The sequence below is a fragment of the Bartonella sp. WD12.1 genome (assembly GCF_002022415.1).
In the GTDB taxonomy this organism is placed as follows: domain Bacteria; phylum Pseudomonadota; class Alphaproteobacteria; order Rhizobiales; family Rhizobiaceae; genus Bartonella.
On sequence record NZ_MUBG01000001.1, the window covers coordinates 1,038,085 to 1,095,755 of the forward strand.

The 57,671-nt window shown below is 36.4% G+C and carries 44 protein-coding genes and 1 pseudogene (2 of these 45 only partly in view); 29 read left to right on the forward strand and 16 right to left on the reverse strand.

What is annotated here, in order from left to right:
• Window positions 1-687, forward strand: partial view of an SIMPL domain-containing protein gene (locus tag BWD121_RS04625; protein WP_078664072.1) — the 3' portion only. It extends 54 nt beyond the left edge of the window; the window shows 687 of its 741 coding nt (coding positions 55-741); its start codon lies off the left edge, out of view; its stop codon occupies window positions 685-687.
• A gap of 50 nt (window positions 688-737) precedes the next feature.
• Here the strand turns inward: BWD121_RS04625 and BWD121_RS04630 are convergent, their stop codons facing one another.
• The 3 genes from BWD121_RS04630 to dnaG form a co-directional block, all read right to left on the reverse strand.
• Complete coding sequence (locus BWD121_RS04630) at window positions 738-1,199, reverse strand: YcgN family cysteine cluster protein (protein WP_078663571.1); 462 nt, start codon at window positions 1,197-1,199, stop codon at window positions 738-740.
• A gap of 681 nt (window positions 1,200-1,880) precedes the next feature.
• On the reverse strand, window positions 1,881-3,884 hold the full coding sequence (gene rpoD / locus BWD121_RS04635) for an RNA polymerase sigma factor RpoD (protein ID WP_078663572.1): 2,004 nt from the start codon (window positions 3,882-3,884) through the stop codon (window positions 1,881-1,883).
• Window positions 3,885-4,223: 339 nt separating this feature from the next.
• Window positions 4,224-6,161 (reverse strand): DNA primase, encoded by a 1,938-nt coding sequence (dnaG, locus tag BWD121_RS04640; RefSeq protein ID WP_197684864.1) that lies wholly within the window; start codon window positions 6,159-6,161, stop codon window positions 4,224-4,226.
• A 133-nt stretch (window positions 6,162-6,294) separates the two neighbouring features.
• Here dnaG and BWD121_RS04645 point away from each other — a divergent pair, with 133 nt between their 5' ends.
• The 5 genes and pseudogenes from BWD121_RS04645 to carA all read left to right on the forward strand — a co-directional run bounded on the left by BWD121_RS04645 (window position 6,295) and on the right by carA (window position 12,088).
• On the forward strand, window positions 6,295-7,521 hold the full coding sequence (locus tag BWD121_RS04645) for a mechanosensitive ion channel family protein (protein WP_078663574.1): 1,227 nt from the start codon (window positions 6,295-6,297) through the stop codon (window positions 7,519-7,521).
• Between the two features lie 149 nt (window positions 7,522-7,670).
• A pseudogene (locus BWD121_RS08475) lies at window positions 7,671-7,893 on the forward strand (Na/Pi cotransporter family protein); the annotation flags it as partial.
• Between the two features lie 747 nt (window positions 7,894-8,640).
• Window positions 8,641-8,892, forward strand: a complete 252-nt coding sequence (locus tag BWD121_RS04650) for a GlsB/YeaQ/YmgE family stress response membrane protein (protein WP_010704039.1) — start codon at window positions 8,641-8,643, stop codon at window positions 8,890-8,892.
• Between the two features lie 577 nt (window positions 8,893-9,469).
• Complete coding sequence (gene ubiC, locus BWD121_RS04655; protein ID WP_078663575.1) at window positions 9,470-9,988, forward strand: chorismate lyase; 519 nt, start codon at window positions 9,470-9,472, stop codon at window positions 9,986-9,988.
• A gap of 900 nt (window positions 9,989-10,888) precedes the next feature.
• The gene (gene carA, locus BWD121_RS04660) at window positions 10,889-12,088 is read left to right on the forward strand and encodes a glutamine-hydrolyzing carbamoyl-phosphate synthase small subunit (RefSeq protein WP_078663576.1); all 1,200 of its coding nucleotides are present in this window, start codon (window positions 10,889-10,891) and stop codon (window positions 12,086-12,088) included.
• Window positions 12,089-12,202: 114 nt separating this feature from the next.
• Here the strand turns inward: carA and BWD121_RS04665 are convergent, their stop codons facing one another.
• Window positions 12,203-13,471 carry a TCR/Tet family MFS transporter gene (locus BWD121_RS04665; protein ID WP_197684865.1) on the reverse strand — a complete coding sequence of 423 codons (1,269 nt, stop codon included), beginning with the start codon at window positions 13,469-13,471 and terminating at the stop codon, window positions 12,203-12,205.
• A gap of 1,126 nt (window positions 13,472-14,597) precedes the next feature.
• Between BWD121_RS04665 and carB the strand changes: the two genes are divergently transcribed.
• The 3 genes from carB to BWD121_RS04685 all read left to right on the forward strand — a co-directional run bounded on the left by carB (window position 14,598) and on the right by BWD121_RS04685 (window position 20,231).
• Window positions 14,598-18,083, forward strand: coding sequence for a carbamoyl-phosphate synthase large subunit (gene carB / locus BWD121_RS04675; protein ID WP_078663578.1), 3,486 nt, complete (start codon window positions 14,598-14,600; stop codon window positions 18,081-18,083).
• A 254-nt stretch (window positions 18,084-18,337) separates the two neighbouring features.
• Window positions 18,338-18,550 (forward strand): cold-shock protein, encoded by a 213-nt coding sequence (locus BWD121_RS04680; protein ID WP_078663579.1) that lies wholly within the window; start codon window positions 18,338-18,340, stop codon window positions 18,548-18,550.
• A 478-nt stretch (window positions 18,551-19,028) separates the two neighbouring features.
• Window positions 19,029-20,231, forward strand: a complete 1,203-nt coding sequence (locus BWD121_RS04685) for a pyridoxal phosphate-dependent aminotransferase (RefSeq protein WP_078663580.1) — start codon at window positions 19,029-19,031, stop codon at window positions 20,229-20,231.
• Window positions 20,232-20,504: 273 nt separating this feature from the next.
• Here BWD121_RS04685 and BWD121_RS04690 read toward each other — a convergent pair whose 3' ends face one another.
• Together BWD121_RS04690 and trxB are read right to left on the reverse strand one after the other, a co-directional pair.
• Window positions 20,505-21,410 carry a LysR family transcriptional regulator gene (locus tag BWD121_RS04690; protein WP_078663581.1) on the reverse strand — a complete coding sequence of 302 codons (906 nt, stop codon included), beginning with the start codon at window positions 21,408-21,410 and terminating at the stop codon, window positions 20,505-20,507.
• 50 nt (window positions 21,411-21,460) lie between these two features.
• Window positions 21,461-22,414 carry a thioredoxin-disulfide reductase gene (trxB, locus tag BWD121_RS04695; protein WP_078663582.1) on the reverse strand — a complete coding sequence of 318 codons (954 nt, stop codon included), beginning with the start codon at window positions 22,412-22,414 and terminating at the stop codon, window positions 21,461-21,463.
• Window positions 22,415-22,715: 301 nt separating this feature from the next.
• Between trxB and BWD121_RS04700 the strand changes: the two genes are divergently transcribed.
• Window positions 22,716-24,104, forward strand: coding sequence for a TrkH family potassium uptake protein (locus tag BWD121_RS04700; RefSeq protein ID WP_078663583.1), 1,389 nt, complete (start codon window positions 22,716-22,718; stop codon window positions 24,102-24,104).
• 796 nt (window positions 24,105-24,900) lie between these two features.
• On the opposite strand, the gene BWD121_RS04705 is transcribed toward BWD121_RS04700, so the two are convergent.
• Entirely contained in the window at window positions 24,901-25,959 is a 1,059-nt protein-coding gene (locus BWD121_RS04705) for a glycosyltransferase family 4 protein (protein ID WP_078663584.1), read from the reverse strand.
• Between the two features lie 6 nt (window positions 25,960-25,965).
• Window positions 25,966-26,439 carry a transcription elongation factor GreA gene (gene greA, locus BWD121_RS04710; RefSeq protein ID WP_078663585.1) on the reverse strand — a complete coding sequence of 158 codons (474 nt, stop codon included), beginning with the start codon at window positions 26,437-26,439 and terminating at the stop codon, window positions 25,966-25,968.
• Window positions 26,440-26,768: 329 nt separating this feature from the next.
• Between greA and BWD121_RS04720 the strand changes: the two genes are divergently transcribed.
• The 3 genes from BWD121_RS04720 (at window position 26,769) to BWD121_RS04730 (ending at window position 31,238) form a co-directional block, all read left to right on the forward strand.
• On the forward strand, window positions 26,769-27,080 hold the full coding sequence (locus BWD121_RS04720; protein ID WP_078663587.1) for an SH3 domain-containing protein: 312 nt from the start codon (window positions 26,769-26,771) through the stop codon (window positions 27,078-27,080).
• Between the two features lie 382 nt (window positions 27,081-27,462).
• Entirely contained in the window at window positions 27,463-29,880 is a 2,418-nt protein-coding gene (gene uvrB, locus BWD121_RS04725) for an excinuclease ABC subunit UvrB (RefSeq protein WP_346418162.1), read from the forward strand.
• A 785-nt stretch (window positions 29,881-30,665) separates the two neighbouring features.
• Entirely contained in the window at window positions 30,666-31,238 is a 573-nt protein-coding gene (locus BWD121_RS04730) for a BA14K family protein (protein WP_078663589.1), read from the forward strand.
• Window positions 31,239-31,295: 57 nt separating this feature from the next.
• On the opposite strand, the gene BWD121_RS04735 is transcribed toward BWD121_RS04730, so the two are convergent.
• Entirely contained in the window at window positions 31,296-31,940 is a 645-nt protein-coding gene (locus tag BWD121_RS04735; protein WP_078663590.1) for an MBL fold metallo-hydrolase, read from the reverse strand.
• Window positions 31,941-32,082: 142 nt separating this feature from the next.
• Here BWD121_RS04735 and BWD121_RS04740 point away from each other — a divergent pair, with 142 nt between their 5' ends.
• Both BWD121_RS04740 and BWD121_RS04745 read left to right on the forward strand, forming a co-directional pair.
• Entirely contained in the window at window positions 32,083-32,787 is a 705-nt protein-coding gene (locus BWD121_RS04740; protein ID WP_078663591.1) for a response regulator, read from the forward strand.
• A 9-nt stretch (window positions 32,788-32,796) separates the two neighbouring features.
• The gene (locus BWD121_RS04745) at window positions 32,797-34,137 is read left to right on the forward strand and encodes an ATP-binding protein (protein WP_078663592.1); all 1,341 of its coding nucleotides are present in this window, start codon (window positions 32,797-32,799) and stop codon (window positions 34,135-34,137) included.
• Between the two features lie 58 nt (window positions 34,138-34,195).
• Here the strand turns inward: BWD121_RS04745 and BWD121_RS04750 are convergent, their stop codons facing one another.
• Window positions 34,196-34,696 carry a YbjN domain-containing protein gene (locus BWD121_RS04750; protein ID WP_078663593.1) on the reverse strand — a complete coding sequence of 167 codons (501 nt, stop codon included), beginning with the start codon at window positions 34,694-34,696 and terminating at the stop codon, window positions 34,196-34,198.
• 398 nt (window positions 34,697-35,094) lie between these two features.
• Window positions 35,095-35,352 carry an accessory factor UbiK family protein gene (locus tag BWD121_RS04755; RefSeq protein WP_078663594.1) on the reverse strand — a complete coding sequence of 86 codons (258 nt, stop codon included), beginning with the start codon at window positions 35,350-35,352 and terminating at the stop codon, window positions 35,095-35,097.
• Between the two features lie 219 nt (window positions 35,353-35,571).
• On the opposite strand from BWD121_RS04755, the gene lgt reads away from it, so the two are divergent.
• The 6 genes from lgt (at window position 35,572) to pth (ending at window position 41,221) form a co-directional block, all read left to right on the forward strand.
• A complete protein-coding gene (lgt, locus tag BWD121_RS04760; protein ID WP_078663595.1) occupies window positions 35,572-36,429 on the forward strand; it encodes a prolipoprotein diacylglyceryl transferase in 858 nt (285 codons plus the stop codon).
• On the forward strand, window positions 36,429-37,517 hold the full coding sequence (locus BWD121_RS04765) for an SAM-dependent methyltransferase (RefSeq protein ID WP_078663596.1): 1,089 nt from the start codon (window positions 36,429-36,431) through the stop codon (window positions 37,515-37,517). Before lgt ends, BWD121_RS04765 begins: the two co-directional genes overlap by 1 nt.
• A gap of 69 nt (window positions 37,518-37,586) precedes the next feature.
• Window positions 37,587-38,378 (forward strand): peptidoglycan editing factor PgeF, encoded by a 792-nt coding sequence (gene pgeF, locus BWD121_RS04770; RefSeq protein WP_078663597.1) that lies wholly within the window; start codon window positions 37,587-37,589, stop codon window positions 38,376-38,378.
• A 293-nt stretch (window positions 38,379-38,671) separates the two neighbouring features.
• Window positions 38,672-39,604 (forward strand): ribose-phosphate pyrophosphokinase, encoded by a 933-nt coding sequence (locus BWD121_RS04775; RefSeq protein WP_078663598.1) that lies wholly within the window; start codon window positions 38,672-38,674, stop codon window positions 39,602-39,604.
• 320 nt (window positions 39,605-39,924) lie between these two features.
• Window positions 39,925-40,539, forward strand: coding sequence for a 50S ribosomal protein L25/general stress protein Ctc (locus BWD121_RS04780; protein WP_078663599.1), 615 nt, complete (start codon window positions 39,925-39,927; stop codon window positions 40,537-40,539).
• A gap of 85 nt (window positions 40,540-40,624) precedes the next feature.
• Complete coding sequence (gene pth, locus BWD121_RS04785; RefSeq protein ID WP_078663600.1) at window positions 40,625-41,221, forward strand: aminoacyl-tRNA hydrolase; 597 nt, start codon at window positions 40,625-40,627, stop codon at window positions 41,219-41,221.
• A 164-nt stretch (window positions 41,222-41,385) separates the two neighbouring features.
• Here the strand turns inward: pth and BWD121_RS04790 are convergent, their stop codons facing one another.
• Window positions 41,386-42,039: a L,D-transpeptidase gene (locus tag BWD121_RS04790; protein ID WP_240536707.1), complete on the reverse strand. Its 654-nt coding sequence runs from the start codon at window positions 42,037-42,039 to the stop codon at window positions 41,386-41,388.
• A 316-nt stretch (window positions 42,040-42,355) separates the two neighbouring features.
• Here BWD121_RS04790 and ychF point away from each other — a divergent pair, with 316 nt between their 5' ends.
• On the forward strand, window positions 42,356-43,459 hold the full coding sequence (gene ychF, locus BWD121_RS04795; RefSeq protein ID WP_078663602.1) for a redox-regulated ATPase YchF: 1,104 nt from the start codon (window positions 42,356-42,358) through the stop codon (window positions 43,457-43,459).
• Between the two features lie 135 nt (window positions 43,460-43,594).
• Here ychF and BWD121_RS04800 read toward each other — a convergent pair whose 3' ends face one another.
• Window positions 43,595-44,032: a PRC-barrel domain-containing protein gene (locus BWD121_RS04800; RefSeq protein ID WP_078663603.1), complete on the reverse strand. Its 438-nt coding sequence runs from the start codon at window positions 44,030-44,032 to the stop codon at window positions 43,595-43,597.
• 587 nt (window positions 44,033-44,619) lie between these two features.
• On the opposite strand from BWD121_RS04800, the gene BWD121_RS04805 reads away from it, so the two are divergent.
• On the forward strand, window positions 44,620-45,078 hold the full coding sequence (locus BWD121_RS04805) for a tRNA (cytidine(34)-2'-O)-methyltransferase (protein WP_078664074.1): 459 nt from the start codon (window positions 44,620-44,622) through the stop codon (window positions 45,076-45,078).
• Window positions 45,079-45,134: 56 nt separating this feature from the next.
• Here BWD121_RS04805 and BWD121_RS04810 read toward each other — a convergent pair whose 3' ends face one another.
• Complete coding sequence (locus tag BWD121_RS04810; RefSeq protein ID WP_078663604.1) at window positions 45,135-46,388, reverse strand: CCA tRNA nucleotidyltransferase; 1,254 nt, start codon at window positions 46,386-46,388, stop codon at window positions 45,135-45,137.
• 249 nt (window positions 46,389-46,637) lie between these two features.
• Here BWD121_RS04810 and BWD121_RS04815 point away from each other — a divergent pair, with 249 nt between their 5' ends.
• Genes BWD121_RS04815 through BWD121_RS04830 form a run of 4 tightly spaced genes read left to right on the forward strand, consistent with a single transcriptional unit; the run spans window position 46,638 to window position 53,474 of the window.
• Window positions 46,638-47,669 (forward strand): MoxR family ATPase, encoded by a 1,032-nt coding sequence (locus BWD121_RS04815; protein WP_078663605.1) that lies wholly within the window; start codon window positions 46,638-46,640, stop codon window positions 47,667-47,669.
• On the forward strand, window positions 47,669-48,580 hold the full coding sequence (locus BWD121_RS04820) for a DUF58 domain-containing protein (RefSeq protein ID WP_078663606.1): 912 nt from the start codon (window positions 47,669-47,671) through the stop codon (window positions 48,578-48,580). The genes BWD121_RS04815 and BWD121_RS04820 overlap by 1 nt, the downstream gene beginning before the upstream one ends.
• Window positions 48,577-51,381: a DUF4159 domain-containing protein gene (locus BWD121_RS04825; protein ID WP_078663607.1), complete on the forward strand. Its 2,805-nt coding sequence runs from the start codon at window positions 48,577-48,579 to the stop codon at window positions 51,379-51,381. Before BWD121_RS04820 ends, BWD121_RS04825 begins: the two co-directional genes overlap by 4 nt.
• Window positions 51,378-53,474 carry a hypothetical protein gene (locus tag BWD121_RS04830; RefSeq protein ID WP_078663608.1) on the forward strand — a complete coding sequence of 699 codons (2,097 nt, stop codon included), beginning with the start codon at window positions 51,378-51,380 and terminating at the stop codon, window positions 53,472-53,474. The genes BWD121_RS04825 and BWD121_RS04830 overlap by 4 nt, the downstream gene beginning before the upstream one ends.
• 65 nt (window positions 53,475-53,539) lie before the next feature.
• Here BWD121_RS04830 and BWD121_RS04835 read toward each other — a convergent pair whose 3' ends face one another.
• On the reverse strand, window positions 53,540-54,091 hold the full coding sequence (locus BWD121_RS04835; RefSeq protein ID WP_078663609.1) for an N-acetyltransferase: 552 nt from the start codon (window positions 54,089-54,091) through the stop codon (window positions 53,540-53,542).
• Between the two features lie 257 nt (window positions 54,092-54,348).
• On the opposite strand from BWD121_RS04835, the gene BWD121_RS04840 reads away from it, so the two are divergent.
• The gene (locus BWD121_RS04840; protein ID WP_197684866.1) at window positions 54,349-55,245 is read left to right on the forward strand and encodes a metallophosphoesterase; all 897 of its coding nucleotides are present in this window, start codon (window positions 54,349-54,351) and stop codon (window positions 55,243-55,245) included.
• Between the two features lie 285 nt (window positions 55,246-55,530).
• Here the strand turns inward: BWD121_RS04840 and BWD121_RS04845 are convergent, their stop codons facing one another.
• Window positions 55,531-56,439, reverse strand: a complete 909-nt coding sequence (locus BWD121_RS04845; protein ID WP_078664075.1) for a cation diffusion facilitator family transporter — start codon at window positions 56,437-56,439, stop codon at window positions 55,531-55,533.
• An 866-nt stretch (window positions 56,440-57,305) separates the two neighbouring features.
• Between BWD121_RS04845 and BWD121_RS04850 the strand changes: the two genes are divergently transcribed.
• Window positions 57,306-57,671, forward strand: partial view of an RNA methyltransferase gene (locus tag BWD121_RS04850; RefSeq protein ID WP_078663611.1) — the 5' portion only. The gene runs 450 nt beyond the window's last position; the window shows 366 of its 816 coding nt (coding positions 1-366); the start codon lies at window positions 57,306-57,308; the stop codon falls past the right edge of the window.

Sequence of the window (57,671 nt, forward strand, 5' to 3'; positions counted from 1 at the left end):
TTAGCAGTATTAACATTACTAACTACTTCATCCTCTGTACATGCAGAAGAATGCACAATAAAAAATTCAACTATTGTAGTTACTGCAACAGGTGAAAGCCAAGCAGCACCAGATATGGCAATTATCAATCTATCTATTGTTACTTACGACAAAACCGCTCAAAAAGCATTAGCGGACAATAATAAATTTATGAACAATATTGTAGACTCTTTAAAAAAAAATAACATTCAAGAACACGACTTACAAACATCAAATTTGTCTATTTATCAGTCTAGCTCAGATAAACAGCAAGAACAAAAAAATAGCGAAAACCTCTATGAAGTTTCCAATTCTTTAACAGTGCGTATCCGTGATCTTGCTAACGTTGGTAAAATATTTGATCAAGCAATATCTTTGGGCATTAATTCTGTCCATGGCATTACCTTTACCAATGCTGATACAAAACCTTTTTATAAAGAAGCACGTCAAAAAGCTATTGCTGAAGCTATTGAAAAAGCAGAAACTTTAACACAAGCAGCTAATTTAAAATTGGGTAAAATCATTGAAATTAATGAAAATAATAATAGCTTTCATCCAACACAGCGCTTAAGCAGAAGTGCACAATTTGCAAGCTATACAGATACAAATTTTTCAAGCGGTGAATTGAACTATAATGTCAGTGTTACTGTAACATTTTCTATCGACTAAGTAAGGTGTCGTCGTTAATTCGTATATAAAACAGTACATAAAAAATTGCATCACCGGCCCTCATATAAAATGCCGGTGATATATTGAAGATAGGCCTCGTCAGATGATAATTCATTTTCGTGAACTTCAATCTTCCCGTGTGCAGAGAATTGCGCTTGATGTATTGTTTGGCGATTTCCTGATATAAGCGGATGCCACCAATGAAGGTCTTTTCCTTCATTAATTAACCGATAAGCACAATTTTTTGGCAGCCAATGAACTTTTTTCACCGTTGCAATATCTAATAATATACAATCCGGAACTATTGATTTACGATGAGCATAATCTTGACACTGACAAGTTTCCATATCTAAAAGACGGCAAGCAACGCTAGTTGTATAAATATAGCCAGTGCTTTCATCTTCTACTTTATGCAAACAACAAAAGCCACAACCATCACAGAGACTCTCCCACTCAACAATGGACATCTCTTCTAATTTTTTAACTTTCCAAAAGGGAGTCTCTTTACTCATAAATCGACTATACTCTTTTTAAAAATAAGAAAATTTACGCAAAATAAGTACAATGTTGTCCCTGTAACACTATACACCTCTAAGCTAGCTTAATACCATCCATATTCATTCTACCCCAAATCTTCCTAAAGATTAATTCAACAAACATAAAAGACATCTCTAGAAAAAATCTCATACAAAAAACACCTTATGAAGACATTTTATCACAAATGAACTTAAATTCAGAAACAACACTTAATTGTAATATCCTACAAACTACAATTACTGACAAAAATTAAATGAAATTGCTTCTACAAACTATACACTTGTATAAGCCATTTTATAAAAAAGAGATTCTTTGTGTTTACCTATGATTTGACACACTTCAACGTGAAGCATATTCAATATCATCCCCTCCTGGAATTAACTTCACCTACATGTACAAATACAAATAATAGTTTTTATGACGTCATTTATTTCTTCGCAGATCATCTCTATGATTTTACACTGCTTTTTTTCCACAGAGCACAGTAAATAAATATTTAAGTCATTATATTGCTTGAACGAAGATAAAAGAAGAGTGTATTTTTTTCAATTATTTAGCATACTTCTTTTATTTTTTTAAAAAAATTTTTCAAAAAATGACACAGTAAACTTTTCATTACAATAAACGGTACATTTTTGAAATATACTGTAAAATTATTAAGAATCAAGAAAACTGCGTAATTTCCGTGAACGGCTAGGATGCTTTAATTTCCGAAGCGCTTTTGCTTCAATTTGACGAATACGCTCACGTGTAACTGAAAACTGCTGACCAACTTCTTCCAGCGTGTGATCAGTGTTCATTCCAATACCAAAACGCATCCGTAAAACACGTTCTTCACGTGGCGTTAGTGAGGCAAGTACGCGAGTTGTTGTATCTCGTAAATTAGCTTGAATAGCTGCATCAATCGGCAACAACGCGTTTCTATCCTCAATGAAATCACCTAAATGGGAATCATCCTCATCACCAACTGGTGTTTCAAGTGAAATAGGCTCCTTTGCAATTTTAAGCACTTTTCTCACTTTTTCTAATGGCATAGAAAGTTTGCTAGATAATTCTTCCGGCGTAGGTTCACGCCCAATTTCATGCAAAATCTGACGTGATGTACGAACAATCTTATTAATAGTTTCAATCATATGAACAGGAATACGAATAGTGCGCGCTTGATCAGCAATCGAACGCGTAATTGCCTGACGAATCCACCACGTTGCATAAGTTGAAAATTTGTATCCACGCCGGTATTCAAATTTATCGACCGCTTTCATCAAGCCGATATTGCCTTCTTGGATGAGATCAAGAAACTGTAAACCACGATTAGTGTATCTTTTTGCAATTGAAATCACAAGGCGTAAATTGGCTTCTACCATTTCCTTTTTAGCGATTGTCGCTTCACGCTCACCTTTTTGTACCTGCGTAACAATCCGACGAAACTCCCCAATTGAGATAGCAGTTTCTTGCGCAAGACTTTGTATTTCACTGCGCAAACTCTGTATTACTTTAGCTTCACGAGTTGAAAATTCTTTCCAGCCAGATCCTGGCAAAGTTGCAATATAATTAATCCAATCTGCATCTAATTCACGACCTTGATATTCTTTTAAAAAATCTTCGTGCCCAACTCCATAGTTGTTAGCAAGCCGCTTCAATTTACCTTCACTATGAACCAACCGTTTATTGATATCATAAAGCTGTTCAACCAACGCCTCAATACGATTTTGGTTTAAAGAAAGAGACTTTACTGCTTGAATTAAATCAGCTTTCAATTGAGTGCATTTCTTTTTTTGAGAAGATGAAAGAGCATCCTCTTTACAATCTGCCAAACTGCTTTCAACGTGTTGATCTTGCAGCTTTCTCAGTTTTACATACGTCTCAGCAATAAAATCTAAAGTTTCCATAACCTGAGGACACAGCTCATTTTCCATCGCTGCAAGCGATAAGTTAACTTCATCCTCATCATCATCTTCAACACCAATGTCTTCTGCAAGATCGTCTACATCATGCATACTAGAACACGGCATTTCCTCTTTTATTCTTTCCACTTCACTGCGTTCAATAGCAGGAGCTTGCTTGGCTTCTGGACCAGCATAAGTCATTTCAAGATCAATAATTTCACGAAGAAGGATACGCTTCTCATTTAATTCTTCACGCCATATAATTAAGGCTTGAAATGTTAAAGGGCTTTCACATAGCCCCGCAATCATCGTTTCACGCCCTGCTTCAATACGCTTGGCAATGGCAATTTCACCCTCACGTGAAAGTAATTCAACTGCTCCCATTTCACGCAAATACATACGCACCGGATCATCAGTCCGATCTGTCGTATCACATTTCGATATTGTTGCAATTGATCGGCTGGTGGCTTCCACTAAATCACCACCTTCTATCGTAATTTCTTCCTCATAAGGTTCAGAATCGACTTCATCCTCGTCGTCTACAACATTAATCCCCATTTCAGACAGCATGGCCAATGTATCTTCAATTTGCTCAGATGTAACTGATTCAGAAGGAAGAACTGCATTCAATTCATCCATTGTCACATAACCATTTTTCTTGGCGAGTTTAATCATCTTTTTGATAGCATCATCGGAAAAATCAAGAAGAGGACTGTCCAAACTTACTTGGCCCGTTTCTGCCACGCTATCTTTTTGTTTAGCCTTTGTTGCCATACCATTAACTCCACTTGATCACTACTAGATTTTATGTGACCAGCTTTTTGCGTTTTCATTTAGCGCGTCAACAATTTCTCATATGCATTTTATCCTCGGATAAAATCCTCATTTTTAAAGACACACTTTATATACGCTTTTACCCACATAAAAACGCGGGAAAACTACAGAAGTTTCCCCGACACTTTCAGCCCTTTTGAGATAATCTCTACACTCCATAGTAAGAATCAATTTCCACTTTTTTAAAGTTCACTCGTCATTCTTCACAAAAATGCCGTCTCTTACAATAGATTTTTTTCACATTAGACTTTGGTGACTGATTCGCTTAAAAAAAGCGAATCATTTTATCTTATTTGGCTCACTCTCATCTGTTTCTTCATCAAACCAACACCCAAACCCTTCAATCAAAGCTTCCGTTGCTCGCATTTGCTCCAATTCAGTTTTCGTTTCACGCAGTAGATCAAAAACCTCATTATTAGGATTTTCCATGAGTTGTTCCTCAATATCCTGTAATCTCTTATGTAGGTGGTGTTCTCGAAGATGCAAGTAGATAGCTTGTTTTAATACAGCACGAGCATCTTCTATGGGAGCTTTAGTAAAAGTAGTACGCATACCAACGCTTTGCACAAGATTTTTCATACGTTCTAAAATAGCCTTTTGCCCTTTTTCTTCTAAAAGTGTAATCATTACTGCTTTATCATGAATCTGCTGACTTCCAAGAAGCTCTAACATTGATTGATGAAAATTTGTTAATTCAGTATTTTTTAATTCTAACTTAGAGAGAACTTCAAAATTCTCATACCAAAGATCAGGATAATGAGCTAAAATTAGTAAAATAACTGCCTCACGCAAAGGAATAGAATGCGGCATATTGCGCACCATATTAGAATTTTCCAAAGTAGAAAAAGACTGTCCTTTAAACATTTCGTTTTTTTGGTTTTTACCATATCCTGCTGCACTCTTTTTTTGTAAAAAAGGAGGACGAAAAAAATCAAAAAGTCGTTTCTTTATATCTTGAAAATAATAACGTCGTACATCTTCATCTTTGATCGTAAAGACCTCTTGTTTAAGTCTTCGTTCCAGTGCTGCTCGCGCTTCTGGTGTTTCAAAACGTTGCCCATAAGTAGCGCGCCACCATAAAAGTTCAATCAGTGGAATTGATTTTTGCAAAAAAGAATTAAAAAGAGGAGCACCACCAGCACGAACAATTTCATCTGGATCTTCACCTTGTGGCAATAAAATAAAATGTACAGATACCCCCACCCTTAAAAGGGGTAACACACGATCAGCTACACGAAAAGCAGCTTTTAAACCAGCATCGTCTCCATCAAAACAAAAAACACAATCAGATTCCATCTGCCATAAAAGTGCAATTTGTTCCTCTGTTAATGCTGTACCCAAAGGCGCTACGACTTTCTCAAAACCAGCCTTTGTCAACGCAATAACATCCATATAGCCTTCAACGACGAGAATAGAATGCGCTTTTTCCTCTTCCATGGAATGTTTGCTTTTGCGAGCAGAAGCTGCATTGTAAAGCATATTTCCCTTATGAAAAAGTACCGTTTCAGGACTATTGAGATATTTTGCTCGCACACTTTTATCTAACGTACGTCCTCCAAAAGCCACCACACGCCCACGTAAATCTTCAATAGGAAACATGATACGATTTCTAAATCGGTCGTAAGGAACTGTAACATCCTCACCCGATATAAGAAGACCACAATCTTCCATCTGTTTTATCGAAATACCACGCATGCTCAACGCTTCTTTTAAAGCTGTACGCCCTGTTGGAGCAAAACCAATCCGAAAACGTTTTATAAGCTCTGGCGTCATACCACGTTCATTAAGATAATGACGTGCCTGTTCTCCCCCCTTATCATGTAAGTTATACTGAAAAAAATCTGTAGCCATTCCCATAACATCATAAAGACTGGCTTTTTGCATTTCACGTTCATAACTTTGTGGATCAACGAGAGGTAGTTTCATACCTGCAAGATCAGCCAAACGCTCTACAGCTTCACAAAACTGCAAACCATCAAGTTCACAAAGAAAAGTGAAAATATTACCGCTCACACCACAACCAAAACAATAATAACAGCCTTTACGATCATTACAGTGAAAACTTGGAGTTTTTTCACCGTGAAATGGACAGCAAAACCAAAAATCTCCTCGTGCGGGCTTGCTTTTTCGAGGGTCAAACGTCACCCTTTGGCTAATAACCATTGAAATCGGTAATCGGCCGCGGATCTCGTCAAGGAAATCAGGTGGAAAACGCATTATTTCTCACAGAGTTTAAAATTCTTTTTTGTATGTTTAACTACTTTGAAGCATAATTCCAATACTTCTCTTAAATGGTTGACAAATTCTAAGTGATCAACCCTAAATAATTTGAGAAATTGGAGATAGAAAAGTGACCGAATTTCTTGCTCAATATCCATTACTAGAGGCTATTTCTTGGCTTATTATCCTTACTCTTATTGCTATTTTAATTAATATTTTAGCACGCAAATTGCTTATTCATAAAGCAAAACAACTTTTTTCTTTTCTTCCCGCAGATACAACTAATGATACTGAGTACACCATTCGGCACATGGCTAATACTGCTTCAGCCTTTATTTTCTCAATCGGTGTTAATTTTATCCCTACATTACCTAATCCACTTAGTACCATTATTCGTAATGTTTCCAATGCTTTTATTATTTTTGTTATTGTCTTAATAATTTCCGCACTTCTCAATATTGTTAACACCCTTTATGAACAACGACCAACATCGCGGTTAAAACCGATAAAAGGTTACATTCAAATCGCTAAAATTGCGCTTTTTACTGTTGCTACTGTTTTAATATTAGCTAAATTGATTGACCGCTCTCCTCTTATCCTTTTTTCCGGTCTTGGTGCGATGGCAGCTGTCTTGATTTTGGTCTTCCAAGACACGCTTCTTTCTCTCGTTGCAAGTATCCAAATTTCATCCACTGATATGGTACGTGTTGGTGATTGGATTGAAATCCCCAATCTCGGTGCAGATGGAGACGTAATTGAAATTGCACTTCACACTGTTAAAGTTCAAAATTTTGATAAAACGATTACCAATGTCCCTATTCGTAAACTTGTAACCGATCCTTTTAAAAATTGGCGTGGTATGCAAGAATCAGGTGGAAGGCGTATCAAACGATCTCTTTTTATTGACCAATCCAGCATCCGATTCCATAAAGAAGAAGAACAAGAATACTTGATGCAATTTAATCTGTTAGAAAACTATTTTGCACAAAAATTACCGGAAATCAATGAATGGAATGCTAAATTAGATAAAAACCGCGACATACCAGCTAATACCCGTCGCTTAACAAACATTGGAACTTTCCGCGCTTATATTTTATCTTATTTACAAAATCACCCAAATATTACAAATAATATGACTCTCATGATACGGCAATTATCCCCTACACCAAATGGTTTACCTTTAGAAATCTATTGTTTTACGAACACCACTATTTGGATAGAGTATGAACAAATTCAAGCTGATATTTTTGATCATCTTTATTCCATCCTCCCTAGTTTTGGTCTTAAGCTTTTTCAAAACCCGAGCGGTTATGATTTTGTTCATGCATTTGAAATCAAGAAAAACTGTAAATCTTAATTATATGAGTTCTTTAAATCAAACTACATTCTCAACATAAAAAGGAAAGAAAAAGTATCACGAATAGCATTAGTAATTCTTCATCTTGCAAGTGCTATTTCTCTACTTTTTAGGTTACACACGCATGGTGTAAACAGGAACTGACATGGATAAGTATTGCCATAAAACCTTTACGTGATAGCGCAATTTTGCCTAATACTACCATTATCTTTCAACAGATCTTATTTCTGTTTTTTGTTGGTGGCAGTCGTAACTTATTTTTCACATTCATTCCATTACAGGCATCGTTTTGTTAATAAATTTTGCTAATTATGATCTCACTCATACCCAACTATCGTTGTGATGGTACTTAGCATTAATTTAGGTTCTTCTTTCGCAGCAATACACAATGCCTACATTATTTTAATATATTTGCCCTTCTTGCAAAAAAAAACACGATCAAGATGAGTTTAAAAACCAACCACTAAACTTATTTATATAAGTACAAATGCAGCCTGACAAAACTCCTGACTTAATAACTAAACACCTCTTGATGATAGTGTTCTAATCGCCCAACTACAGTGTTTTCTAATGTCATATGTGAGAAGTGCTCCATATCTGTATCTTGTTGATTATAATGCTGCAAAAAATGGAATTTTATGAAAATCCAGATCATTCCACCGTTATGAGCTCAATCAATAAATATTAGTTGTTAAAAGAAATAAAAAAGTCTACAATTACTTATAATAGTTGAAATGACTCGCTTTATTCCCATGCAACTGTTTTAGCTAATGCGCATATTGCATTAATGTTTTCATCTTATACGATATCTATACTGTACATACTTATTAGCGCAAAAAAGATCAGCTCCGTAATTTAGAAAAAGAAATGAGCTTAAAAATACTTACAATGAAATTAATGTTCCAAATATAGAAATATCCAATCTGTATTTTGATAGTGTTCATCATTTGAAACAAATTAATTCTCTTCTTTCTTCCATGATCTATCCCATTTTAGAAGAACAGGAAGCGCCCCAAAGTTCTCGCCTCCATAACCCTTCTAAACAACAAGCAAGACTTGACCTTTAAAAAGCTTACCCTAACTAGAATTTACAGTTTAATTCAGGCAAAGGAGAGCGTAATGGAAGATGCAAACATCGGCTGGATTGCAGCTATTATTATTGGTGGTTTTGCAGGTTGGGCTGCACAATATTTTATGAACAGTCGAACAGGAATATTTTTAAACATTATCCTAGGAATTATTGGAGCGTCATTGGCTAGCTTTCTTTTTGGCCTTTTTGGTGTTACTTTTGTTGGTGTATTTGGTTACCTTATTTCAGGTTTCATCGGCGCCTGCATTCTTATATGGGTCGGTCGAAAAATTCGACCATAAAATGTTTAGTTTCAAAGGCACCTTTTGGTGCCTTTTTAAGCCGCCTTAAAATTCTATTTTAGTTTTGAAAATTATAATCTACCAGCTAAATACAGCAAGTAACCATTCCGCACAATGATCATCCCACTAGAATTAATATTGATTTATCAGCGACCAAAATCTTAAAAGCGTAACTAATGATAAAATCTTGATATGAAGACGAAAAATAATATTTTTAACACACTAGCTAATATTCTCTAAAAACTTTCTCTATATAGCAAATTGTTTAAATAATAACTGTGTCCAGTATGAAATAATTACTGTAATTCACATTCACATCATTAGCATTTCCTGCGTAAAATAATGTAAAATAGTATAATATCGATAATCAAAATTCTTAATTAAAATAAAATGCGCTAATCATACTACTAGATTTGTTTATCAGCAAAATACTAAAACTATAGTCATAAAGCCAATAATCCATTTCTGCCCAACCCTTATCAGCTTGCTGCTTTTGTATTTCTACATTATAATTAAAAAGCTTTATAACAGGTATTTTAACAACCTGTATTATCTAGAGCAACATGCAGTTTGAATCATGTCGAGGACTAGAACTAGAAACTCCATTTTACCACCGTTACAGTGGTTATCTGATCGAGACCCTTCAGTACCTATTACTATCAAAAATTGGTTGATGGAACAAGGCTCTATGACTCGTCGTTTGGAACGTCATTGTACTCAGATACATATTGAACCGCAACGTGAATGCTTCATTACTTATGATGAGCTAGAGGACGAGGATGAGCATTTACCTGACACCTCCCGTTATTGGCTACGCGAAATTGTATTAATGGGAGACAATCAACCCTGGCTCTTAGGGCGTACAGTGATCCCACAAGAAACTCTAAATGATCACAATCAACTAACAAACTTGGGAAATGTACCTCTAGGGCGTTATTTATTTAACAGTAAAGAACTAACCCGTGATTACATTCATATTGGACGAAAAGATGCGCTATGGGCACGCCGTTCTCGTTTGCGGTTAGCAGACAAACCACTATTGCTAACTGAACTGTTTTTAATTGCTTCACCAATATATAAAACTGACCTTATATAAATTAGAAAAATCAATCTTTTGAAAAGAAACGTAGTATACAATAAATAACAAAGACCTTATTCATTGCCCTCCATCAATGAAACCTCACTAATTTGACTACTTTTACTAATTTTCTCATAATATTTATATAAATGAGCGTTATTTATAATAACTCATTCTACTTTTTGCCAGCTTAACGTTCTACTAGTTATAAAAAACGGCTTGAGATATTCTTAGTCAATTTGACAAACTTACTTAAGCGTTTATGAAACGCTACCAACTATAACCTTAAAAAAATCTACTTATCTATGTAATCGTTTCTTTTGAACAAAATTATAACTTACCCATCCTATATAGCATAATTCTTGTTACCTAAAATACCATAAAAACCTAATCACCTTGTGTCCTATTAACTGGCAGAGAGATCGCAAACAACAACCCCTGCTACTTGCGTTTTAAGCTCCAAAATATCAGTTTATTCATAAATACGTATTGATTTCTAAAACCACCATTTTTGTTAAAATGGAATGTCTCTGACTATTATCACTTTTATTTTTCTTCACCATCATCAAACACTCTAAATACTCTGATATTCTTTATAATCACATAATATCCATTAAGTAACGTAGAGCAAAACCTGTTCTCTCTTCTTCTACAAAATCATTTGGAGCCGCTTTATTAAGCTAATCAATGCAATATAAATTTATCCAATTTTGTTCAAATGGGTACACACCCTTTTAGTACTCTTTAATATCTGACAATGCATAATAATAATAAAAGTCTCGGAAAATCTAAAAATGGGGCTTTACCTATTTATGGAATATACTTATACTTTCAAAACTAAGCAAAACATTGCAAGATAATATACAGCATCTGCTATGGCTGCGGTTTTCGTATGACGTCGAACTGTGAGCGCACACTATGACACAAACCACCCTATCTTCTAAACCTTGGTGCACAAGTAAACCTACAGCTCTTTTAGTATTAGCCGATGGAACTGTTATTGAAGGCAAAGGTGCAGGAGCCACGGGTATTGTTGAAGCAGAAATATGTTTTAACACTGCCATGACAGGTTATGAAGAAATTCTCACCGATCCATCATATACTAAACAAATCGTTAATTTTACCTTTCCTCATATAGGCAATGTAGGTATAAATAGTGAAGATATTGAAGATCTTACACCAATTAATCACCATGGTGCAGTTGGTGCTATTTTTAAGGCAGATATTACTCACCCCTCTAATTACCGTGCGAATGAAAACTTAAATCAGTGGCTTAAAATGCGTCAAATCATCGCAATTTGCGGCATTGATACACGTGCATTAACTGTTCTTATCCGTGAAAAAGGTGCGCAAAATGCCATTATTGCTCACGATTTAAATGGTAATTTTGATCTTAGTGCTCTAAAAAAACGTATGCAAAAATGGTCAGGGATCACCAATCTCGACCTCACAAAAAAAGTGACATCACACCAGTTGATGGAATGGAATGAAAAAGCGTGGACTTGGAATCAAGGTTACGGTAGAAACAGTAAATGCAATTTTCATATCGTTGCGATTGATTATGGTATTAAGCGCAATATACTCCGCCTTATGGCAACACAAGGTGCGCGTATTACTATTGTGCCAGCACATACAAACGCAGAAGAAATTCTGGCAATGAATCCTGATGGCATTTTTCTTTCCAATGGACCAGGAGATCCATCTGCCACAGCCGCATATGCAGTTCCAACTATAAAAAAATTAATTGACTGTAATATTCCACTTTTTGGCATATGCCTTGGCCATCAGCTTCTTGCCCTTTCTGTTGGAGGTAGAACCATAAAAATGCATCAAGGACATCATGGAGCAAACCACCCTGTAAAAGACCTCACCACTGGAAAAGTAGAAATTACGTCAATGAATCATAGTTTTACTGTAGATGCAGCGTCTCTACCAAAACATGTTGAAGAAACACATATTTCTCTTTTTGATGGCTCAAATTGTGGCATTCAAATTATTGGAAAGCCCGTTTTCTCTGTTCAACATCATCCTGAAGCTTCCCCTGGACCACAAGATAGCCAATATCTTTTCCAGCGTTTTCATAATCTGATTATAGAGTATAAAAAACAGCTTAATTAATTTGAATTTGCCATCAAACATTGGTGCATTCTTATTGTATTCAAATACACCAGCTCTTGAAATAACAAAATAGCTAGATTCGTTTATAGAGCACAGGAGTTATATTTTACTGAATTATTTTGGTAAAACATCTCCAGGAAGCTTTTTTAGGGACTGTCTTACCCAGAAAGCAAATACTAAAATGGCTAAAAAAAGCACACAGAAACTCCCGGCAAAAGGCGCACCAGAAAAATGAAATGCTGCATCTTTATGTGTAAACAGCTCAAAGAGAAATGTATAAAAAATGGGCCCAATTATCAAGCTTAACGAAGTAATGGATGTCATTGCTCCCTGTAATTCCCCTTGTGCATTCGCTGGTACTTGTGCTGCAGCAATAGAACGCATAGGTGCATGAACAAGATATTCAAGCACTGTACAGACAAAAACAACATAAATCATCCACCCTTGCGCTGCAAACATATAGCCAAGCATAGCAATTAATGAAAAAAGGAGTCCTACCATAGTCATGCGCCAATCGCTCCAGCGCTTAGAAAGATATGGTAAAACGAGAACCATCACAAAAATCTGACCTACACCAAAAACACTATAAGACAATCCAATAGAAAATGTGCTCCAATCATAGCGTTCTTTAGCAATAAATGCCCAAACGCTCGGCCATACAGCTTCTGCAAGCCAATAAAGAAAAAAGGCTAACAACACCCAAATAACTGCTGGATATTGTCTAAGTTGCAAAAGTGCACCTAAAGGATTAGCACGCTTAATATCAAAACGGCGCCTATCATGCATAGCAAGAGTTTCTGGGAGCATAAACCATGCAAAAATAAAATTAACAAATGAACAAGCAGCTGCAAAATAAAAAGGCAAACGCAACTCAAATTGGCCCAAAAAGCCACCAATAAGGGAGCCTATAATAAATCCTACTCCAAATGCCATTCCTATCATACCAAAATTACGTGTACGAGTTTTATCATCTGATATATCTGCTAAATACGCTGAACAAGTTGCAAAGCTAGCACCACTTATCCCCGATAAAAGACGCCCAATAAACAACATAGAATAACTCCATGCTATAGCGCATATAAAATTATCAATAGCAAAACTAATAATAGAGATAAGCAAAATAGGACGCCGACCATAACGGTCAGAAAGATTACCAATCAAGGGAGCAAATAAAAATTGCATTACTGAATAGACTGCCAGCAATATACCCCCATTTATGGAAACCTTACTAAGATCCTCTCCAGTCAAATGACGAAGATATTCAGGCAAAACAGGACTAATAATTGCAATACCAATAATATCCAATAACAGAGTAATAAAAACTAAAATGAGCCCACGACGGATAAATTTGGGATCGAGCTTTTGATCTTTCACAGCATGCATATTTCTTCGCCTCTGTTTTTTAGACCTTATTTATTTTTAGAGCCGCCCAAAAACATAACTTGAGTTTCATATATAACAATAGCAAAATAAAAAAAGGTTACGGAAAACATAAAAAATATGATATAATACTACTTATTATTAAATTTTATAACCATGTCTAAACTATTCACCACACGTAAGAAGTTTGAATAAATTTCAAAACTCCATAACCGTGTATGTTTTTTTCAAAACATTATCATTATTTTGTTGCCCACGTTTAGTATTTCTACACCATCACTTTTGAAAAATCTTTTTTAGTTGGTTAAATCAATCAAAATCTTAATGTAACAACCTTTGCAATTTTATCCATACAAGAAATATTAAAATTGCTATAAACCCATTGCATATTTATGCAGGTTATTTCTTAAAAGAACAATCAAATCCATACACAATAACATAAGTTTAGAAAATACCGCAGTGTGCGATTTTGGTATCACTATTCAGTTTGGAATGCACCATTAAAATAAAAACTACAATCAGCCAAATAATGATAAAATCAATAGCAACGATGCAATCTACAAATAAATATCAATATAAGTTCTTGCTAACACGTGTTATATCAGCAGAAAATTACAGCTAAATATCTTTCTAGCAATGTTGAACATTCATTATCGTGTTTAAAAGAGAGCTCTATTTTGAACGTCATAACTAAAGATGAACACAATACTAAAGAGAACACAATCAAAATCATCATCCAAAAATTTAATAAGGATAATCAGCATATAAGCATGCTACAGTTATTGCTGTACACAAACAGCTTAATTTCCTATCTGTCTAAATTCTATTTACGATCAACAGCTGTTTATATCTTATCAAACACACCAGTCTTCAATACACTGGATTTGAACGTGCTTTTCGATAATACATTATTACCTCTTTTATCAAAAAACACACTTTCACAGCTATATAAAGTTTATCAGCAACAAAGAAGAAAATATTGCTTTCCAATTTTTATAAAAAAAGCATGGAAAAAGCATTTTATGGATTACTTTCCTCGTTTATTAACCTATAAAGTGAGTTTAGCCTTAAAATTTTTCAATATTCTGCCTGCCACAACTGCGCACAGAAATTTGTGATAGGAAAAAATATGCCAAAACGTACAGATATAAAATCTATTCTTATCATTGGAGCAGGGCCTATTATTATTGGCCAGGCATGTGAATTTGACTATTCAGGCACACAAGCTTGTAAAGCTTTAAAGGAAGAAGGCTACCGAATTATTCTAGTCAATTCTAATCCTGCCACCATTATGACCGATCCAGATTTAGCTAACGCGACTTATATTGAACCCATCACTCCAGAAGTAGTCGCTAAAATTATTGCTTATGAACGCCCAGACGCTCTTTTACCTACCATGGGAGGACAAACAGCACTCAATACAGCTTTATCATTAAAGCGCATGGGAATTTTAGACCGCTATAACGTTGAAATGATTGGAGCTAATGCTGACGTTATTGATAAAGCCGAAGATCGTGCTTTATTTCGCAAATCAATGGCAAAGATCGGTTTAGAAACACCGCGTTCTATGTTAGCCAATGCCACAGAACTCAAGGAAGAAGATCGTCGGTTATACGAAAAAAGACGCACTGAACTGAAAACTGAACTTTCCGGTGATGCACTTGAGCAGGCATCAGAAAAACTTGATCACGATTGGTATCATACAGAAGCCGATCGTAAACAACGTTATATAGCACACGCCACAGCTAAAGCAGTTCAAGCTCTTGATATTATTGGTCTTCCAGTTATCATTCGCCCTTCATTCACGCTTGGTGGCACAGGTGGTGGTATCGCTTATAACCGCTCTGAATTTTATGAAATCATTGAACGTGGCCTTGAAGCATCTCCTACAACGGAAGTTCTGATTGAAGAAAGTGTTTTGGGATGGAAAGAATATGAAATGGAAATTGTCCGCGATAAGCAGGATAATTGTATTATCGTTTGTTCCATTGAAAATATTGATCCTATGGGTGTCCACACTGGTGATTCTATTACCGTTGCCCCTGCTCTTACTTTAACCGATAAAGAATACCAAATCATGCGTAATGCCTCAATTGCTGTATTGCGTGAAATTGGTGTCGAAACCGGTGGAGCTAATGTGCAATTTGCTGTCAATCCCGAAAATGGTCGTTTAATTGTCATTGAAATGAACCCACGTGTTTCACGCTCTTCAGCACTTGCTTCAAAAGCAACAGGTTTCCCAATTGCCAAGGTAGCGGCTAAATTAGCGGTTGGCTATACACTTGATGAATTAAAAAACGATATTACGGGTGGTATAACACCAGCGTCATTTGAGCCATCTATCGATTATATTGTCACCAAAATCCCTCGTTTTGCTTTTGAAAAATTTCCCGGTTCATCACCTGTCTTAACCACCGCAATGAAATCTGTAGGAGAAGTTATGGCAATTGGCCGTACTTTTCAAGAATCATTGCAAAAAGCGCTCCGTGGACTTGAAACAGGTCTTACCGGCCTTGATGAAATTGAACTTCCTGAATATGCTGAAGGTGATGAAAATAATTCTATACGTTCAGCCATCGCAATACCAAGCCCTAATCGTCTACGTTATGTGGCTCAAGCAATGCGCATGGGCTTGACCTTAAATGAAATCCACCAAATAAGTAAAATTGATCCGTGGTTTTTAGAACAGATAGCTTCTATCGTTGAAATGGAACAGCGTATTCGCACTCACGGTCTTCCTCAAGATGCAGACAATCTACGTATGTTAAAAGCCATGGGCTTTTCAGACGCACGTTTAGCTAACCTTACAGGACAAGAGTCAGACAGTATTACTGCTTTACGTAAATCACTTAATGTTAAACATGTGTTTAAAAGGATTGATACTTGTGCTGCTGAATTTGCTTCACCTACAGCTTATATGTATTCAACCTATGAAACACCTTTTGCAGGGGTAGCATGTTCAGAAGCACACGTTTCTAAACGCAAAAAAATTGTCATTTTGGGTGGTGGTCCAAACCGCATCGGCCAAGGAATTGAATTTGACTATTGTTGTTGTCATGCTGCTTTTGCCTTGCGTGATGCAGGCTTTGAAGCCATCATGATTAACTGCAACCCCGAAACTGTTTCAACCGACTATGATACATCTGACCGCCTTTATTTTGAACCTTTAACAATAGAAGATGTTTTAGCTGTTTTAGAAACAGAACAGGAAAAAGGTGAGTTGATTGGAATTATCGTTCAATTTGGCGGACAAACACCGTTGAAATTAGCAAGTGCATTAGAAAAAAATAACATTCCTATTTTAGGTACTTCACCTGATGCTATTGATCTAGCAGAAGATAGAGATCGCTTTCAACAATTACTATCTAAGCTTAATCTAAAACAACCCAAAAATGGCATTGCCCATTCAATTGAACAAGCACGTCTTGTCGCTCATGATTTAGGATTTCCATTAGTTGTACGCCCTTCTTATGTTTTAGGTGGACGTGCCATGCAAATTATTCGCGATGAACGTAGCCTGCAAAATTATCTGCTTGAAATAGTTCCTGAATTAGTTTCAGAAGATCTCAAAGCCTGTTATCCTAACGACACAACAAAGCAGATCAATACATTACTTAGTAAAAACCCACTTTTATTTGATACCTATCTAACACAAGCTATTGAAGTTGATGTTGATTGTTTGTGCGATGGTGAGGAAACACTGGTCGTTGGCATTATGGAACATATTGAAGAAGCAGGTATCCATTCTGGCGATTCAGCTTGTTCTTTGCCTGTAAACACACTTTCACGTGAATTGGTCCTTGAATTAGAACGTCAAACCAAAGCTTTAGCACAAGCACTTCATGTTGTGGGATTAATGAATGTACAATATGCCATCAAAGATGGAGCGATTTATGTCTTAGAAGCTAATCCCCGTGCCTCGCGTACTGTTCCATTTGTTGCAAAAACCATTGGCCGACCAATTGCTAAAATTGCTGCACGTATTATAGCAGGAGAAAAACTTCACAGTGCACTTCAAGCTTACGGTGGATTACCTTCTACGCCACAAAAACCGCATATCGCAGTCAAAGAAGCAGTTTTTCCTTTCGATCGTTTTCCAGGTGTAGATACGCTACTTGGTCCAGAAATGCGTTCAACCGGAGAAGTTATGGGGGTAGATTACGAATTTGCGCTTGCTTTTGCTAAAGCACAACTTGGAGCTGGTGTTGATCTGCCATATGAGGGAACTGTATTTGTTTCTGTGAGAGATGAAGATAAAAAACGTATCCTCAAATGCGTCAAACGCTTAACTGAGCTTGGTTTTTCTGTTTTAGCGACAAGTGGAACACAAAAATTTCTGGACTCTCATGGCGTTAAAGCCCAAAAAATTAATAAGGTGCTAGAAGGCCACCCTCATATTGAAGATGCCATTCGTAATCGGCAAATCCAATTAATTTTCAATACAACAAATACGGCCAGTGCCATTTCAGACTCTAAGTCGTTGCGCCAAGCAACACTCATGCAAAAAGTACCCTATTACACAACAATAGCTGGAGCTGAAGCCGCAGTACAAGCTATTGAGGCACTTAAATCCAAATATTTGGAAGTACGTCCGCTACAAAGCTATTTTTCTTAAGATTTGGACTGCACCTACAAAACATAATGTTTCTAACCTCTTACTCACCTTTTCTTTATATAAAATACTGATTAGACTTGTTTCTTATTCAAAAGTCTTTTATCATTATCGCGATCGGATTTTCGGTTACGTGACTTTTTTCCTGTGCAATACGCATCTTTGACAAAACTTCTCCTGCCCATAATTTCGATTTAAAGCCATATTGAAAGCTTTTAGCTTCAGTATATGATAATTTTATATATAAGGAGTTTCCTATGTCTTCTACAGGAACAGTTAAGTGGTTTAATACAACAAAAGGTTTTGGTTTTATCCAACCCAATGATGGGAGTGCAGATATATTCGTACATATTTCTGCTGTTGAACGCTCCGGTTTGAGTAACCTTAATGAAGGGCAGAAAATTTCATATGAAGTTGTTCAAGATCGTCGTTCAGGAAAACTTGCTGCTGGAAATCTCGCAGTTCTTTAAATTCAAGCTTATTTTGTTTTTTAAAATCTCGTCTTCATAGGCGAGATTTTTATTTTTTTAAAATATTTTACCTTGATAAAATAACGAATATTTGCAGAATTTTTGCACTTACCTTCAAATCTGCTCACAATTATCTATAATTTCTTTTTTGTGAAAATCTTTAAGAAAAATAATAAAAGATATGAAAAATTAACTAGAAAAAACTTCAAGTGTAAATTGCTCATCTCACCTATAAATGATAGCACTGTTTTATCAGAAAAATTCAAAGTAAACTTCTGCATTACTCCAGATAAAAGAAGACTTTCTTCACATTTGCTTTTTAGACATTCTTCCAGAATTTCAAAATAAAATTGTATAATCTGTGCTTAAAAAAATTTTTTCTAAGAGTTTTCTTGTAGTTTTTTATTGCTTACGACATAATCTTTTATTGGAGTATTATTTTCGACAATGACCCGCTTATATCATTAAGGATTTTATTATGGCTTTTATTGCTGATAAGCTTTCTCACATCAAACCTTCTGCAACAATTGCTGTTGCCCAAAAAGCGCGTAATTTAAAAGATTTAGGTCGTGATATCATTTCCTTAAGCGCTGGAGAACCAGATTTTGATACTCCAGACAATGTAAAAAAAGCCGCCATTGAAGCTATTCAACGTGGAGAAACAAAATATACGCCCATATCTGGTATTCCAGAATTGCGTAAAGCAATTTCTGCCAAATTTAAACGAGAAAATAACCTTAATTATACACCAGAACAAATCATTGTCGGTACAGGTGGAAAACAAATTCTTTTTAATGCGCTTATGGCAACTTTGAATAAAGAAGACGAAGTCATTATTCCCTCTCCCTATTGGGTGAGTTATCCTGAAATGGTTATCATCAATGATGGCACACCTGTCTTTGTAGAAAGTAAAGCAGAATTCTCTTATAAACTCCAACCGCAAGATCTAGAAGCTGCTATCACTCCAAAAACCAAATGGTTTATTTTTAACTCTCCTTCAAATCCATCAGGAGCTGCCTACACATACGATGAATTAAAAAAGCTAACAGACATTTTAGTAAAATACCCTCATGTTTATATCCTCGCCGACGATATATATGAACACCTAACATATGGAGATTTTACTTTTGTCACTCCAGCTCAAGTAGAACCAAAGCTTTACAATCGTACATTAACAATGAATGGTGTTTCTAAAGCCTATTCAATGACAGGTTGGCGAATTGGTTATGCAGGTGGGCCTCAAGAATTAATTAAAGCCATGGATACAATTCAAGGGCAACAAACCTCTGGTACAAGCTCCATTTCACAATGGGCAGCTGTCGAAGCACTCAATGGACCACAAGATTTCATTATTCAAAATAAAAGTATTTTCCAAGCGCGTCGTGATCTTGTCGTTGCCATGCTTAATCAAGCTTCTGGTATTAATTGTCCAACACCCGAAGGTGCTTTTTACGTCTACCCTTCTTGCGCAAATCTCATTGGCAAAAAGACACCCGGAGGGAAAATTATCGCAAATGATGAAGACTTTGTAACAGAACTTCTAGAATCAGAATCTGTTGCTGTAGTGCAAGGATCTGCCTTTGGGCTTGGGCCTGCATTTCGCATTTCTTACGCAACATCAGAAAAAATACTCGAAGAAGCTTGCTTGCGTATTCAGCGTTTTTGTAACAGTTTACTTTAAAAAGTTTTGAATCATTTTTTATATTTAAAAGCAAAACTGGGTATACACTCACCTAATTTGCTAAGACCTGTAGAGAAAAACAAATCTAACAGATCTTCGCAGAAAAACACAAGAAAACGTAATAGAAGTAGATATAACTAAGAAGTAATAGATTTATAGCATTTTACAAAAATGAAGAATAAAAACTTAAAGTGAGCTGCTGTACATTAAACAGCATAACTTATTAAAGCTTTTTTACTTTAATTACCCAATAATTTAAAAAACATCACTCTATTAAAAAGACCATTTACGAGCTTTTAAAAAAATATAATCTCGAAAAGCATTGAGCTTTGCCGAATTTTTCAAAGCATCAGGATAACAAAAAAAGGTATCAAAGGAAGGGATATCAATCATATCAGGAAAAAGACGTACAAGCTTCTCATTGTTATTCACGATATAATCGGGAAGAACAGCAATACCAAAATCACGCATAAGCGCATTCTTGATTGAAATAATATTATTAATTTGTAAGACTGAAACACGCAAAGAGCCATCACTTCTTCCTGCTTTTTCCAACCAATTCAAACCAGACAAATAAGAGGGGACAGGTTCACCAAATGAAATAATGCGATGTGAATCTAGCTCAGATAATTTTTCTGGCTTTCCATAAGTTGCAATATAATTTACTGAAGCATAAACATGCATATGAACCGTAAATAATTTTCTTTGTATAAGACCAGGTTGTTGGGGTTGACGTAAGCGAACTGCGCAGTCTGCATAACGTATTGTTAAATCAATCTCTTTATCATCAAGCAAGAGCTGTACTTGCATATCGGGATAAAGACTAAGAAATTCATGCACACGCTTTGCAAGCCAACCCGCCCCCATTCCAAAAGTTGATGTAACGCGTAAACGCCCTGTTGGCTTTTTGCTGCTTTCGTTTAATTGCGAACGCGCATTTTCAAGCTTCATTAAAACATCATAAGCGGTACGGTAAAGAATTTCGCCCTGCTCTGTTAAAATTAAACCACGCGCATGACGTTGAAACAAGGGAACACCAACATCCTGCTCTAAAGCAGCGACCTGTCGTGAAATTGCTGATTGAGACAAATGAAGCTTTTCAGCTGCATGCGTAAAAGAACCTGCTTCTGCTGCAGCGTGAAAAACTCTTAATTTATCCCAATCCAACGGTGAAGTCACAATTTTTCTCTAATCTCTTTTACTAATTAAATAATTGCTGTTTTAAAAATTTATGTCTGTAAATCTAAAAACCGTTCTGCCTCCAACGCAGCCATACATCCCCTTCCTGCAGCAGTCACAGCTTGACGAAATACATCATCCGCTACATCCCCTGCAGCAAAAACGCCAGAAATGCTTGTAGCTGTTGAATCTGGTGCTGTCCATAAATAGCCACCTGGTTTTTGTTTCAATTGTCCTTCAAACAAAGAAACAGCGGGGTCATGCCCAATAGCAATAAATATCCCGTCTGCATCCACTTTAAGTTCTTGACCTGTTTTAATATTTTTAAGACGCGCTCCTGTCACAACAGCACCCATTGATGAATTAGCTGGTAAACCAACAATTTCTTCTACTATATGGTCCCAAATAATACGTACATTATCGCGAGAAAATAATCTATCTTGCAAAATTTTTTCCGCACGAAAATGATCTCTCCGGTGAACTATACTAACACTTTTAGCCAAGTGTGATAAATAAAGTGCTTCTTCAACAGCTGTATTTCCACCACCGACAACAATAACATCTTTATCACGATAAAAAAAACCGTCACAAGTAGCACAAGCAGAAACACCACCGCCCATAAAGGTTTGTTCGCTTTCCAAACCAAGCCAGCGAGCTTGTGCTCCTGTTGCAATAATCAATGCATCACAACAATATTGTGTTCCTGAATCACCATATAAAGTAAAAGGACGTTTCGATAAATCAGCTTTTATAACACTATCATAAACAATTTCCGTACCCATATGCTCAGCTTGTTTTGCCATTTGTTCCATCAACCATGGCCCCTGAATTGAATTAGAAAAACCTGGGTAGTTTTCAACATCGGTTGTAATTGTCAACTGTCCACCCTGCTGCACTCCTGTAATTAAAACAGGCTTAAGCATTGCTCTTGCCGCATAGATTGCCGCTGTATAACCAGCCGGCCCCGAACCAATAATAAGAACGCGAATATGCGGTTTTGTCATAAAATCCCTTTCTCTTTTATCCTCTTATATCTATAAATTATGATGAAAAATGTAGCCTTTTTAAAATATTTCTCTTACAATTCAAGTTACGGTTCACCTGTATTTCTTTCAAGATCTACTAAAGGTTGATTGCCAATTTATCATAGCTTGCGTACTATAGAGACTAAACTGCATCTTATATAAATATATACACACTAATGAGTACAAAACCACAAACAAAATAAAAAAGAGATAGGAAACGGTCATTTTTCAGTTTATTACCAATATCTGTGCACGTTTTGCATTAACCATGGGAATAGCAATGCTTTTGCCTGCTCTTGCAGATCTGCGCGATGGAAACCACAATTGGGCAGCCTTTCTTTACTCTTGTGCTATAACTACCATGCTAGCAACGCTGATTCTTTTAGCAACCAAAGGTGCTAGCTGCCGTTTTTCAGCACGCCTTGGTTTCATGCTGACTATTTGTCTTTGGCTAACAGGTAGTATAGTGGGTGCTCTCCCTCTTTATCTTTCTCCACTCCCAATTTCCTTAGCAGGAGCAATTTTTGAATCTGTTTCTGGAATTACAACAACAGGTTCTACCGTAATCACAGGCCTTGATAATCTCTCACGAAGTATTTTGCTATGGCGTTCCCTCATCTGCTGGATAGGAGGTATTGGTTTTATTGGTTTAGCTTTATTGCTTTTGCCTTCGCTTCGTGTTGGAGGAGTACAACTTTTTCACATGGAATCATCAGATAAATCCGAAAAAATATTGCCCCGTATTAATCAAATCGCCAATGGAATTATCATTGCCTATATTGGATTAACACTTGCTTGCATGCTCTCTTATTTTGCTGCTGGTATGACTTTATTTGATGCCATCAACCATGCAATGAGTACGGTAGCAACTGCTGGATTCTCAACTCATGATGCCTCATTTGGTTATTTTTCTGATAAACCAGCTATCCTAATTGTTTCAACAATCTTCATGTTGCTTTCTGCTTTACCCTTTGTGCTTTATGTAAAACTAGTACTTCCTGGCCAATCAAAACGCTCTATTGATCCACAAGTAATCGTTTTTCTAAACATTGTTTTCTTTTTTAGCTTTGCTTTAGCTGTGTGGTTGCGATCTCAGGATCATCTTACCTTTCATTGGGCTTTTCTTGATGTGATTTTTCACGTTGTATCTATCATTAGCACTACCGGCTACAGTGCTGAAAATTATCAACTTTGGGGACCTTTTGCATTTGGTGTTTTTTTCATTGTTTCTTTTACAGGTGGGTGCGCTGGTTCTACCTCTGGTGGTATAAAAATCAACCGCTTAATTATTCTTTGGCGCATTGCACAAACAAATATGGCAAAACTTCTTTCCCCTAATGCAGTTGTAAAAGTTCGCTATGATCATTCAAATATATCTAGTGATATTGCTCAATCTGTCTTGCTGTTTGTATGCCTGTATATGTTTTGTCTTCTTATCGGCACTACACTTTTACTCATCACCGGACTTGATTTCACTTCTGCTTTTACAGGCGTTTTAACTGCACTTTCAAATATAGGTCCAGGTTTTGGAGAAATTATTGGTCCTTCTGGTAATTTCACGACAATTAATGATAATGCTTTATGGATTTTAAGCTTTCTCATGCTAGCCGGTCGTCTCGAAATTATAACTATATTCGTATTTTTTATTCCTACTTTTTGGCGTGAGTAGTGTTTATGCTTAATGCTTAATTTTGTAATAAAAGAAACTCACAAGCTAAACAAAAAGGTAAACAACACACACGTTAAGGTCACTCTTCAATCTAATCGATTGGCAAATCCTTAAAGAACTTCAAATGGATAGTTACATTAGTAATGTTAACTAACATCAACCATAATTCCTGTTTCATCTGGCTAAGATATATTTGTCAATAAGCAAGGTAACATTATTAAAAACCACTAAACATTGGTACAACAGACTTTTTATATTGAATGAGATTTGTAATATTTCGCCTTGTAGAGCTTTTTTATCAATCCAAAGCTAATCTGCACTACTTCTTTGTTATGACTTACAAATGGCTATCAGCTTATTAATATAGGAAAGTTCTGGTAAATCTGATTTTTCTATACTACGTTATACTTGATATCAAAACTTTTCAAAGCTTTGTTGTTTAAACAATCCGCCTCTATTTTTAGTATTGAATCAGTACAAAAAAGCTCTAACAATCTGCATTTCGAAAGAAGAACTATCCTATACCCCTTAAATGGAACGTTGTAGAAAAAATAACATTTTTTAAAATTCACTGACAGTAATGTAACAAAACAAAAATCTGAAATAATTATTGTTAACTATACTTCGCCCAAAAAGAATTTAACACTGTACCTTCATGCAACCCCTCTTGATATAAACAATCATTTAGGTTCTAGTGAATATACTCAGAATTATTTTGCAAACGGTATACGATATTTCTTTCAAGGTATCTGTTTTCTCTCTTCAAAATAATTATCCTAAAAACCTTGAAGTGTATTTAGAATGTTTTTTCCTCAAACATCATCTCATAGACACTCCTAATTGCAGCAGCTTCCTTTTCTAAAGGAAAATGAGTGCGAACATGAGTTAAAGCCTTTTTCCCTGTAGCCAATGTCTTTTCTAAATCAGCAAAATAAGGTTCAATTGCAGCAGTTAAAGCTAATCCATCTCCTGCTTTAACAACTGTTCCTGTTCCTTCTACTACTAATTCTTCATAAGCACCTGCATCACTGGTTACTACAGCTGTTTGCGACGCCATTGCCTCTAGTGGTGTTAAACCAAAACCTTCTAAACGAGAAGGTGCCACATAAAGCGATAGACGACGGTACCATAAAGGTACATCTAATACTTCACCAAGAATAATAATGCGATCATTCAAACCAGCATGAGCAATCTTTTGACGTAATTTCTTTTCAAAATTATAATGTTGTGTTGTAGTACGACCAGCGATAATTGCTGTCCAATCAGGATAGTGTGGCAATAATTTTAACATTGCATCCACAAATAAATCAGTACCTTTTAAATAGCGCACACGCCCAAAACACCCTACTGCATATTTTCCCGGTAGCCCTGTTGCTACAAAGCAATCATTAACAGTTTTCGGTGGTGAAAAACGCTCAAGATCCACCCCATGCATAATAACTTGATAAGGAATTTCTAGATAAGTTCCAGTACGCGCACTGGTAGCAATAACTTCATCCATACGACGAATTAACCATTTCGTAAAAGGCTTATGTTGACGCTGAGACGCTGACGTAAAAATGAGTTTAAGCTTCATGCGCAAAACATCGCGAAAAAAGATACCACAGAGCATCTCAATATTGCGTCGTGCATGCCAGATACGAAATGGTTTGCTTACTGGATTTTTCCAAAGCCCAAAAAGGTCTCTAAAAGAAAGAGCTGGCAAACTTTGCGGCAATCCCCATCCCAAAGTAGATATATGTATGCCCTGTTTTCGTTGCAATGGAATAAGTTGAATAATTGTAGACGTCACCCCTGACATACGTTTTTTAAAATGAGGAGCAATAATATCTGTCTCTTTTAAAGATACATACATAATAATTTAGATATATTGAATCTCAATAATTTCATAATTATGTGCCCCACCTGGAGCATTGACTTCAATAACATCACCCTCTTGCTTACCAATAAGTGCACGTGCAATAGGTGAAGAAATAGAAATTTTACCAGTTTTTACATCGGCTTCTTGATCACCAACGATTTGGTAAACCTTTTTTTCTTCAGTATCTTCATTCAAAAGTTTTATAGTAGCCCCAAATTTAATTCTATCACCCGAAAGGCGAGAAACATCTATAACTTCTGCCCGTGCAATGTAATCTTCAAGTTCGTTTATACGCCCTTCATTATGACTTTGCGCTTCTTTAGCGGCGTGATATTCAGCATTTTCCGACAGATCACCATGCGCACGTGCTTCAGAAATTGCTTCAATAATCCGTGGACGTTCCTGCTGTTGGCGCCAACGCAACTCCTCTTTGAGATTTTCAAAACCGGTTGTAGTCATCGGAACTTTTTCCATGATCCGTCCCTTTCTTTTACACAGAAGGCCTTATAAAAATACAAAAACGGCTTCCAAAATTGCTTTTGGAACCCGAGCATTACAACTTTCTTATTATATAGGACAAAAACCTCGTTTTCCATATAAAAAAAATAAAAACAATAAACAGCATATTGGGATTCTTTTAGATAAATTTACATTTTCGGCTTAAATACTCACCCACAACACCTATAATGATAGACACATCAAAGAACAATTATATTTTTCTATCTTATCATTAACTTAAACAAAAAAGACATTGTATAAAACTAAGAAGAATGAAACTATATAAAAATCCTATGAGGCCAATAATGAAAAAAATGATTGTTTTTTTTATGTTCGGTTTTTTTTTCCTGACCACAACAGCAAGCCAAGCCACAAATGCAATTGTAACAAGAAATCTTAATCTTAGAGCAGGACCAAGTATTCATTACACACTTCGAGGTTTCATTCCTGCAGGACAGTTAATAGCCGTCTATAGCTGTAAAAATAACTGGTGCCAAATTAATTATGACTCACAAACTGGTTGGGTATCATCTCGTTATTTATCATTTAAAAATGGAAATGACCTCTATTATACATATACGATACCATCATCTTCAATTATCTACCATCATTATTGATAACGTTGAGTGAATTTAGAAATCCCAACACTGCACATTTTTATCATTCATCCCACTCTAGCAGCTATACTTATACTGTTCTAATTTTTCTAAGCTAACTGCATTTCTATCAAAGACAATAGCTATTCGTTAAGTAGCGTAATCATACAAGAACTAAATAACAACCATCACACACAACAAATAAACAATAGGTACAAGCAACTCTAGTGTTATCAGACTAAAAATGCTAAAAACCTCTCCATAATAGGTAGAATGCAAAGCTGATGATAACATTGAAGCCTTTTTTACTATCTCTTACGATAAAAACTCATAAAATGTCCTTATAATGTCGTACCAAAAACCTAAAAGACCTGCCCCAAAATCTAATAAAACGTCCTGTAAGATAAAAACAGGCCATACTACAATTGCTAAACAATCTTCTGCTACTAACTCTAACCCAGTAATAGAGTCTGATATTTCCTTTAAAACTGCAAGTGATTTTACATCTCACAATGCAACAAAAACTGGTGTTACAGCAACAGTCGAAGCTCTTTCTACGCTTATTGCTTCGGATAATCCCCTTTTAAAAAATGGTACAGTATGGACACCTCATCGCCCCATTCGCCCTGAAAAATCTGAAGGTGGAATTCCATTCCAAATAAACACACCTTTTGAACCTGCAGGAGATCAACCAGCAGCAATTAAAGCTTTGGTTGAAGGCATCGAACGAAACGAGCGTACTCAAGTACTTTTAGGCATTACCGGCTCAGGCAAAACCTACACAATGGCTAAAATCATTGAAGAAACACAACGCCCTGCTCTAATCCTAGCACCAAATAAAACTTTAGCTGCTCAACTTTACGGAGAATTCAAAAGTTTTTTTCCCCACAATGCTGTTGAATATTTTGTTTCTTATTATGACTATTACCAACCAGAAGCCTATGTTGCACGCTCTGATACTTATATAGAAAAAGAATCCTCTATTAACGAACAAATTGACCGTATGCGCCATGCAGCAACACGTGCTGTACTTGAACGTGATGACGTCATTATTGTTGCATCTGTATCCTGTATTTACGGAATTGGCTCAGTAGAAACTTATACCGCCATGACCTTCCAAATGCAAAAAGGTGATAAGTTAAATCAACGGCAATTATTAGCTGATTTAGTTACTCAACAATATCGTCGACAAGATATAAATTTTACGCGCGGTTCTTTTCGTGTGAGAGGTGATACGATCGAAATATTTCCTTCTCACCTTGAAGATCGTGCTTGGAGAATTTCACTATTTGGTGACGAAATTGAAACAATTACTGAATTTGATCCTTTAACAGGGCAAAAAACGGGGGATCTTCAATCTATTAAAATTTATGCAAATTCACACTACGTCACACCACGACCAACATTAAATCAAGCAATAAAAGCAATCAAAATGGAATTAGCCCAACGTCTTGATGAATTAAATTCTGTTGGCCGCCTTTTAGAAGCACAACGTTTAGAACAGCGCACAATATTTGATTTAGAAATGTTAGAGACGACTGGTTCTTGTTCCGGAATTGAAAATTACTCACGCTATTTAACGGGCCGTAATCCTGGTGAACCGCCTCCAACCATGTTCGAATATATTCCCAACAATGCTCTTATTTTTATTGATGAAAGTCATGTAACTATTCCCCAAATTGGTGGGATGTATCGGGGTGATTTTCGACGAAAAGCAACTTTAGCTGAATATGGATTTCGCCTACCCTCTTGTATGGATAATCGTCCTTTACGCTTTGAGGAATGGGATGCTATGCGCCCACAAACAATTGCCGTTTCTGCAACACCTGGACGTTGGGAAATAGAACAAACATGCGGCGTTTTTGTCGAACAAATCATTCGCCCAACAGGGCTTATTGACCCACTAACACAAGTGCGCCCCGCACGCACACAAGTTGATGACGTTATGAATGAAATTCGCAAAACAATCAAAAAAGGTTATCGTACATTAGTAACTGTTTTAACCAAACGTATGGCTGAAGATTTGACAGAATATCTTCATGAACACAACATTCGTGTACGCTATATGCATTCTGACATCGATACATTAGAGCGTATTGAAATTCTTCGTGACCTACGACTTGGTACTTTTGATGTTTTGATTGGCATTAACTTATTGCGAGAAGGATTGGATATTCCAGAATGCGGTTTTGTTGCTATTTTAGATGCTGACAAAGAAGGATTTTTACGCTCAGAAACCTCTCTTATCCAAACAATTGGACGAGCTGCACGTAATGTAGATGGCCACGTTATTCTTTACGCGGACACAATCACCAACTCCATAGAACGAGCCTTGCAAGAAACAACACGACGCCGACAAAAGCAAATAGCTTACAATGAAGAACATCATATCACACCTACTAGTATCCAAAAAAATATCGGTGATGTCCTCAATTCAGTTTACGAAAATAACCATCATGCAGATATACCTGATTTTGTTAAACAAAATAATAAAGTTGATAATAATTTAGCCAACCATATTCAATATCTCGAAAAATCAATGCGTGAAGCAGCTGCTAATCTTAACTTTGAAGAAGCAGCTCAGCTTCGTGATGAAATCAAACGCCTACAGAAAATAGAATTAACAATTGCTGATGATCTTTTAACACATAATAATAGTGAATATTCCACCAATGAGACAACAATACAGTCAAGTCTTTTCTCCAAACCTGATCTTGACCATATGGGACCTACTATGGATGTCGGTCTTCTAGAAAATCACCAAATAGAAAAAAAGCTGCGTAAAAAAACTCTTAATAAAAGAAAATATAAAGGAAGCTGAAAGCTTTTCAAATAATAGTTTTAAACAAATAACTCATAGTCAAATAAATTCTAGCACTTCTAAAACTCAACTTTCATACAACTAAGAAACGGAAGCGTTTTACAAAAAATGGTCGCCCAAAACATTAGTAAGCTCAAAATTTATAATCAAAAAATTATATTTTTCTGTTTCTATAATCCAATAGTAAAAAAAAACTTGCTTTTTTAAACTTATTTTTAGCTAAAAAACGATACAAAAAGACGAATTTGTACAAATAAAACTTTTGTCAAATATTCTCTACTTAAGAAACCTTATTACATTTAAATAATGTTATAAATCTCAAAAAGTTATAAAAGAGCTACTCCCCAATTTTGAAACAAACAAAAGCTAATAAAAAGAGAGTTTTTCATATATCAGAAGCCACCTTAATATACCAATTTGTATACAATAATAAGGGTTTTTATTTAATTAACCTCAATAATGATAACATTGATATTTTTATCATATTTCTATTGTCTAAAACTCAGACTTTACTAAATTAAATGGTGTACAAAATATATTCGGTATAAAAATTGATCACCGTAGTAAAAACAAAACTTTAAATACTAACGTTTTATGTGTTAACCTAGTATAACATATTTTGTGTAATCAGATTTTTAGCGTAATTTTATGTTGTTATTTTATAATTTATTCTCAACTAAATGACTTCTTTATTCGTTCTATTAAAAAATTAAAAACCGTTCAGGTTACATTCAGTTTAATGCATATAAAATATGAATAATATAAATTTATAAAGGGAGTATGTTATGAACAAATTGACCAAATTTGCAGTATTATCAGCAATATCAACTGCAACCGTCTCAACACCACTAACCACAGCATTTGCCCGTAATGATTATGTTTACGTTCAGCAAAATGTAAACAGCATTCCTCAACACCATACTCAATACCATCGTGAGCAACGGCATATCCATCACAAGAACCCAACACGTCACTCTTATCATTACGAACAAACAACGCAGTACAATACTCATCAATATTATGTCAATCGCCCTAATAACACAAATGATGCTTTAGCAGCAGGTGTTCTCGGCCTTGCTACAGGTGCAATTCTTGGCAATGTTTTAACAAAACCTGCACAGCCACAAATTATCTATCAAGCCCCATACCCTCAAAATCAGGTGATTTATCAAGAAATACCCCAATCTCAAGTAATTTACCAAGTGCATCCAACAGTAACCTATCAACCCATTTACCAACCATGGACATCACAATGGCTTCAATATTGCACAAAAAAATACCGCTCATTTAATCCTAGAACAGGTACATTTCGGGGTTACGACGGTTTAGATCATTTCTGTCATGCTCCATTACAATAACCTTAAGCAATATCGAAAAAACCCCGTTTAAAAGCGGGGTTTTTCATATAGTTACCTTTAAATTCCTTGAAGAAAAGAATTGAAACGGCGTTCATAACCTATTGTGCTTCCTGGTCCATGGCCAGAAATAAAGCTGACATCATCACCTAAGGGTAAAACTTTTTCTTTAATGGATGTCATCAATGCCTCGTGAGAAGATAGTGGAAAATCAGTACGTCCAATAGAACCACGAAAGAGGACATCGCCCACTAAAGCCAAGCGCTCTTTTTTATTGAAATAAATAACATGCCCAGGGGTGTGACCAGGGATATGCAAAACATCAAACACATGTCCAGCACAATCAAGGCTGTCACCATCTTCCAACCATTGATCAGGCACACAAATACGCACATCAGCCATGCGATAAACTTTTGCCCTTTCGACTACGTCTTCCATAATTGGTTTATCACCACAATGTGAGCCAATGATTTTAACATTAAGCTCTTCTTTAGCTTGCATCGCTGCTCCTACATGATCAACATGACCATGTGTTATCCAAATAGCTTCAACACTAACACCTATCTCTTGAATTGCTGCTTGGATTTTAGACCAATCACCACCTGGATCAACTAAAACCCCCTTTTTACTTTTATTATCAAAAAGCAAAGTACAATTTTGTTGGAAAGATGTAACTGGAATAATATGTGCGTTAAGATTACTCATAATACCCTTTTAAAGAAATATTTATCAATTAAATAACATTTTCATGCATTTATAAAATCAAAAATTGCGTGCTCGACACCTTGACACAACTTATGTAGACTGGATCTTATTGGAAACTGGATTTTCGTCAAGGTTTTAAATAATGACCGACCACGTTCACGTTTTATGCGATGATGCACCTCATCTCCTTGTTATTGATGATGACACGCGTATTCGTAGTCTTTTATCTCAATTTCTTATTAAAAACGGATTTCGTGTTTCAGTTTCTGCTAATGCTGATGAAGCCAGGCGTCAACTCTCAAGCCTAGATTTTGATCTTCTCATTGTTGATGTAATGATGCCTGGTGAAAATGGCATTGATCTTACCCTTTCATTACGCCAAACAAAAAATGTTCCCATCTTAATGTTAACTGCTTTATCAGAAACAGATAATCGTATCCATGGGTTAGAAGCAGGAGCAGATGATTATCTATCCAAGCCATTTAATCCTCGTGAACTTTTACTTCGCATTAACGCCATTTTACGGCGTGGTTTCTCACCTAACCAGTCCAAAATCGAACAAATTGTTTTTGGACCCTATATGTTTTCAATTTCACGACGTGAACTGAAAAAAGGGGGAGAAATCATTAAACTAACAGATAAAGAACAAGAAATGATGGTTATTTTTGCCGAACATGCAGGTAATACAATTCCACGCCATAAATTCGCAACAGGTGATAGCGAGATAAGTGAACGTGCCATTGACGTACAAATTAATCGTTTACGTCGCAAAATCGAAAAAGACCCGGCAACCCCTATATGGCTTCAAACTGTGCGAGGGGTCGGTTATAAACTCTCAATTGAATAGACGTAAGTAATGATTAAACTCGCAAGACAATTTGCTCAGTGGTTAACGAGGCAAATGCCTAAACGTCTTTATGCCCGCTCTTTGATTATTATTATCGCTCCCATGGTACTCCTGCAAACAGTAATTGCCTATGTTTTTATGGAACGCCACTGGCAAATGGTAACTGAGCGTCTCTCAACTGCTATTGTCCATGATATCTCTGCCATTATTGATATAATTGAAACATATCCGCAACAACATAATTATGAAGATATCAAACGCATTGCACAACAGCGTATGGGATTAAATATTTCTATTCTACCACCTGCCCCCCTGCCCCCTCCGGGCCCTAAACCATTTTTTGCAATTCTTGACTATTTTCTTAGTGAAGAAATCACCCATCAAATTAACCGCCCCTTCTGGATTGATACAGTAGGCGATTCTAATCTTGTCGAAATCCGTATCCGTCTTGATAACAGTATTTTGCGCGTCTTTGCTGTGCGCAGTCAAGCTTATGCTTCCAATACCGGTATCTTCTTAAGCTGGATGGTAGGAACGGCTCTTGTTTTATTACTGATAGCCATTTACTTCTTACGCAATCAAATCAAACCGATCCAACAACTTGCTGAAGCAGCTGAAAGTTTTGGACGGGGACGTCCCCTACCAAAAGATTTTCAACCACAAGGAGCTGATGAAGTGCGCCGTGCTGGTATCGCCTTTCTACGCATGCGTGAACGTATTGAGCGCCAAATTGAACAACGTACTATGATGCTTTCAGGTGTAAGCCATGATTTAAGAACCATTCTTACACGTTTTAAGCTCCAACTAGCCTTAGCAAGTACAGACTTTGATATTAGCCCGCTTGAGCAAGACGTTAGCGACATGCAAAATATGTTAGAAGATTATCTCGCTTTTGCACGCGGAGAAAGCGGTGAAAATGTTAGTTCTCTTGACTTAAATGCCCTTATGCAAAAATTCTCCACCGAAGCTCATCTTCATACATGTCAATTCTCTTATACAATTGAAGGCCCTACACAGATACAAGTACGCCCTCATGCTTTTACGCGTTTGATTAGCAACCTTGTGTCAAATGCATTTCATTATGCAAACACCATCAAACTAACAGCTACATCCCAACAAGAATCGTTTATTATTATTATTGATGATAATGGACCGGGCATTCATAAAGACATGCGTACAGAAGTATTTAAACCATTTTTTAGACTTGATAAAGCACGTAATCAAGATGCAAGTGGAACAGGTCTTGGTCTTGCCATTGCCCAAGATATAGCCCGTAGCCACGGAGGGAATATTCAATTAGACGACAGCCCATTAGGAGGCTTGCGCGCTATTATTGACATTCCCCTATAAAATATATCAAAAAAACTTTGATCAAGAATTAATCAAAAAATAAATTTATTGAATAATTTTAAGCGTTTCCCACAGTTTCAAATAAAGCATATTGTAACGCCTTATAAGCACTTTCACCCATCCAAGCCACCATTTGAAAAGCAGTATAATGACTTTCACAAACCTTAAGCGCGTGGATCAACAATGTTTCAACTTGTACATGGGATGGATGCACCCCACCAGCTAAAAGAAGACCTTGCCGATAAATAACTGAATTGTCTCCTTGCCAATAATCAAAATGCCCTAGTAACAACTTTTCATTAATTGCTAATAATAAGCGGTGCATTTCCGCTGTTCGAGTACTTTCAATAGAAAGATCAAACGCACAAGCTAAATGAAGAGCTTCTTGTTCTTCCATCCATGAAAAAGCAAGACGATAATTAGCCCGTTTTCCTTCTACGCAAACATTAATTTCATCTTCTGCATTCCGCTCAAAAGACCAGTCGTACCTATAAGCAATCTGTTCGATAAAATCGACTGGATGCTCTTCTCTTTCCGCAGCGCTAAAGGCAAGCCTCATCATTAACCCTCAAAATAATCAAGAATGTTATCAATACAGCGCAAAATGCTTACAATTGTAATAACATTTGTTACAATTAAGCCCTTACACCAAACAAAATACACAGTAAAACGTAGACAATATACGATACCTAGAAACACAACAGGTGATATTTCCCATGGTATATAATAGCCTGATAAAGATAAAACGAATCATCAAGCTATTTCAGTGTATTGATACAATCTCATAGTGCCAGCCCCCTGATTCAAAAAAATGCTTTTTTATAAAAAACGCATCCAACAATAAATTAACGATTTGTCTTAACAGATTCAGAATTAAGCATTTTTTAGTTTCGTTTGTAATATTGAAAAATTGGGGATTATTTTTTTGAGAATACAATTTTTATACTAAAACTAATTTTAGTTTCCGTCACAGACTCTATTTTCTAAATCATCAAGACGTTTTGCCAAATCAGCGTTTTCCGCACGCACTTTAAGCACCATTTCCTTAACCACTTCAAATTCCTCACGTGAAACAAGATTAAGCTTATTGACTATCTTCTCAGCCTGCGAACGAAAAATTGTTTCAGCTTCATGCCGTACACCTTGCGCAGCACCAGCTGCATCTGTCATTAATTTTGCTAATTCGTCAAGAATACGGTTGGGTCCATCATGCATGAATTTTTCCTTAATTTGAGTCAATTATGTGTGCATTATAGTGCATTTTATAACATGTAGATATTGTATTTGTTTCTTTTATAAAATCCATCGTAATTTTTCTATCCTCCCCTTACATCTATAAACAATAACAATCTATTCTCTTCTTGCCTTGACCATCGTGTGTTCATCTGTCATGTTTTAACAACCTATAATTTCATAAATGTAAAGCGCTTCCTGATGAACGACTTTCCTTTTTGTCCTGCTATTAATTTTCCTACATTTCTTGATCCTGTTATTATCCATTTAGGCCCCATAGCGTTACACTGGTATGGGCTTGGTTATGTTGTAGGCATTCTTTTTTCTTGGTGGTATGCACAAAAATTATTGGCAAAAAAACTCTTGTGGCACGCAAACCAACCTCCCATGGATCAGCATAAAATAGGTGATTTTGTTATTTGGGCCACTATAGGTATTGTTATTGGTGGTCGTTTAGGACAAGTACTTGTGTGGGATCCTGCTTATTATTTTAATCATCCCAGCGCCATTATTGCAGTGTGGACTGGAGGAATGTCTTTTCATGGTGGTCTTATTGGTACCACCATTGCAATGGTCTGGTTTGCTCGTAAAAATAACATTAACATTTGGGCAATGTTTGATACAATTGCCGTAGGTGCCCCTGTTGGTATCGGCATTGTGCGGGTGTGCAACTTCATTAACCAAGAATTATGGGGTAATGTTACCACCGTTCCTTGGGCTATTTGCTTCAACTATGATCCCCAATATCTACCACGCCACCCAAGCCAACTTTATGAAGCGTTGACGGAAGGATTTCTTCTTTTCATCATATTGGCTATTGCTATTTTTGCTTTTAAAGCATTAAAACGCCCTGGAACAGCGACTGGAATATTTATTCTAGGTTATGGAATAGCGCGTAGCATTTCAGAAATTTTTCGTGTTCCTCAAGAAGACCCAGAGTGGTTTTCTTCCCTCTTTCATTCCACTGGATTTACCTATGGAATGGCACTATCTCTTCCTATGATTCTCTTTGGCTTTTATGCACTTCTTCAAGCTTTCAGGAATCATTCTATAAAATAATGACCACTCTAAAAAAGAAAATTAAAGAAATTATTGCTGTCAATGGGCCAATAACTGTTAGTCAATATATGACATTAGCCCTCACAGACTCACAATTTGGCTATTACCAAACACAAGAACCTTTTGGATCCACGGGTGATTTTATTACCGCACCTGAAATAAGTCAATTATTTGGGGAAATGATTGGTATTTGGGTTTTTGCAAGCTGGAAAGCTCAAGGCAGCCCCAATCCTTTCATTCTAGCTGAAATAGGTCCAGGACGTGGAATACTTATGGACGATGTTTTGCGTACCATTCAAAAATTATGTAAAACAGCCTTCAATGCCGCTGAAATTTTTCTCATTGAAATAAGTCAACGTCTTGCAACAGAACAAAAAAAGCATCTTTCCTCTTATCAAAAACATATTCATAGCATTGAACATTTTAATCAAATACCTTCAGGGCCTCTTTTTCTCATTGCTAATGAGCTCTTTGATGCGCTTCCTATCCACCAATATATCAAAATCAACGGAGAATGGAGAGAGCGTTGCATTACACTTGATCAAGATGGTCATTTCACCTTTATAGCTGGAATGTATCAATTTTCCTCTGATGACTTACCAATCTATTGTGCTAAAATGCCTAACGGAACAATTTGGGAGCACGCCCCCTTACGTAACCAATTAATGCAACAAATTAGTAATCGCTTAATACAAGATAAAGGTTCTGCTTTACTCATTGATTATGGTGCTTCTGATTGTGCATTTGGAGACACATTGCAAGCTATTTCAAAACATAAATTCCGCGATGTTTTTGCCAACCCAGGTAAACATGATTTAACATCACACGTTGATTTTTTCTCCTTAAAAACAATAGCCCTTCAACAAGGTTGTTTTGCTGAAATTCTAGAACAAGGAGATTTTCTTTTAAAAATGGGAATTCTTGAACGCGCAAAACAGCTTAGCATTAACAAAGACACCTTGATCCAAAATAAAATCCGTCAAGATATCGAACGGCTTGTCAGCCCAGATCAAATGGGTAAACTTTTCAAAGTTCTCCATGTTAGTGATCAATCTACTACTATCTCTAACTTTTTTGACTTTCAATAATGACAAAGAATTGACAAGTACTGTTGTCTCGGACACCATTGCTTGTTCAAACAATTATGTGGAGCTTTCGTGAAGCCTGTCCTTAAACCTATCCTTGCAAAAGATCTTTTTGCTTTACATAAAGACGGGATAAAACATGGTTTTTTTACGCGTCAAGGTGGAGTTTCACAAAACCTTTATCACAGCCTTAATGTCGGTCAAGGTTCAAATGATCATCTTAAACATATTATGCAAAATCGCACATTAATCGCGAATTATTTTGATATTGATATAAAAAATTTGATCACTGTCAATCAAGTACACTCCTGTGACGTAGTAGTAATTGATCAAGCTTTCACCGGTGAACGTCCTAAAGCTGATGCTATTGTTACAAGTACAAAAGGTTTAGCAATTGGCATCCTTACAGCCGATTGCGGACCAGTTCTTTTTGCTGATCCGCACGCAGGTGTCATCGGTGCTGCGCACGCTGGTTGGCGAGGAAGCTTGAATGGAATTTTGGAAAAAACAATTTTAGCTATGGAAGAACAAGGTGCCAAACGACAATCAATAACAGCAGTGTTAGGACCTTGTATTGGTCCCACTCACTATGAGGTAACAAACGAATTTTATAACCAATTTATGAATCGCAATAATCAATTTCAAAAATATTTTTTAAAAACGGATAAAACAAACCGTTTTCGTTTTAATCTATGGGCATTTATTATCAACCAATTAGAACAAGCAGGCCTTAATGCTTCTTGTCTAAAACTTTGCACTTATCAAGACGAACAACGTTTTTTTTCCTATCGTCGTGCAACACATCGTAATGAATCTGATTACGGGCGACAGATTTCTGCTCTTATGTTAGAAAATGAAAAATAAGTTTTTTACCTCAAAAACATATCATAATTGCAAAATAAAATTTCTTATCTCAGTGAAAAAGATACTCTCGATCATGTTTTGTTCGTTTCATGAAATAACCTATAAGTTCGTAGATTATGATAATTTAAAATCTTATTTGTGAATACTTGATTTGTCATAACCTAATGGCAAAATAATTCTTTTAACCCATGCTAGATAAAATTATAATTCTTTGGCAATTGTTCCTTTGCAATCTGATAATAAAAAGTTAAAAACTATATTAGATTCTATCATGATTATTCAGGGGTTCTATCATGAAACTTTTCTGTGGCAATTCTAACCCACATCTTGCGAAAAATATTGCAAATTATTTAAATATTTCCCTAGGTGAAGCAACAGTCAAGCGTTTTGCTGATCAAGAGATTTTTGTAGAATTGCATGAAAATGTGCGCGGAGAAGATGTATTTGTGTTGCAATCAACCTCTTATCCAGCCAATGATCATCTGATGGAATTACTCATCATGATTGATGCCCTACATCGTTCTTCAGCACGTCGTATTACTGCTGTTATACCCTATTTTGGCTACGCTCGCCAAGATCGTAAACCTGGACCACGTACTCCTATTTCTGCAAAACTTGTTGCCAACTTGATTACTCAAGCGGGTGCTCATCGCGTTTTAACATTAGATCTTCACGCAGGACAGATCCAAGGTTTTTTTGATATTCCTACTGACAATCTCTATGCTGTTCCTGTCATTTCTCGTGATGTCAAAATGCGTTATTCTCTTGAAAATGTTATTGTTGTTTCACCTGATGTTGGTGGTGTGGTACGTGCACGCTCCTTAGCCAAGCGCTTAAACAGTCTACTTGCTATTGTTGATAAACGCCGTGAACGGCCAGGTGAATCAGAAGTAATGAACATTATCGGAAATGTAGCTGGAAAAGATTGCCTCCTACTAGATGATATTGTTGATTCAGGTGGTACTCTATGCAATGCAGCAAGTGCTCTTCTTAAGCATGGAGCGAATAGTGTTACTGCTTATATTACACATGGTGTTCTTTCTGGAAACGCTATCGAACGCATTACCAACTCAGAAATGAAAGAATTAGTCATTACTGATTCGATTATGCCAACAACAAAAATTGAACAAGCGCATAATATACGCGTTTTGGCTATTGCCGACTTAATAGGAGAAGCAATCGCAAGAACAGCAGCAGAACAGTCTGTCTCAAGCTTATTTGACTAATAAAATAGTACCTAGTTTTAAATTTCCTGACAGTTTTCTAAAATTGAAACTGGGAAATATCTGAGGTGTTTACTACTAAATCAATACGGATACCGTAAAGTTTACGTTTTTTCAAATAAGTCAAAAATCAGATAAATGGGGCTTCCTACAACTCTTGCATCTCTAAAGGGTTTGAACTATAGAATAAACTTCTGCGTAGACACTCTTGGAGGCAACGTAGAATGGAGCTAATTGCTGCTTTGCAGTATATATCTTCATATTCATGCAAAAACTGCTAGTTGTTTTTGATGAATCTCCAATCATATAAGAAGGATTTAACCATGAGCAAGAGTTATACTCTTAAAGCTGAAATACGCGAGCGGGTTGGTAAGGGGTCCTCCCGTGAACTTCGCCGCAACGGTCTTATTCCAGCAGTCATCTACGGTGACAAACAACCTCCTTTGGCAATTGCAGTTTCTTATAAGGAAATTTTCTACAAAATTCATGCAGGTGGTTTTCGTACTACTGTTGCTACCATTGAAGTTGATAAAAAAAGAATTCAAGTCCTACCAAAGGATTATCAACTTGATCCAGTCCGTGATTTTCCTATGCACGTAGATTTTCTACGTGTTTCAGAGAAATCAGTTGTGCATGTGAACATTCCTGTACATTTCTTAAATGAAGATACAGCTCCAGGTATTAAACGAGGTGGTGTCTTAAACATTGTTCGCCATGAAATTGAATGTACTGCACCAGCCAATGCTATCCCTGAAGCGATTAACATTGATCTTTCTAGTTATTCTATTGGTGACTCTATCCATATTTCGGCCGTGCAATTACCAGAAGGTGTAACTCCGGTTATTCAAGATCGAGACTTTACCATTGCAACCATCGCAGCTCCTGCTGGTGCAAATGTGAACGATAACTCAGAACAAGAGAGTGATAAAAATAATTAAAACCTTATGAATTTCAGTAGGTGGGAAAACTTCCCACCTATTTTGAAATATTTTGCTAATCATTTATACTTTATTGAAAGCGTATATGTTGCTCATTGCTGGTCTTGGCAACCCCGGTTTATTGTACCAAAATAATCGCCATAATATTGGTTTCATGGCTGTTGATGCTATTCATCAGTCCTTTTCTTTTTCTCCATGGTCAAAAAAATTTCAGGCTGAAATCTCTAATGGTCTCATAAATGGTGAAAAAATTCTTCTTATCAAACCTCAAACTTTTATGAATTTATCTGGTCAAGCTATTAGCCAAACCTTGCGATTTTATAAACTAGAATTGAATAATTTTATTGTTTTTTACGATGAACTAGATTTACCCCCTGGGAAAGTGCGCGTAAAAATTGGAGGAGGAAGTGGAGGACATAACGGCATAAAATCTATTGATAATCATTGCGGTAGTAACTACTGCCGTGTTCGCTTAGGAATCGGGCATCCCGGTTCCAAAGAATTGGTTCATCAACATGTTTTAGGCAACTTTACAAAATCTGATCAAGAATGGTTACCCACTTTATTAGAAACAATCGCGAATAATATTGCTGCTCTAATAAAGGGAGATGTTAATCAATTCATGAACAAAATTTCATTGGTAATGGATAAAAAACTCACAGTAAAACATAATCTCTTTTAAGTAGATGTAATAACAAATAACTTTTTATGATCTTTATATAATACATCTCTTTCTAAGGAAAATGTGAATATTGAATTCATCATACAAAACTGCCAAATCCTATATAACCACTTGGAATTACAAAGAAGCCATTTGATGAAAACTTATAGTATATTTTACTATGGCTACAAAACCACCACACGTGAACCATTAGGAACGCGGTCATAAAGATCAATAATATCTTGATTGAGCAAACGGATACACCCACTTGAAATAGCCTGACCAATTGACCATTCTTCATATGAACCATGAATCCGGAAAAGCGTATCCTGACCATTTTTAAAGAGATATAATGCCCGTGCGCCTAATGGGTTATCAGGCCCTGGTGGCATCCCTTTCCCTAAATGACCGTATCGTTCTGGTTCGCGAGCCATCATTGCCGCAGTTGGAGCCCAAGATGGCCACCGACGTTTATATTGTACAACTGCTTCACCTTTAAATTCTAAACCTTCTTTGCCAACGCCAATGCCATAACGCATAGCTTTTCCATTTTCACCAACAAGATAAAGAAAGCACTCCTGAATATCTATAATCAACGTACCAGCCGGATAAGAAGTATTGTAATCTACTTGTTTACGTAAAAATTTTGGATCAATTTCCGCAAGATCAATTGCAGGTAATGAATAAGGTTCATTCGTTATAGGCCCATATAAAGCCTGTAGTTCCTCTGGAATGAAGCGAACTTGTTGAGAAGAAACAAAAGACTCACTTGGTTGATGTGTAGCGCAGCCAACCAATACTAGACAAACAGCCATTAAAAAAGCACGACGAGACAACAATTCCATATTCCCGCAATCATTTGATTTAATATAATTATTTGATTCTATAGTTTCCTATACTATAAAAAACTTAGCACACTGTTAACGTTAATCTATAATTTTATAATTATTAAAATAGGGAATGTTTAGGATTTGTCGATTAAAAAATGACAACTACTTGCTAAAATCGTCATAATTATTTCAGTTTATCTTTTTTATCACCACAAAAAGCTGAAGACTAGAACTAGAACTCCTCTTCAACATGCTATAAAAACGCCAATAAAGTATATCTTAGTCATTATAAATAAATCAAAAGTCTAATTAAGAGAGAGAACCCATGGGTTTTAAATGTGGTATCGTCGGGCTGCCTAATGTCGGTAAATCAACCCTTTTTAACGCGTTAACAAAAACAGCTACAGCACAAGCAGCTAACTATCCTTTTTGCACAATCGAGCCTAATACCGGTGAAGTTGCTGTGCCAGATCCACGAATGGAAAAAATCGCCTCTATTGCTGGTTCAAAAGAAATCATTCCTACACGTATTAATTTTGTTGATATTGCAGGACTCGTCCGTGGAGCTTCAAAAGGCGAAGGTTTAGGCAATAAATTTTTAGCCAATATTCGTGAAGTCGATGCTATTATTCATGTACTACGGTGTTTTAAAAATGAAGACATCACCCATGTAGAAGGAAGGATTGATCCCGTTTCTGATGCTATAACTGTTGATACAGAACTCATGCTTTCAGACCTTGAAAGTCTTGAACGGCGAATTATACAAGTCCGTAAACGTGCAATCGGAAAAGACAAAGAAGCTTTGGCAATCCTCCCTACAATGGAAACAGCGTTAGAATTATTACAGAAAGGAGATCCTGTACGGTTATTACTTAAAAATATTTCCTCTGATGAACGACGTATTCTTCATGGTTTGAATCTTTTAACTTCAAAGCCTGTGCTTTATGTTTGCAATGTTAGCGAAAATGAAATTGCTCATGGCAATGATTTTACTAAAGCGGTGGAGAAAATAGCTGCAGAGCAAAACGCGCAAAGTATTATTATTTCTGTTTCCATTGAAGCTGAAATCGCTCAACTTTCTGATGAAGAAGCTGTAGAATATCTTCATGTTTTAGGATTATCTGAGCCTAGTTTGAATAGACTCATTCATGCTGGTTATCACCTGCTTGATTTAATTACTTATTTTACTTGTGGACCTAAGGAAACACGAGCCTGGACAATCAGCCGTGGTACCAAGGCACCTCAAGCAGCTGGCGTTATTCACTCAGACTTTGAACGCGGTTTTATTCGCGCACAAACTATTAGCTACGAGGATTATATTACCTTAGGTGGAGAAACTGCAGCAAAAGAAGCAGGAAAAGCCCGTGATGAAGGTAAAGAGTATATTGTACAAGATGGTGATGTTATGTTGTTTAAACACAATACTTAAATATCATTATCTCTTTAATAACTTAAAACACTTTTTACATAAAACTGTTTCCACATTCTCAAAGAGTACTATTCAACAAAAACAGCCGCACTATAAGAGCGACTGTTTTATTCATTAAATACAGAAATACAAAAACTAGCGTATCAAATAGTCTTCATATTTAAATTTTGGAGCTTCCTTCAAAGCATTCTTTGTTACATTGACCATAAGCTTCCACTTACCATCATCACTTTTCATCTGGACTTTTTCTGGAGACACAACAACATAATGCTCACCCATACCTAAAAAACCACCAACGCTAATAACAATCCCATCAATATTATTCTGACGTAAAATAATATCTTTTACCTCACCAATTTCTTCATCTTCTATATCGTGTACATCTACACCAATAAGCTTTGAAGCAACAAAATTAGCTGTTAAAGGCGTAACATAATGTGCAACCATATCCGTCTTAACTCGTACAATACCTTCTGCCAAAATCTTTCCATTTTCAGAAGGCAATGAAAATTGGGCATAAGTACTAGAAACCATTAAAATTGACGCAAGAGCAGTGATAGCAATTTTTTTCATTTTACATTCTCCATTTTTACTTTACATGCTCTCAATGCACGATAATCTGATTTGTTCCCTATGGGCTTTTAAGATTGGCTTGTTCTATTTTTATGTGTTCCCTCAATTATGCGGTTTCTTTTTGAATTTCTTATTTCAATCACGCTAAATTTAGCTTTTATAAGATAAACAACACCTAAAATATTGAAAAGTAAAATAATATGAGAACTGGTTATCTTAAGAAGATCTACATATGGATTATCAGTTCAAATTTTAAAATAGAGATATTATGTATGATAATGTTTCGTTATTTTTAAAATTCTACTTTTTAAAAAATACCCAAGCATTTATCAAAGAAATGTATTTTCAATCAGTTGGATATACGTAATACCTTTATACTCTTTGGAATATAAATTTTACTGAATATATTAAGAATATACACTCTCTCTACTTATTGTATATAGCTAAAAGCCCGTGTAAATAATCCTCTCTAAAATTTAGAATAAACAGTTATTAAATAAAAAAACAACGGCTTTTATAAATATATTTCCATGAAGAATTGTACAGATCTTCCACAAAGAAATATGTAAAATCATATGGAACAGCGTATGCCACTTCACATCGCTCTTTTTCAACCGGATATTGCTGGTAATACTGGAACAATTTTACGCCTTAGCGCTTGTCTTGGCGTACATGTGCATATTATTGAACCAGCAGGCTTTAATTTATCAGATCGTAACCTTAAACGAGCAGGTATGGATTATCTTGAACATGCCTTGTTGGAACGTCACATTGATTGGCAACATTTTATTGAAACTATGAGGCATTTTAACCGTCGTCTTTTGCTTTTGAGCACAAAAGCAAAAACATGTTATACAGATATACGATATCAAGAAAACGATGTTTTACTTTTCGGCCGTGAATCAGCAGGCGTTCCTAATTATGTTTATGAAGCAGTTGATCATACATTAACAATCCCCATGCAGCCACACGCACGCTCTTTAAATCTCGCAATAAGTGTGGCCATAACAACCGGTGAAGCTCTTCGTCAAATTGGTTATAGATGAGATAGAAAATATCTCATAAAAAAAGAAGCAGAGAATTGTTCATAAAAACTCAGTGATTACTGCTCAATTTTTTCTAATAACTCATTACGCTCCATTAAAAATCCGCTTTTAACCCAGATTTCTTCTAGCTTTTTAAGCTTTTGACCTAAAGGTGCTCCCTGAGCTAAGCCTTTTTTCATCAAATCTCTGCCACTTATAGGAAAAGTTGGAATCTGCCATTGTTGAGCTAAGTGATAAAGTTGAAGATAATATTTTGCTTTTTCCAAAATTTCGTCTTCATCTAAAATACCAGTACAGACAGATGCCAAGGACAAGGATAATTGATCTAAAACGGGCTGTCGTCCATGAAAATAAATCAATTTTTTCACACAAATATCTGAACAGTCTGGATTGATAATCCCCAACTTTGCCCATTCTTTTAATCGCTTTTTCTCCTCATTAGATAAACGCAAACGATGAGCCATATCGTGAAGACGTACAGGGTCAGGAGGTAGTAAACTTTCTAACCGCAGCAATGGATCGACTTTCCAACCAAGAACACGTTCTACTTTCACAAGTGGGTGGATTGCATCAATACCCCATTTTTCTGTTTCAGGTAAAATGAGTGTTAAAATACCGCTTTGACGCATCCACAAAAGAGCACGTATTGGATCTGAAGCAGTAAGAAGCTTTTTCATTTCTCCCCAAATACGCTCAGGTGAAAGTTTGTGCAAACCTTGTTTCAAAGCAATGCATGCTTTTAACCCTTGCGCATCAGGACGCCCTCCCCCATACCAAGCAAAAAAACGAAAAAAACGTAAAATACGTAAATAATCTTCACAAATACGATCCTTCGCAACACCTATAAAACGTATTGTTTGGCTTTCAATATCGTTCAAACCTCCCACTTCATCATAAAGCTGACCAGATGCATCACAATAAAGAGCATTTATAGTAAAATCCCGTCGCTGAGCATCCTTTTTCCAATCGCGACAAAAAGCAACTTTTGCATAACGACCATCTGTTTCAATGTCAGAGCGAAGAGTTGTAACCTCATAGCAACATGACTCGATGACAACTGTTACTGTACCAAAATCAACGCCTGTAGGAATAGCTTTAAATCCTTCCTTTTCTACGCGTTTTATAACCTGCTGTGGCAAACAGGTCGTGGCAATATCAATATCGCTAATGGGCTGGTTTAAAAGCTGATTACGTACTGCACCACCAACAATACGTGCCTCTTCACCATCCAACGATAAAATACGAAGAAGTGTTTGAATATGGCTGTGTTGCAACCAGTCAACTTTTCTGAAATTTTGTGGTATACTCATCCACTTAACCTTTTGAACAAATTCTTAACACTTCTCTCCATCCTAAATAAATCTTATCGCACAATAATTTGTAATACATTTCTCATAAGTTATAATTCTTTCCTCATTAATGCACTTTTCCATCTGTGCACGAATTAAAAAAACAGCTTATCATGCTTCTTTTTTATTCATTTTCTGCTACAAATTATAAATATTCATTATCGTATAAAAGAAATTATTACTTTGCGACAACTGTTTTAAGGAAACAATATGAGTCAAGATGATACGTTATCTAATACCATCAAAAAGACTAGTATCAATAAAGATACCCAATCGATCGTTGATGATATTGATGCAGCGTATAAAGAATTAGCTACTCTGCAAAAAGCAATCGACAAAGTTATTTTTGGTCAAAGTCACGTGATTGAATATACCTTAACGGCCATTTTGGCCGGGGGGCACGCCCTTCTTGTTGGTGTTCCAGGGCTTGCTAAAACGCGTCTTGTTGAGACATTAAGCCTTGTTTTAGGGCTTGATGGAAAGCGCATCCAATTCACACCAGATTTAATGCCATCTGATATTATCGGTTCTGAAATTATGGACTTGGATAAAAACGGTAAACGCTTTTTTCGTTACATTCAAGGCCCTGTTTTTGCCCAACTTCTTATGGCAGATGAAATTAACCGTGCTTCACCGCGCACTCAATCAGCTCTTTTGCAAGCCATGCAAGAATATCATGTCACTATTGCCGGCACTCGTTATGACTTGCCAAAACCTTTTCATGTATTTGCAACACAAAATCCTCTCGAACAAGAAGGAACCTACCCACTTCCTGAAGCACAACTTGATCGCTTTTTGATGCAAATTGATATTGATTATCCTGATCTTACTACGGAACGGCGTATTATTTTAGAAACAACAGGTCAAAAAAGCCAAACTGTAAAACCAGTCCTCTCAACCAAAAAACTACAAAAAATTCAAACAATCGTCCGCAAAATACCTATTTCTGAAAATGTTGTTGAAGCCATTTTGAAACTAGTGCGTTCGGCTCGTCCAAATGAAGATAATTCTTTTGCAAATACTTATATTGCTTGGGGACCTGGCCCTCGGGCATCACAAGCTCTTTCACTTTGTGCTCGCGCCCGTGCTCTTTATCATGGGCGTCTATCCCCCTCACTTGATGACGTTAAAGCGTTAGCTTATCCCGTATTACAACACCGCATGGCACTTAATTTTTCTGCACGTGCTGATAATATAACCATCAAAGATATTATCGCTAAGCTTGTGAAAGATGCTCTTTAATGGCTATTGGCAAAAAAGTCTCTAAAAAAAATCCACGGTCGTTTATTGCAAAACTGCATAAAGACGTAGGAAATATGCCCCACCTTCTTTTACAAGCACGCCTTATTGCTAATACACTAATGGCCGGCTGCCATAATCAACGTAAATGTGGTAATGGAGATAATTTTTGGCAATTTCGTCTATATGTCGAAGGGGAATCTACAACACATATTGATTGGCGTCGTTCTGCACGTGATGAACACACTTACTTACGTGAGCGCGAATGGGAAACAGCCCAAACAGTTTGGATCTGGCCCGATCAAAGTGCTTCGATGCACTATTGCTCACGCTTTTCCAAAATTTCTAAAGGTAATCATGCGATTATTCTCTCCCTTGCATTGGCAACACTTCTTGCACGAGATGGCCAATATATCGCTATTCCTAATTTAATGGTTCCCACCATGACATCTAATATAGCAGAACGCATGGCAATAGCTTTAACAAATCACCAAACTGAAAATCCATTTCCAGATTTCTCGTCTATTACCCGTTTTTCACAAGTCATAATCATTAGCGATTTTCTTGATCAACCTGAACAAATCATTCAAGATTTAAAAATTTTGGTGGCAAAACAGGTCAATGCACATTTAATTGAAGTTGCTGATCCTGCAGAAGAGCGTTTTCCTTACAAAGGACGTACAGAATTTTTTGATCCTGAAACCAAACAAAAGCTTCTTTTAGGCAAAGCAGAAAACCTCCGTAAACATTATTGCAAACTCTACCAAGAAAGACGGGAAGAATTAATAAATTTCTGTTCACGACAAGGATGGAGTTACCATGTGAGTACAACTGACCGACCTTTAAAAAAAAACATCTTGCAACTTACAAATAGAATGAATGCCTTTGCACCTCATACAGGGAGGGCACTTTGAGTTTTGAAGCTCCCCTAGTTTTGCTTGGACTTTTGGCCTTACCAGTTATTTGGTGGTTGTTGCGCACAACACCTTCCACGCCTCATAAAGAGCCTTTTCCTCCTTTACGCTTCTTGCTTAAACGAACTAATCAACAAGAAACAGCCAATCATACACCTTGGTGGTTGTTATTGCTACGGCTCGCTATGATAGCATTAATTACTATCGCCTTAGCACGCCCTATATGGAACCAAAATCCTATTATTTTTTCCGGATCTCAACCATTGGCACTTATCATTGATAATGGATGGGCTTCTGCTGAAGAATGGAAAAAACGTATTACTGTTACAAAATCCTTACTTGTACAAGCAGAAAAACATAAAAAAGACATTTATTTACTTGCAACAGCTGAGAATAACACCCAAGAAATTGGTCCTTTTTCTGCAGAAGTTGTAAGACAACATTTAACGCATTTGCAACCCCAACCCTGGCCTGTCAATCGAGTACAAGCATTTAAAAAACTCATTGAAAAAACCGGCAAAAAGCCTCTTGATATTGCTTATTTAAGTGATGGCTTACAAACAAACGAAGATAAACAAGTTCTTACTTTCATTGAACAATTAAAACCTAAAACACTCTTATGGTATTCAGCTGATATTTCTCGTTTGATTGGCATAACAGGCATAGTCAATAACGATGGAAATATGGCAGCACGTATTATTCGTGCAACCACTCATGATAAGTCTATGATAACATTAAGCCTTTATGATTTCAAAAGTCAGCTTCTTGGGCATTTTACAGCACACTTTCATGAAGGAGAAACAACAGCTCTTGTCCCCCTTAATTTACCGCTTGAATTACGCAATGACATTGCATGGATAAAAATTGATAACCATGCTCAAGCTGCTGCAACTTTTTTAATTGATAGCCGCAATCAAATAAGTCGCGTTGCTCTTCTATCACCAAGCGTTAATGAAATGGTGCAGCCTTTATTGTCTCCACTTTACTATGTCATCAAAGCATTGCAGGAACATGCACAGATTATAACAGCTGGCGGAGGAGAGCTTTCAGTTGATATTGATCACTTACTCAAACAAAACCCGTCTGTTTTCATTATGGGTGACATTGCTAATATGTCAAAAGCAGCAGAAAAAAAACTATCTAATTTTGTGAATAAAGGGGGAGTACTCATTCGTTTTGCTGGGGAGAATCTGAGTTCTACAGAACAATATGACAGTTTACTACCTGTGCCACTACGTTCTGGTGAACGTTATCTTGGAAGTACTATGTCATGGGCTAAACCACAAAAATTAGCACCTTTTGCAAAAAATAGCTTTTTCTTTGACCTTCCTTTTCCAGAAGAAGTTACTGTTTCACGTCAAATCTTAGCAGAACCAAGCTCAGATCTTTTTGAAAAGACATGGCTTAGTCTTGCTGATGGTACCCCCCTTCTCACAGCTGCTAACTATGGGAAAGGCATACTCATTTTTGTCCACATTGCGCCTGATCCTACATGGTCAAATCTTCCGCTTTCTGGATTTTTTGCACAAATGTTGCAAAAGCTTACCACGCTTCGTGTACATGACCAGGAAACCCCTATACAAACACAGACAACAACGGCACAAAGCCCTTGGCGAACATTAAATGCTGATGGTCAATTACAGATACCCTCCCCTCATATCGCGCCACTTGTTATTAATGTACAAAAACCACCCCTTCTATCCTATGATACCCCACCTGGATTTTACGGTTCTAAAAATAATCTTTATGCATTGAATTTATTAAATCATTCATCACGTTTAACAAAACAATCGCCATTTCCTGCCACCTCAGGCAATGACCCATTATCCTACGATACACAAGAGAAACATTTTGCTGGACCACTTTTAGGGTTGGCCAGCCTATTCTTAGCTCTAGATAGTTTTTTAGTTTTATGGATGGGAGGAACTTTTCTTTTCAATCGACGAAGTAATACGTTCCTCTTATTTCCACTAATAGCGAGTTTCATCTTCTTATTGTCTTATCCACCAATCGCTCATGCACAAACTGTGGAAAAGCATGATGAAACCATGGTGCAAGCAGCTGGTGCCACCCACCTTGCTTATGTTGTAACTCATAATCATGAAATTGATACAACAAGTAAAAGTGGATTAGAAGCACTCAGTCAATTTATCTCAGAGCGTACAATGCTTTCACCTGGCTCTGTTGTAGCGCTTGATCTTGATAAAGATGAACTTTCTTTCTATCCTCTCATTTACTGGCCTATTGACGCTGATAGTCCCATGCCAACGCAAAAAAGTCTTGAAAAAATAAATGCTTTTATGAAACATGGTGGTACAGTTTTATTTGACACCCGTGATCAAATAAGTACCAATCTTAGCCTTGAAGAAACTGCTACCCCAGCCACGCAAAGATTGCGTGCCATTTTAAGTGAATTAAATATCCCAGCCATTGAACCAGCATCAGCTGATCACGTTATTACTCGTTCTTTTTATATTATGCCTGATTTTCCTGGACGCTATCGTGGTTCACCTTTATGGGTTGAATCATCATCAATAAATAAAAAAAATAAAAACTCTATTGCCACTGGCGATAATGTTAGTTCTCTTCTTATCACTGCCAATAACCTTGCTGGTGCTTGGGCACTAGACGAGAACGGTACATGGAAATACCCACTTGTTCCCAATGATCCTATGCAACGCCTATGGGCATTTCGCGCAGGACTGAATATTGTCATCTACATGCTCACAGGTAATTATAAAGCTGATCAGGTTCATGTTCCTGCATTGTTAGAGAGCTTTAACAGAAAAAAAAGTCAATGATACCATCGATCACTTTCCAGTCTCTCCTACCCATTTTATGGCTTCTTTTTTTAGGGGGACTTCCCGCCTTTTTTATTATTATCGGCCTCATTACGAAGCGCCCTGGAGCTTTGTTACGTCTTATAGCATTGAGTTCAATCATTCTTGCTTTGCTTAATCCAATGATAATAAAAGAACAGCGTGAACCTGTTAAAAGCACTGTGGGTATTGTGATTGACCAAAGCAAAAGTCAAATATTTGGTACACGTGGAGACGATAGTCATAAAGCGCGCATACAATTAACAAATGAGTTATCCCGCTATCCACAATTTGAGCTGCGTTTTATTGAAGCTGGAAAACTTTCTGAAAACCATTATGCACCATCAACAAATTTATTTAATGCTTTAACACAAGCTATAGCTGATATACCTCCATCTCGCTATGCAGGAACAATTTTGATCACAGACGGACAAGTGCATGATATTCCAAAATTATCAGAACTTCATGATAGTGCACCAATTAACGCTCTTATAACAGGGAGAGCCAATGAATTTGATCGTCAAATTAAGTTTATTTCTCCTCCCCGTTTTGCTCTTATCAATAAACCACAAGTACTTTCCATCTTGGTAGAAGACAAAGGTCAACCTCAAGAATCTATACCAGCGCAAGCAAATGTTTCTATAAGCGTTAATGGGCAAGAGGTTGGTCGTTATTCTGTAACTCCTGGTACTATTTTTCAAACTGAAATCACTCTTCCTCATGCTGAAAAAAATATCATTCAAGCTACAACTGATACTTACGAAGGTGAATTAAGCGTTGAAAACAATCGGGCTATTGCTGTCATTGAAGGAATTAGAGAAAATTTGCGTGTTCTTCTTATCTCGGGTGCACCTTATAATGGTGAACGTACATGGCGTGATCTTTTAAAAAGTGATTCCAATATTGATCTTGTTCATTTTACTATTTTGCGTCCACCTGAAAAAGCAGACAATACACCTTTAAGCCAATTGTCACTTGTTGTCTTTCCTACAACCCAATTATTTGTTGAAGAAATCAACAATTTTGATCTCATTATTCTCGACGGTTTTCAACATTCCAATGCGTTACCATTGATTTATTATGATTATATTACTCAATATGTACAAAAAGGTGGTGCATTACTTATAGTAACAGGACCTGAATTTGCTAATGAACTCTCACTTGCTAGAACACCTTTAATAAGTGTCCTACCAGCATTACCAAATGGTATTATTATTCAAAAGCCTTTCCGCCCGACATTAACCAAAGAAGGCAAACGCCATCCTGTTACGCGAGATCTTGCTACCCCTACCCACCCAATTTCTCAATGGGGGCGGTGGCTACGACAAATTGCAATTCAAGGCACAAATAAAAGTGTTCCTATTATGAAAGGAGCTGATGAACAACCACTTTTGTTTCTTTCTCATATTGGTAAAGGTCGAGTAGGTATGTTGCTTTCTGATGAAAGTTGGCTATGGGCTCGAGGTTTTGAAGGTGGGGGTCCCTATGCCGCTCTTTATCGTCGCATTGCTCATTGGCTCATGAAAGAACCAGAACTTGAAGAAGAAAGATTAAGTACTATAAATGATCATCATCATTTAACAATTCGTCGACAAACACTTAAAGAGCAGCCAGAGCCAGCCGAAGTAATCTTCCCCTCTGGCAAAAAACAAAAGATCATTCTTACAAAAGAACAAGAAGGTGTTTTTACAGGAACTGTAAATACTGACGAAACAGGAATCTTTACCATCCACAATGGCGATCAAACAGTGCTTTCTCCTATAGGCGCACTCGATAGTCTTGAATTTTCTGATTTAATTTCAACAGAAGAAAAACTAGCCCCTATCAGCCAACACACCGGTGGTCATGTAGTACGTTTGCATCATGAGAAAAAAGATGGCATTCACATTCCTCCCATTAAATTGATTCAAACAAAAACAAAATCAATATCTCCCCGTATTCCATCAATTGCTCTGAAAGAAGCAACAGAAACTCGTTTGATTAATGCCTCATACTTTTCAATTTTTTCTGGATTTTTAGCTCTGATCACCTGCTTTTTATTACTCAGCAGCATGTGGTATCGCGAAAATCATTAAAAAATCCTAAGCGATTTTTAATTGCTTTAAGATAACTTAAATCTCTTTTACGAAAAGAATGTATATTAACTACATGAACGATAACGTACTTTACCATGTGCTGTTTTTAACGCATCTTCTTGCAATTCTAAGACTAATAATCGTTGGGGGTTTACTGGCGCAGGCATTTGTATTTGCCCATGTTGTACATTTTTAAAATTGAAACGGCCATAATAATCTTTATCCCCAATCAAAATGACCAAAGGAATATTACAATTTTCCGCCGCTTGTAATGCCATACGTACTAACTTGCTTCCTACACCAACATTTTTATGGTCAGGCCGAACAACGAGAGGACCTAGCAGACAAGCAGTTTGTATACCAATGTATATAGGAGTCATCCTCACAGAACCAATAACATAGTCTCCCAAACAAGCAACAAAAGAGAGTTGACGATCATGCTCACCATCTTCTCGCAGTAAATAACTTGCACGTACAAAACGACCAGGACCAAAAACTATTTGATTGATTTGTTTGATTTGAACATCATGATCAATTGTTTCAAGCCAATAACTTATCGCACTGTCAGTTGCAGAAAAAGGAGCGCAAGATTGAGAAGTAGACGATAAGTTTATCATAGATCGTTCCTAAAAAATTAATATGCAAATAAAAATCAATTATTTCAGTTTAAAAAGTTTTGATTCATTATCACTATTTTTTCACACATTACCCACCCCATTTGAAAAACCTTGCTTTTAGCACTCTTTTCTAACACCGTAAATGCTTGCAAAGTTTTCTTAAAACTTTCTAGCAAGCTGCTCTTATCCTATACTCCTCTACCGCTCCTAACAATAAACCGGCTTATTTTTCTATTGCCTAAATTGTTTTCAGCATTATGCTAATATTTATGTTTTATCTTGCCCATATATCGGATGTGCACCTTTCACCTCTCCCACAACCTTCTTTATCTGAGCTTTTTGGGAAGCGTCTTACTGGCTATTTCAATTGGCAAAAAAAACGCAAAAACCAAATGACAGCAAGTGTTTTAGACACTTTAATGCATGCACTGAAAAAGGAAAAACCTGATCACCTTGTAATTTCTGGCGATCTCGTCAACCTTTCTCTAGATAAAGAATTTGAACAAGCATTCCATTGGTTGCGTGCACAAGGCCATCCTGAAAATATTTCTTTAACGCTCGGTAATCATGATGCTTATGTTCGCGGAGCATTTCAAAAAGCTTGTACCGCCTTTCAACCTTGGATCACAGGTGATCTTCCTCAAAATAATGCTTTTCCTTATATGCGCGTTCGCGATAATGTGGCTATTATCAGTGCTTCTTCGGCCATCGCTACACCACTTTTCCAAGCTGCCGGCTATTTTGATAAAATGCAAGCACAGATTTTATCCCAACTTTTAAATGAATCTGCAACGCGCAATCTTTTTCGTACCGTAATGATACATCACCCTCCTTTTCATAATGCTACTTCTTGGTATAAAAAATTATGGGGTATAGAAAAATTTCTAGACGTTATAAAACACCACGGGTGTGAACTTATTCTCCATGGCCATACCCATTTACCTACATTAAACTTCATTGAAGGAAAAATGAAAAAAGTTCCTATTGTCGGTGTTTCTTCCGCATCACAAGCCTTTGGAAGTAAGAAGCCACCTGCCAGTTTCAACTTGTTTGCTATTGAGCGCTCTCATCAGCAATGGCATTGTCAATTACAACGTCATAGTATTATTAATCAAAACAATGAAATAATGTGTACTGAAAAAATTGATCTTTAGTATTTTAAAAACTACTAACCCAAAAATATCCTGTGTCTCATACTTCTTAAAACAATATTATAATCACTACAAAACTCAGAGTTACCGATATAATTAACTATGATACCATTATCAATTATAATGCCTCATATTTTACCGATGCATTACTTTCATATAACATCTCACTATCACAGAAAATCCCCTGCGAGAATAAATATCTACAATAATCCATGATTGCTATTTCTATAGCTGTACAAAATTCGATTATGCATTGCGCATAGAAAAAACAAATAAAAAAGAAATTTCTCACAAAAAAGGAATAGTCATCGTACCAGGAGGAAACTTGGCTTCATTTTCAGGTTCTATATGAATAGTAATACGGGCATTTTTAAATTCAACTCTAATTGCTTCTTCAACTTTATTACAAATCTGATGCGCTTCTCCCACCTGCATCGCAGTTGGTACAACTAAATGAAACTCTATAAAAGTAACCCTACCAGCAATACGCGTGCGTAAATCATGTATTTCAATGGCACCACACGCATTTGCTAAAATAAGATCATTAATCCGCATGGTTTCGTTTAATTTAACTCCAACATCCATTAATCCTTGAACAGAATTATGGATCACTTTCCAACCCTGCACAAGAATATGAATAGCAACCATTATTGCCAAAATTGGATCTAAAATAGTCCATCCACTTACGAAAGCAGCAATAAGTCCTACTAAAATGCCAAAGGAAGTTAAAACATCCATCATTACATGTGCTCCATCAGCTTTAAGAGCTGGTGAATGATGAATTTTTCCTTGTCGAATAAGAATCAAACCCCAAAAATAATTTATGATACAGACTGCAAGATTAATACCAATCCATATTCCAGGCTGCTGCGGTAATTCAGCAGTCGAAAGAGCTAACCACGCTTTTCTTAAAATCATAATTGCTGCAATGATGATCAATACACCTTCAAAAATAGCAGAAAAATATTCTGCCTTATGATGCCCAAAAGGATGATTTTGATCAGCTGGCTTTAGACTTATTTTAACAGCCCACCATGTCGCTAATGCAGCAATTATATTAACAATTGATTCCAAAGCATCAGAATAAAGTGCAACCGAACCGGTAATCTGATAAGCCCAATATTTCAAAGCAAAAACGATACAAGCCACTAAAACAGACCATAGTGTCAATCTTTGTATCTTTATCTTTGTACTCATAACCACACACCATTCTCTATTAAATGAGGCACAATATTTTGAGCAGCATACCTATAAACATTATTGATATGCCTTTACACCATTCCTCAATATCAGATAGCTTTAAAATAAAACAATTATCGTGGGCCTACTGTTCGTGCAAAAATTGCCACACCACAAATCATACTATTATAATCAACTGTAACGACTCGAATTTCTCCCATAAAAAGGAGAGATAGTTCTTAAGACGATACCAGATGTATCAACCCAGCTGTTATAATTGCTTATTGAACAGACTGAACATTCTTGTTGCCTTATAATTGAGAAAAAATTTTTTTAAACATATTTTATACTTACATATTTCTTATGACCATTTTCATTCAGCATAGCTGTTACTGTATAAAATACAAAAAAGCCAGTTAATATTATTGTTGTGATTTTATTCCCAAATGCATCAAAACTTATAGTTGTTATAAATAATTCTACTTAAAGAAAAACCATAAAATGGACAGAATATTCATCACAAAATTTTTATTTTGTGGTCTATAGCGTGCAATTCAAAAAATTATTTTTAGCCATCGAAAAAAGCATTCTTATAAATACCATTCCCATAAAAAAGAATCTGGGCATTGGGGACCCAGATTCTTTTCCCCTAGAAAGGGATTACAGTCTTAGGAAATAGCGGGGACCTAAGACACTGTACCCGAATAAAACACTGTTATGTATTGCACTCGGTAATTGTGTTTTATACCTATGGTTGTATAATGTCAACATATATTCTACTTTAAATTTAAAAATAATACATCTTTTTTGTCTCCCCATTCAATCACGAAGACACAGCATTCACTACGCTGGTGATTTAGAAAAAATAATGTTAGAAGCTCTATATGACTTTGAATATCACCACAATCCACGAAACTGATGACCCACGCTTGAAAGCTTATCGTAATATTCATGAAAAAGATCTCGTTGGACGACAACATCAATTTATTGCTGAAGGCAAAGTAGTATTGTCAGCATTACTGCATTCAAAAGATTTTTCTGCCTCGTCATTGCTTATTGTAGCAGCACGCCTTCTTGGAATTATGCCTATTTTAAAAGCAACAAAACCAACCTGTCCTATTTATTGTGTTCCGCAAAAAGTCATGGACAATATTGCTGGTTTTCATGTTCATCGTGGTATGCTTGGTATCGGTGAACGTAAAACTTTACCCTCATTACAAGATTTTTTAAAAAATCTTCCAGAAAAAACC

What these genes read in the sequence shown, in the direction of transcription:
- BWD121_RS04630 (WP_078663571.1), bottom strand. Translation starts at nt 1,199, where the DNA reads ATGAGTAAAGAGACTCCCTTTTGGAAAGTTAAAAAATTAGAAGAGATG.
- rpoD (WP_078663572.1), bottom strand. Translation starts at nt 3,884, where the DNA reads ATGGCAACAAAGGCTAAACAAAAAGATAGCGTGGCAGAAACGGGCCAA.
- dnaG (WP_197684864.1), bottom strand. Translation starts at nt 6,161, where the DNA reads ATGCGTTTTCCACCTGATTTCCTTGACGAGATCCGCGGCCGATTACCG.
- BWD121_RS04650 (WP_010704039.1), top strand. Translation starts at nt 8,641, where the DNA reads ATGGAAGATGCAAACATCGGCTGGATTGCAGCTATTATTATTGGTGGT.
- ubiC (WP_078663575.1), top strand. Translation starts at nt 9,470, where the DNA reads ATGTCGAGGACTAGAACTAGAAACTCCATTTTACCACCGTTACAGTGG.
- carA (WP_078663576.1), top strand. Translation starts at nt 10,889, where the DNA reads ATGACACAAACCACCCTATCTTCTAAACCTTGGTGCACAAGTAAACCT.
- BWD121_RS04665 (WP_197684865.1), bottom strand. Translation starts at nt 13,471, where the DNA reads ATGCATGCTGTGAAAGATCAAAAGCTCGATCCCAAATTTATCCGTCGT.
- carB (WP_078663578.1), top strand. Translation starts at nt 14,598, where the DNA reads ATGCCAAAACGTACAGATATAAAATCTATTCTTATCATTGGAGCAGGG.
- BWD121_RS04680 (WP_078663579.1), top strand. Translation starts at nt 18,338, where the DNA reads ATGTCTTCTACAGGAACAGTTAAGTGGTTTAATACAACAAAAGGTTTT.
- BWD121_RS04685 (WP_078663580.1), top strand. Translation starts at nt 19,029, where the DNA reads ATGGCTTTTATTGCTGATAAGCTTTCTCACATCAAACCTTCTGCAACA.
- trxB (WP_078663582.1), bottom strand. Translation starts at nt 22,414, where the DNA reads ATGACAAAACCGCATATTCGCGTTCTTATTATTGGTTCGGGGCCGGCT.
- BWD121_RS04700 (WP_078663583.1), top strand. Translation starts at nt 22,716, where the DNA reads ATGCTTTTGCCTGCTCTTGCAGATCTGCGCGATGGAAACCACAATTGG.
- BWD121_RS04705 (WP_078663584.1), bottom strand. Translation starts at nt 25,959, where the DNA reads ATGTATGTATCTTTAAAAGAGACAGATATTATTGCTCCTCATTTTAAA.
- greA (WP_078663585.1), bottom strand. Translation starts at nt 26,439, where the DNA reads ATGGAAAAAGTTCCGATGACTACAACCGGTTTTGAAAATCTCAAAGAG.
- BWD121_RS04720 (WP_078663587.1), top strand. Translation starts at nt 26,769, where the DNA reads ATGAAAAAAATGATTGTTTTTTTTATGTTCGGTTTTTTTTTCCTGACC.
- BWD121_RS04730 (WP_078663589.1), top strand. Translation starts at nt 30,666, where the DNA reads ATGAACAAATTGACCAAATTTGCAGTATTATCAGCAATATCAACTGCA.
- BWD121_RS04735 (WP_078663590.1), bottom strand. Translation starts at nt 31,940, where the DNA reads ATGAGTAATCTTAACGCACATATTATTCCAGTTACATCTTTCCAACAA.
- BWD121_RS04740 (WP_078663591.1), top strand. Translation starts at nt 32,083, where the DNA reads ATGACCGACCACGTTCACGTTTTATGCGATGATGCACCTCATCTCCTT.
- BWD121_RS04745 (WP_078663592.1), top strand. Translation starts at nt 32,797, where the DNA reads ATGATTAAACTCGCAAGACAATTTGCTCAGTGGTTAACGAGGCAAATG.
- BWD121_RS04750 (WP_078663593.1), bottom strand. Translation starts at nt 34,696, where the DNA reads ATGAGGCTTGCCTTTAGCGCTGCGGAAAGAGAAGAGCATCCAGTCGAT.
- BWD121_RS04755 (WP_078663594.1), bottom strand. Translation starts at nt 35,352, where the DNA reads ATGCATGATGGACCCAACCGTATTCTTGACGAATTAGCAAAATTAATG.
- lgt (WP_078663595.1), top strand. Translation starts at nt 35,572, where the DNA reads ATGAACGACTTTCCTTTTTGTCCTGCTATTAATTTTCCTACATTTCTT.
- BWD121_RS04765 (WP_078663596.1), top strand. Translation starts at nt 36,429, where the DNA reads ATGACCACTCTAAAAAAGAAAATTAAAGAAATTATTGCTGTCAATGGG.
- BWD121_RS04775 (WP_078663598.1), top strand. Translation starts at nt 38,672, where the DNA reads ATGAAACTTTTCTGTGGCAATTCTAACCCACATCTTGCGAAAAATATT.
- BWD121_RS04780 (WP_078663599.1), top strand. Translation starts at nt 39,925, where the DNA reads ATGAGCAAGAGTTATACTCTTAAAGCTGAAATACGCGAGCGGGTTGGT.
- pth (WP_078663600.1), top strand. Translation starts at nt 40,625, where the DNA reads ATGTTGCTCATTGCTGGTCTTGGCAACCCCGGTTTATTGTACCAAAAT.
- ychF (WP_078663602.1), top strand. Translation starts at nt 42,356, where the DNA reads ATGGGTTTTAAATGTGGTATCGTCGGGCTGCCTAATGTCGGTAAATCA.
- BWD121_RS04800 (WP_078663603.1), bottom strand. Translation starts at nt 44,032, where the DNA reads ATGAAAAAAATTGCTATCACTGCTCTTGCGTCAATTTTAATGGTTTCT.
- BWD121_RS04805 (WP_078664074.1), top strand. Translation starts at nt 44,620, where the DNA reads ATGCCACTTCACATCGCTCTTTTTCAACCGGATATTGCTGGTAATACT.
- BWD121_RS04810 (WP_078663604.1), bottom strand. Translation starts at nt 46,388, where the DNA reads ATGAGTATACCACAAAATTTCAGAAAAGTTGACTGGTTGCAACACAGC.
- BWD121_RS04815 (WP_078663605.1), top strand. Translation starts at nt 46,638, where the DNA reads ATGAGTCAAGATGATACGTTATCTAATACCATCAAAAAGACTAGTATC.
- BWD121_RS04820 (WP_078663606.1), top strand. Translation starts at nt 47,669, where the DNA reads ATGGCTATTGGCAAAAAAGTCTCTAAAAAAAATCCACGGTCGTTTATT.
- BWD121_RS04830 (WP_078663608.1), top strand. Translation starts at nt 51,378, where the DNA reads ATGATACCATCGATCACTTTCCAGTCTCTCCTACCCATTTTATGGCTT.
- BWD121_RS04835 (WP_078663609.1), bottom strand. Translation starts at nt 54,091, where the DNA reads ATGATAAACTTATCGTCTACTTCTCAATCTTGCGCTCCTTTTTCTGCA.
- BWD121_RS04840 (WP_197684866.1), top strand. Translation starts at nt 54,349, where the DNA reads ATGCTAATATTTATGTTTTATCTTGCCCATATATCGGATGTGCACCTT.
- BWD121_RS04845 (WP_078664075.1), bottom strand. Translation starts at nt 56,439, where the DNA reads ATGAGTACAAAGATAAAGATACAAAGATTGACACTATGGTCTGTTTTA.